Here is a 57,671-nt window from a genome sequence, read left to right as displayed (position 1 = left end):
CATATCATTAAAAGATACTTTAGTGTCTGGAATTGCATTTATAATCTTTCTAGAAGCCATTGCATTGTCCATATCAACTTCAATATTTAAACTGAAATCTGGAGCAGAAAATTTAGAATTACCTAAAGATTTTGCAATTGCTTTACGCATTTGAGAATTTTTAATCTCTTCTGACTTTTCTTCACCAGCAGCAATAAAATTAGCAGCAGGGGCAGAAGAATTCTCTTTCGTAGGTTCGGCTGTTTTAGCAGCAGGCGTATAGTTTTCTACATCTTTTTTAATGATTCTTCCGTTTTCACCAGAACCATTTACATCCGCTAAATTAATTCCTTTATCAGAAGCAATTTTCTTAGCTAATGGAGAAGCAAAAATTCTTCCACCATTAGTATTTGTAGTTGTAGTTGAAATTTTCTTTTCTTCCTCTTTAGCAGCAGGCTTTTCAGCTTTCTTTTCAGAAGTTTTGTCATCTGATTTCTCTAAAGAGCTTGCAGTACCACCATTAGCAACTAATGCAGAAACATCAGTTCCGGCAGGACCAATAATAGTTAATAAACTATCTACAGGAGCAGTTTCTCCTTCTTGAACACCAATATATAAGATGGTTCCTTCGTAGAAACATTCAAATTCCATTGTCGCTTTATCAGTTTCAATCTCAGCAAGCATGTCACCTTCTTCAACAACATCTCCAACTTTCTTTAACCATGTAGACACAGTTCCATCAGTCATTGTGTCACTTAAACGAGGCATCATAATTACTTGAACCCCTTCTGGAATTTTAACATCATTTTCCGAAGAACTTTCTTCAGAAGCAGCATCATTAGAGGTTGCTTCTTCTTTGGTTTCCTCTGTAGTTGCTTCTTCAGATGGTTTTTTACTTCCGTTTAAAATTTCAGAAATATCTTCACCTTCTTCACCTATTACGGCTAATAAAACATCTACTGGAGAAGTTTCTCCTTCTTTGATCCCAACATATAATAAAGTACCTTCATAGAAAGACTCAAATTCCATTGTAGCTTTGTCAGTTTCAATTTCAGCAAGAATATCACCTTCTTCAATTTTATCACCAACATTTTTTAACCATTTTGCCACAACACCTTCTTCCATGGTGTCGCTTAATCGGGGCATATTTATAATTGTAGCCATATTTTAACTTATAAAAGGATAATCTTCTTGTTCATATACCATATCATACATTTGTTGAATTTCTGGGTAAGGAGATTCTTCTGCGAATTTCTCACATTCATTTACCCGTTGTTTTACATCTTTAACAATTGCAGCTATTTCTTCTTCTGTAGCGTAGTCATTTTCTTTAATGACATTTAAAACTTGCGTAATAGGGTCAATTTTTTTGTACTCTTCTACTTCATCTTTCGTTCTGTAGTGTTGTGCATCAGACATTGAGTGACCTCTATATCTATATGTTTTCATCTCTAAGAAAGTTGGTCCGTCTCCACGTCTTGCTCTTTGTATTGCTTCATCTATTGCTTCAGCAACTTTTATAGGATTCATGGCATCAACAGGTCCACAAGGCATTTCGTACCCTAATCCAAGTTTCCATATATCGGTATGGTTCGCAGATCTTTCTACAGAAGTACCCATTGCATACCCATTGTTTTCAACAATAAAAATTACGGGTAACTTCCATAACATTGCCATATTAAAAGCTTCATGCAAAGAACCTTGTCTTGCAGCACCATCACCAAAACAGGTAAGCGTTACCGCGTCACTTCCTTTATATTTATCTCCGAAAGCAATTCCTGCTCCCAAAGGTATTTGTCCACCAACAATTCCATGACCACCATAAAAGCCAAATTCTTTAGAGAAAATATGCATAGAACCCCCCATACCTTTAGAGGTTCCTGTTACTTTTCCAAATAATTCTGCCATCACCTTTTTAGGATCTTCACCCATACCAATAGGTTGCACATGATTTCTATAAGCAGTAATCATTTTGTCCTTAGACAAGTCCATTGCATGTAGCGCACCTGCTAAAATTGCTTCTTGACCATTATATAAATGCAAGAAACCTCTTACTTTTTGTTGAATGTAAACAGAAGCTAACTTGTCTTCGAATTTACGCCAAAAAAGCATGTCTTTGTACCAGTCTAAATAGGTTTGTTTGGTGATTTTTTTCATTATTTATGATTATTGTTTGATGTAAAATATATGTGATATTTTTATATAATGTAGGTACAAAAATAACTGTTTTATATAGAATAAAAAAACTTGATTTTAGAGATTTAACTCAATCGTTTTCGTACCCTGTTTATTTGTCTTTAGCAATGACTAAAGTTGCCTTTGCATCTGTGGCTAAATTCCATTCGTTTGAGGATAATAATGTGCCTGCATCATTGTATACTTTAAAAGCGGCTGTATTTGGTCCTGAAGTACCTTGATTTAAGGCAACAAAAGAAATTTTATTGATACCAACTTCTAACGGAATTACAAAACTTTGATAACTTTGTTTGAGCACTATATTTGTAACAACAGCAACATTATTTACCATAATTGTAATTCTGTCTCCGTCTGGGTATTGAAAATCTCTACAAATAATGTTTACACTTTTAGAGTTTGTTCTAATACTACCGAGATCTTGGTCTATTACAGGGTACACATATTGCCCATTTATTTTTTTGAATGCTTTTAAAAAACGTGCCTCACTTATTTGTTTTTGAGTAATAATGCCTTTATTATTTAAGAGCTCTTCTTTTTGTGTCTCTTTTAACTTTTCTTGTGCTTTATCAAATGCTTTTTTAAAACCATCACTTCCATTTAATTCAATAGAATTTGGTTTTTCTACAGCTTTAGAATTCTTAAAAACAACAGCTTTTATCTTTCCTTTCTCTTTAGTACCATTGCTTTTATCTAACTGAGCAACAAAAGTTGTCGTAGATAAAAGGCAAATTATGAAGGTGAAAAATTTGATTTTATATTTCATTTATAATAAATTTCTAACCATTTAAAGCAAATATAATGCCGATTTAAATTGAAGATGTATAGAATTTGTTAAAACTTACTAATTGACAAGAAAGTTGAAATAAGTATTTCGAAAGGGCTCATTTCTTAAAGTAAAATGCCACCATTCATTTTCATAAGGTTTAAAGTTATGCGCTCGCATTATTTTACGAAGCAACATTCTATTTTCTTGTTGTTTTTGTGATATTTTTTTATACGAATAATGCGATTGAACTCCGAAGAAGTCATAAGAACTACCCATGTCTAATTCTTTTTCTGTTGCCGTATTTATAATGGTTAAATCTACCGTGCTTCCTCTCGAATGACCAGATTTTGAAGCAATATAACCTTGTTTAAAAAGTTGCGATTTTGCTACATTTGGGTAATACTGGTTTTTCATTAAAGTATCTTCTAAAACTTTTGCCCACTTTACAAAATGGTCTACCGCTTGTTGTGGCCTATACGCATCAAAAATCTTCAGACTCATTCCTTTTTTTAATAATTCTTGTTGAATTTTCTCCAATAATTCGCCCGTTTCTGTAGTTACAATAATACAATTGCTCTTATAACCATTTATTGGTTTTCCTATAAAATTAGTATCAGAAAGATAGCGTAATTCAATTTTTATAGTAGGCGCTATGTTTTCTAAATAAACAAAGCCTTTCGGAATTTTTTGTGAAAAACTAACAAAATTAATCCCTAAAAAAACAAATAAAACTAATTTTTTCATACATCAAAAATACGTAAAAAATAAGAATTTTTAATACGCGCTATATCTTGCATAAAAATATTGAAAAATACCATAAAGAAGAAAGCCCAAAGCCATAATTGCCATGAGAACATTTCCAAAACTAAGGTTGTGCAAATAAGCAAACATTTCTTGAGTACCTTTTATTTCCGTTGCATTATTTTCTGATGCAGCCTTAAAAATAAACCAAGCGAAAATTAAAAAAGAAACCCCTCTAGATAAAATTCCGTATTTCCCCGTCGTTTTTAAAAAAGTAAAAGATTCGATGTTTTTATCTTTTTCTATGTATTTTAAAAATTTTTCTTTATAAATGATGTAAAATTGATTGAGTGCAGAGATAAAAATAATACCAGCAATTACATAGAGAATATAGTTACCAACCTCTAACTGTAAAACTTTAGCCGTTAAAGTTTCTTTAGAAATACCTTTTTTAGGTTGATTGATAAAATCAGATAAAATAGAAATAGCAAAAGAACCATATATGATTCCTCGAATAAAAAAGTCTATCATTAAAAAATATTTAGAAAAACCATCTTCTTTTTTTAAAACAACATAAGATTTATAAAAGCGCCAAACAGCATAAGACAGCATGCCCAAACCAACAATTAATAAAAGAATTTTTCCGAAAACCTGATTTTCTAAAAAAGTGATTACGCTATTTTTATCAGAAACCTTTCCTCCTAAATTTAGGGCAGCCAAAAAAGTAAGAATTCCTACAATGCCGTAAACAACTCCTTTGGTAATAAAACCGAATTTTCTAATTTTCTGAATCACATATTGTATTTATAGGGCGAAATTAATTTAAAATACGCACATTTTATTACTATTAATTATCTTTTAAATTTGGATTCATAGAATGCCTTGGCATTAAAAAAAAATATTTTGATGAAGTTGGCATAAAATTATTATTTAGACTGACATATTTGCTGATTATATGTTCGTATTAGAATAAAATAATAAATTATTTTAAAAGTGACTGTTCATCCTCGTTTAAGGGGGTTTAACAGTTATTCTGATGTTTTAATAGCGTTGTTTTATTGGTTTACTTGTTCTTATTGTGGGTTTTCTGTTTTTTGGCTTGATTTTGGCGGCTAGTATTAAAGTAAGTTTAAATTAAAATAGTTGCCGCGTAATAATTATGCGAAGAATATTTTTAAAAATTAAAGAATTTTAGTATGAGTCAAGTTAAAGAGAATAACACAGTAAAAGTAAATTATACAGGTAAATTATCTGACGGACAAGTTTTTGATACTTCTGAAGGAAAAGAGCCAATTGAGTTTACTTTAGGTCAAGGAAGATTAATACCTGGTTTTGAGAAAGGGTTAATCGATATGGAGTTAAACGAAAAAAAGACTATTACAATCGTTAAAGAAGAAGCGTACGGAGAAGTGAATAATGATTTAATTCAAGAAGTGAAGAAAACTGAACTTCCTCAAGACATGACTCCTGAAGTTGGAATGGGGTTAGTTTCTAAATCTCCAGACGGTCAAGAAATGAACTTAATGGTAGTTGAAGTTAGAGATGAAAGCATTGTTATAGATGGAAATCATCCTTTAGCAGGTAAAGATCTTATTTTTGATCTTGAAGTTGTTGAAATTAAAGAAACAGAAGTTACAGAATAAAAAAAGTAATTTTTTTATAGAATATCTAACAGCCTTTACTTTTTAAGTAAAGGCTGTTTTTTTGATTTAGAAATATAAAGCAAAAAAAAACCACCTCAAAAAAGAGATGGTTTTAAAATATTTATTTGTAAAAACTTGGAGCTACATATAATCTTCAATTGGGTTACAAGAACAAATTAAGTTTCTGTCTCCAAAAGCATCATCAACTCTTCTTACCGTTGGCCAAAATTTGTTGTCAGCAATATATTCTAAAGGAAAAGCGGCTTGTTTTCTAGTGTAAGGTAATTGCCAATCGTCAGAAGTTAGCATTTCTTGGGTGTGAGGTGCATTTTTTAAAGGATTGTTTGCATCCTCTTTTGTTGCATTTTTAATTTCTTCACGAATAGAAATCATAGCGTCACAAAAACGATCTAATTCTGCAATACTTTCAGACTCTGTAGGTTCAATCATCATGGTTCCACCAACCGGAAAAGATACCGTTGGAGAGTGAAAACCATAATCCATTAAACGTTTTGCAATATCTACAACTTCAATTCCGTTTTGTTTAAAATCTCTGCAGTCAATAATCATTTCATGCGCTGCACGACCTTTTTCTCCTGTATATAAAGTAGGATAATGTGCTCCTAAACGCTCTTTAATATAGTTTGCGTTTAAAATAGCCATTTTTGTAGAATCTGTTAATCCTTCAGCACCTAACATTGTAATGTATCCGTAAGAAATTAAACAAACCAAAGCAGAGCCCCAAGGAGCAGCAGAAATTGCAGAAATTGGACTTTTTCCTCCTGTCTTAATAATAGGGTTTGAAGGTAAAAAAGGAACTAATTGTGGCGCAACACAAATAGGACCAACTCCAGGACCACCACCACCATGCGGAATAGCGAATGTTTTGTGTAAGTTTAAGTGACAAACATCTGCACCTATTGTTGCAGGATTAGTTAAACCAACTTGTGCATTCATATTTGCACCGTCCATGTAAACTTGTCCGCCATTGTCATGAATAAGCTGTGTAATTTCTTGAATAGCACTTTCAAAAACGCCATGAGTTGAAGGGTACGTTACCATTAAAGCGGCTAAATTATCTTTGTGTAAAATTGCTTTTTCACGCAAATCTTCTACATCAATATTGCCTCTTTCATCTGTTTTGGTAACCACAACTTTCATCCCTGCCATAACTGCGGAAGCTGGATTTGTACCGTGTGCAGAAGCCGGAATTAAACAAATATTTCTATGAGCATCATTATTTGAGAGATGGTATGCTCTAATAGTCATTAAGCCAGCAAACTCACCTTGTGCACCAGAATTTGGTTGCAAGGAAGTACCCGCAAAACCGGTAATAATATTTAATTGATGTTCTAAATTCTTTAAAACTTCTTGGTAACCTTCTGCTTGATTTAATGGCACAAATGGGTGAATATTTCCCCATTGTGGGTTGCTTAAAGGCAACATTTCGGAAGCTGCATTTAACTTCATAGTACAAGAACCTAAAGAAATCATAGAATGATTTAATGCTAAATCTTTACGTTCTAATTTTTTAATGTAACGCATCATATCTGTTTCAGATTGATACGTGTTAAAAACTTCATTCTCTAAAAAAGAGGTGTTTCTTTGTATATTTTGTGGAAGTACTGCAGCTGTTTCCGGTAAACTTTCGCTTTTTAAATTAAAAGCTTCTTCAAAACAAGAGATAATTGCTTCTAAAGATTTAAAATCAATTGTTTCGTTTATAGAAATAGAAACATGGTTTGCATCTACATAATTAAAATTAATGCTTTTTGATTCTGCAACAGTTCTTAATTTTTCTGCATCTACTTCAACTAAAATCGTATCAAAATATGCAGCGTTTAGTTGTTTAAAACCTAATTTTTCTAAAGCAGTTGCAAGTAATTTTGTATGGTCATGTACATTATTTGCAATAAACTCTAAACCATCTTTACCGTGGTATACTGCATACATCCCTGCCATAACAGCCAATAAAACTTGTGCAGTACAAATGTTAGAGGTTGCTTTTTCTCGTTTAATGTGTTGCTCTCTGGTTTGCAATGCCATTCTTAGAGCACGTTTACCGTTTAAATCTTTGGTAACACCGATAATTCTTCCCGGAATACTTCTTTTATATGCTTCTTTAGTTGCAAAAAAAGCTGCATGAGGACCACCGTAACCTAAAGGAATTCCGAAACGTTGCGTTGTACCTACAACAACCGATGCCCCAAATTCTCCTGGTGCTTTTAATTGTACCAAGGATAAAATATCGGCTGCAACTGCTACTTTTATATCATTATCATTTGCTTTTGCTACAAAAGCTTCATAGTCAAAAATTTGTCCGAATTTCCCTGGATATTGTAAAATTGCACCGAAAAATTCATCACCAAAATCAAAATCTTCATGATTACCAATAACTAATTCGATACCAATTGGCGTAGATCTTGTCTGTAAAAGAGATAATGTTTGTGGCAAAATTTCATCAGAAACAAAAAACTTATTAGCACCGGCTTTTTTCTTTGCACGTTCTCTAACATCAAACAACAAAGCCATTGCTTCTGCTGCGGCTGTAGCTTCATCTAACAAAGATGCGTTTGCCAATTCCATTCCTGTTAAATCACAAATCATTGTTTGGTAATTTAACAAAGCTTCTAATCTACCTTGTGCAATTTCTGCTTGGTAAGGCGTATATGCTGTGTACCAACCTGGGTTTTCTAAAACATTACGCTGAATTACACTTGGTATAATTGCTTCGTTATATCCTAAACCAATATAACTTTTAAAAACTTTATTTTTTTCTGAAAGAGTTTTTATATGCGCCAAATATTGATATTCACTCATAGCAGGCTCTAAATCTAAAGGCTTTTTTAGGAGGATATTATTTGGAACAGTTTCATCAATTAATTGTTTTAAACTATTAGCTTTAATGGTTGCTAACATTTTTTCTTGCTCCTTTATACTAGGACCAATATGTCTACGTTGAAACGAATTTGTATTCATTTATTTAGTTTTGTGACCGATTGATTTCAATCGATTAAGTGTTGTTTATTGTGTATCAAAAAACAATAATTTTTGACAGACCAAAAATAAGAATTAAATAAATTAATTGCCGTCTCAAAATGAATAAAAAGAAGTTAATTGTTAACTAAAAAGGAATGTTATGAACAGAAATGTTATTTTTGTTTTATGAAGGGATTAAAATTATTTTTCAATTTTTACATAAACGCTAGTATTCACGTAGGTTTAGCAGTTTATGCTTTTGTAAGAATTACAGAACAATATTTACAAATTTCTTATAATGAGAACTTCGATTTCTTTGTTTTTTTCGGAACAATTACAGGGTATAATTTTGTAAAATATGCAGGGGTTGCAAAACTACATCACAGAAGCTTAGCGAAGCACTTAAAAATAATTCAGGTATTTTCTTTTGTATGCTTTTTAGCCATGTGTTCTTTTGGCATGCAAATGCCAATAACAACGCTACTTTATATTGCACCGTTTACATTGCTTACGGTTTTATATGCAGTTCCTTTTTTAAGCGGATTTCATAAAACCTTACGTCAGGTTAGTTTCTTAAAAATAATAGTGGTTGCAGTTGTTTGGGCAGGTTTTACCGTTTTAATTCCTAGTGTAGCTGCAGGCAAAGAGATTTCATTAGAGGTGGCTTTATTAATGTTACAACGTCTTTTAATAGTGGTTGTTTTAATTTTACCTTTTGATATTAGAGACGTAAAATATGATGCTATTTCACTGCAAACGATTCCGAAGAAAATTGGCATAGAAAAAACAAAAAGAGTGGGTTTAGGGTTGATGATTTTTGCATTGTTAATAGAATACGGAATCAACGCAAATGATATTTCTAAAAATGTATTTATGATCTTCTTTTTTGTAGTCTTAGTTTTCTTAATGCGATCTAAAACCAATCAATCTAAATACTATAGCTCTTTTTGGGTAGAATCATTACCCATCATTTGGTGGTTGCTTCTTTTAGGATTTGATAATTTGAGATAGTTTTAAAGACAAATTTTATCAACTTGAGGGGTATTATATGGTATTTTAAGAGATATCATAAAACTTTAAATTTGCTTTTTAATAACCTACTATATTTGTAGATTTACCGTAAATAAATCAACAAAGGTTTTATAAATGATAACCACAAAAAGAAATTATATTTTCGATTTTGACAGTACATTAACAAGAGTAGAGGCTTTAGATGTTTTGGCGGAAATAACATTGAAAGACAATCCCCGAAAAGACGCTATAATTCAAGAGATTATAGCCATTACGAACTTAGGAATTGATGGTGAAATCTCATTTACAGAATCTCTAGAAAGAAGAATTGAATTATTAAAAGCTAATAAAGCAGATTTAACGAACTTAGTGGTTGCTTTAAAAAAGCAAGTCTCTAAATCCATAGAAAGAAATAAAGAGTTTTTCGCAGATTTTGCAGCGGATATTTATGTGATTTCCTGCGGATTTAAAGAATTTATAGATCCTATTGTAAAAGAATACAATATCCCTTCTGAAAGAGTGTTTGCAAATACATTTGAGTTTGCAGAAGACGGTGAAATTATTGGTTTTGATGCGAATAATCCGTTATCAAAACACAATGGAAAAATTCAATGTTTAAAAGACATGAATTTAGAAGGAGAAATACAAGTAATTGGAGATGGTTATAGTGATTATGTAACTCGAGAAGCAGGTGTAGCGGATAAATTTTTTGCATATACAGAAAATGTTTCTAGAGTAAAAACTACAGAAAAAGCAGACCATATTGCTCCGAATTTAGATGAATTTTTATACGTAAACGATTTGCCAAGAAATATCTCATACCCAAAGAACAGAATTAAAATTTTATTATTAGAAAACGTACATCCAGATGCTTTTAAAAAGTTATCTAAAGATGGCTTTTCTGTAGAAACCGTTTCTAAAAGTTTGTCTGAAGACGAACTAATAGAGAAAATAAAAGAGGTGCACGTTTTAGGAATTCGTTCTAAAACAAACGTAACCAAAAGGGTTGTAGAGGCTGCCGAAAAATTAATGGTTGTAAGTGCATTTTGTATTGGTACAAAACAAATAGACTTAGAAGCGTGTAAAGAAAACGGGGTTGTTGTTTTTAACGCACCTTATAGTAATACACGTTCTGTTGTAGAATTAGCAATCGGAGAAATTATTATGCTAATGCGTAGTGTTTTTCAAAGAAGTACAGAGATTCATAATGGGCAGTGGAACAAAACCGCAGAAGGTTCTAGAGAAGTTCGTGGTAAAAAACTAGGAATTGTTGGTTACGGTAATATTGGTAAGCAATTATCAATTTTAGCAGAAGCTTTAGGAATGGATGTTTGTTATTATGATGTTGAAGACAAGTTGTCATTAGGAAATGCAACAAAGATGGATACTTTAAAAGAACTATTAGAAGTTTCTGATGTGGTTACGTTGCATATTGATGACAATGCTGCAAATAAAAATTTCTTCGGAGAAAAAGAAATCTCACAAATGAAAGATGGCGCGCATTTAGTGAATCTTTCACGCGGATTTGTAGTGAATATTGAAGATTTAGCAGCTGCTTTAAAAAGCGGAAAATTAGCAGGTGCTGCAGTAGATGTGTATCCTGAAGAGCCAAGAAAGAACGGCGAATTTCTTACTGAATTAAAAGGATTATCAAACGTAATTTTAACGCCACATGTTGGTGGAAGCACAGAGGAAGCACAAAGAGATATTGCAGATTTTGTGCCGAGTAAAATTATGGCATATATAAATTCTGGAAACACAGTAGATGCTGTAAATTTTCCGAACATTCGTCTGCCAAGACAAACAAAAGCACACCGTTTTTTACATATTCACAAAAATGTACCGGGTGTTATGGCTAAAATAAACCAGGTTTTAGCAGAATATAATTTGAATATTACAGGTCAGTACTTATCTACAGATCCTAAAGTTGGTTATGTAATTACAGATTTAGACAAAGAATACAACATAGAAGTTATAGACGAATTAAGAAAAATAGAAGGCACTATTAAGTTTAGAGTGTTATATTAATTGCGTTTTTAATTTTTTATATATTGCCAGACCTCACAGGTTTTTAAAACCTGTGAGGTCTTTTAATATGCTGTTCTTAATAAGAAATGAAATTATTAAGGTGAGATTATTTCGTGGCTTGCAATACCCCCTGTAAAAATAAATACTTTAAGTATAAAAATGTTCCCTCTGTGAAACTCTACAAAAACTCTTTGCGAATCTCTGCGCACTAACGCTAATTACAATTTTATTTTCTCCTTTAAATCGATAATGTTTTTGTCTTTAATACCTAGGTAACGCTTGCTTCCTAAATAACGATTCTTATTAAATTCGTCATAATTTGCTTGAGTAGAATCCATAGAACTAAAATGCACATTTCCTGCAGAATGAATAAATTCCATTTTATTATTTCCTAACCAAATACCAACATGGGTAACTCGTTGTTTTTTTGTTGTTGTTGCTTTTGTTCCGAAGAACAATAAATCTCCTTTTTCTAAACCTTCAAAAGTTAAACTCGCATCTACGGTTTTACCTGCATTTATTTGCTGAGAAGCATCTCTAGGAATTACAAAACCATTCATTAAGTACACCATTTTTGTAAAACCACTACAATCTATTCCTTTAGAAGAAGTTCCGCCCCATAAATAAGGGAAACCTTCTAGTTTTCTTGCAACAGTTTCTATGTTTTGTTTAGAAGGTTGTAGTTTTTGCAACCAATTTTCATACACAATTCCTTCGCTTTTTTTGATAAAACCAGTTCTGTTATCAGGATATTTTACTTCATAAAAAGAAGCGTCTTCAGATACATATTTTAAAAGTCCGCCTAAAGTAATATCAGAAACAATTGTTGAGTTGCTGTTTTTGGTAGCATACACATACCCAAAGTTCTTTGTGAAAATCACTTTTTTAGAAGCATTCCAAGTATCAAATTCACCTTTGTTCATTCTATAAATTCCGCCCCTATCTACCCAAGAAATATAGCTGTCAGGAGTTTGTATTCTATAGAAATCGCCTTCTTTGTCTAATACTTTCAAAGACATTCCTAACAAACCCTGTGTACCTAATTCTGCAGAATGTTTTGGTGCAGAACGAATATTAATTACAGAGTTTCTAGCTACAGCAAACATTTTATTACCAACAATTGTGTCTGGTAAAACACGAATATTATTTATAAACTGCACATCTAAAGATTTTAAACTATCTAATAATTTTTGATACCCTTCTTTAGAATCTGTCATACCAGATGCAATAATTTTATCCCCCAAACTATCAAATTTTATATCAAAAATAGCCACTCTTTTATCTGGGGCATATTGCGCTTTTATACTTTTATTTACACCTTCTAGACCTGTTACTCGAAGAGAATTGTTGCTACAAGAAACATATAAAAAAATAGTTAGTAGTAGTATTAGATTTTGAAATTTCATTGTTTTGTTTTTCAATATTGATAAAAAATAAAGGTAGTAATTTATTCAATAAAATTTAATTCTAAATTTAGATTGTTTTATATTTGAAGACACTCATTTTTTTAGTTGATGAAATATCAGAATAATTTAGCATTTGCGAAGCAGCAAGATAAAGAGGATACACTTTCTTATGTACGAAATCGTTTTCACATTCCGAAAGATGAAAACGGAAATGATTGGTTGTATTTTACAGGGAATTCTTTAGGATTACAACCAAAATCGACCAAAGAATACATCAATCAAGAATTAGACGATTGGGCAAATTTAGGTGTAGAAGGTCATTTTGAAGCAAAGAATCCGTGGTTGAATTACCACGAATTATTAACCGATAAAATGGCGAAAATTGTTGGAGCAAAACCCGTTGAGGTAGTTGTAATGAACACGCTTACAGCAAATTTACATTTGTTAATGGTCTCGTTTTACAGGCCCACAAAATCAAAATATAAAATTGTTATAGAATCAGATGCTTTTCCATCAGATCGATATGCTGTGCAATCACAATTGAAATTTCATGGTTTTTCAGAAGAAGATGTGATTGAATGGAAACCAAGAGAAGGAGAATATTTATTAAATATAGAAGATTTAGAAACAATTGTTTCTAAGCAGGGAGATGAAATTGCACTTTTATTAATTGGCGGCGTAAACTACTATACGGGTCAGTTTTTAGATTTGAAAAAAATTGCAGCAATCGGACATTCAAAAAACTGCATAGTCGGAATAGATTTAGCACACGGTGCAGGAAATGTACAACCTAATTTACATGATTCTGGCGTAGATTTTGCAGCTTGGTGTACCTATAAATATTTAAATTCTGGTCCAGGAAGTTTAGGAGGGGTATTCGTGCATGAAAAACATGCTAAAAAGAAAGAATTACCGCGTTTTGCAGGGTGGTGGAACCATAACAAAGAAACCCGTTTTAATATGCGAATGCCTTTTGATGTGATGGAAGGAGCAGAAGGTTGGCAGTTATCGAATCCACCAATATTATCTATGGCAGCAATTAAAGCTTCATTAGATTTATTTGATGAAGTTGGAATGGATGCTTTAATAGAAAAATCAGAAAAACTAACGGGTTATTTCGAATATTTAATAAATGAAATTGATTCTGATGATATTAAAATAATTACACCTAGCAATCCAAATGAAAGAGGTTGTCAATTATCAATTCAAGTAAAAAATGCGGATAAAAGTTTGCACAAAAAACTGACAGAAAAGCACGTTATTACAGACTGGCGAGAACCAAATGTGATTCGTTGTGCGCCAACCCCAATGTACACTTCCTTTGAAGATGTGTATCAAATGGTTTCAATTTTAAAAGGATTGTTATAAGTTTAAGAAACTTCACAGGTATTTAAAACCTGTGAGATTTAAATTCTAGAAAATTAAATGAAAAATAAAGATAAGATATTAATAATTGGAGCAGGACTTTGTGGTTCATTGTTGGCTTTAAGACTTGCGCAAAGAGGTTACAAAGTAGAAGTTTATGAAAGTAGACCAGATTTAAGAACAGTAGATATTTCTGCGGGAAGAAGCATCAATTTAGCTTTGTCAGACAGAGGTCTAAAAGCGTTGCGTTTGTGCGGAATGGAAGAAAAAGCGAGAAAAATCTGCATTCCGATGTATGGTCGATTAATGCATGACACCGATGGGAATACCTTTTCTTCCAATTACTCAGGTAGAGAAAATGAATATATCAATTCTATTTCTAGAGGAGATTTGAATGCAATTTTATTAGATGAAGCAGAAAAACATGAGAATGTAAATATTCATTTTAATAAAAAATGTGAAAATGTAGATATCGAAAATGCAATTGCTCATTTTAAAGATTACAAAACCAAAGAAGAATTTTCTGTGGATGCAACCGTCATTTTTGGAGCAGATGGCGCAGGTTCTTCTTTGAGAAAAAGCTATATTTCTGAACGTAAATTCTTGTTTAGTTACGGTCAAAATTATTTAAATCACGGATATAAAGAACTAGAAATTCCTGCAGATACAACAGGGAAACATCAAATAAGTAACGCCCATTTGCATATTTGGCCTCGTGGCGATTTTATGCTAATTGCCTTGCCAAACATGGATGGAAGTTTCACCGTAACCTTGTTTCTAAGTTATGATGAAGGTGAATTTAATTTTGAAAACTTAACTTCCGAAGAAAAAATTACAGTCTTTTTCGAAAAAGAATTTCCAGATGCCTTGGCATTAATTCCGAATATAACAGCCGAGTTTATCAACAACCCAACAGGACCTTTAGGAACTGTAAAATGTTCGCCTTGGAGCTACCAAGATAAAACGTTGTTAATTGGCGATTCTTCACATGCAATTGTACCGTTTTACGGACAAGGAATGAACGCTTCTTTTGAAGATGTTTTTGTGTTGGATGAAATATTGAATCAAGGTTTAGGAGATTGGGAAACCGTGTTTAAAACGTATCAAAAGGCTAGAAAACATGATACAGACGCCATTGCAGATTTAGCAATTGATAATTTTCATGAGATGAAAAACCATGTTGCAAATCCACTTTTTAAAGAAAAAAGAAAGATAGAAATGGATTTGGAAAAAGCATTTCCTAGCGAATATTCTTCTAAATATTCTTTAGTTACTTTTAATGAGCACATAGGGTATAATGAAGCGATGAATAGAGGTAGAGCGCAAGATAAAGCTTTGTTAAATTTAATTTCGGGAGATGAAGTCCACACGCACTTAGATATGACAAAAGCTGAATTAAAAGTTATTTTAGAGAAAGTAATTGTAGAAACAAACACTATTTTAGAGGAAGATAAAATAGCAGGAATGTAATGAAAATATCTCCTCGAGCGCAGTCGAGAGGTTTTTAGAAGGAGTAAATTTTAATTAGGTCTCGACTGCGCTCGACCAGACATAGAAAAATGGAAGGACAAAAAGTAACACCAAGAGGCGCATATCCACATGTAAAAGTTGTGGGCGATTTTATATTCGTATCCGGAACAAGTTCTAGAAGAGCAGATAATACCATTGCTGGAGTAGATATTATTGATGAAATGGGCACAAAATACTTGAATGCAGAAACGCAAACAAGAGAGGTTTTAAAAAATATCGATAAAAATTTACAAACAGTTGGGGCAAGCATTAAAGATGTAGTTGATGTTGCTACGTTTCTAGTAAACATGAATGACTTTGCAGGGTATAATAAAGCCTACGCAGAGTTTTTTGAGAAAGAAACGGGACCTACAAGAACCACGGTTGCTGTGCATCAATTACCACACCCAGACTTGGTGGTAGAGATTAAGGTTACTGCGTATAAGAAGAAATAATTGAGACCTCACAGGTTTTAAAAATCGATGAGGTCTGTTAAGATATGAAATGAAAATAAAAAACTACATCAACGGAGAACTGGTTGCACCAGAGGCAGGAAAGTATTTAGATAATTACAATCCTGCGAATGGAGAAGTGTACAGTCAAATACCAAGTTCAACAAAAGAAGATGTAGAAAAAGCAGTTGAAGCAGCAGAAAAAGCGTTTCTAAAATGGTCAAATACAACCTTAGAAGAACGCAGTAAAATCTTGTCTAAAATAGCTGATTTAATTTTAGAGAAGTTAGATTTCTTAGCTAAAGCAGAATCAAAAGACAACGGAAAGCCAATCAGTTTAGCAACAGAAGTAGACATTCCTAGAGCAGCAGCAAATTTTCAGTTTTTTGCAAATGCAATTACGCAGTTTTCATCAGAAGCTCATGAAAGTGTTGGGTTTAATGCGATGAATTTTACCTTACGCCAACCAATAGGCGTTGTCGGCTGTATTTCTCCTTGGAATTTGCCTTTGTATTTATTTACGTGGAAAATTGCACCAGCAATTGCTGCAGGAAATTGTGTTGTTGCTAAACCAAGTGAAATTACTCCAATGACCGCTTTTTTATTAGGAGAAATTTGTAATGAAGCTGGTCTCCCAAAAGGAGTTTTAAATATTATTCATGGTTTAGGACCTTCAACAGGACAAGCAATTGTAGCACATAAAAACATTAAGGCAATATCATTTACTGGTGGTACAACAACGGGCGCTCACATTGCAAGAGTTGCGGCCCCAATGTTTAAGAAAATTTCTTTGGAATTAGGCGGTAAGAATCCGAATATTATTTTTGCCGATTGCAATTATGAGAAAATGATAACAACAACTGTCCGTTCTTCGTTTGCGAATCAAGGTCAGATTTGTTTGTGCGGAAGCAGAATTTTTGTGGAAGAAAAAATCTATGAGAAATTTAAGAAATATTTTGTAGAAAAAGTATCTCAATTAAAAGTTGGAAATCCAACTAAAAAGGATACAAATATTGGCGCATTGGTTTCAAAACAACATTTAGAAAAAGTAAAAAGTTATATAGATATTGCCGAAGAAGAAGGAGGAAAGGTTCTTTTTGGAGGTAATAAAGTTGAGGTAGCAGGAAGTGAAAACGGCTATTATTTACAACCTACTATTATTGAAGTTTTTGATAATAAATGCAGATTAAATCAGGAAGAAATTTTTGGACCTGTTGTAACTATTATGTCTTTTAAAACAGACGAAGAAGCTTTAACTTTAGCAAATGATGTAAAATACGGATTGGCAGCAACATTATGGACGAATAATTTAAACAGAACGATGCAATTTTCGAAACAATTACACACAGGAATTGTTTGGGTAAATACATGGATGTTACGTGATTTAAGAACACCTTTTGGCGGACAAAAAGATTCTGGGGTTGGTAGAGAAGGAGGTTTTGAAGCCTTGCGTTTTTTTACAGAACCCAAAAACATTTGTATACAATATGAATAAAGAGATCAAAGACAAAATTATAGCAGTTTGTGATGAGAAAATAGCAAAAAAAGGAACGAACGTAGGTTTGTCTTTTTATGCGTTTTTCAAGAATAAAAATGAAACTCCGATTTTACTAATGGAAGTTGCAAAATGGTGGATTGAAACACACAAATTAGATCATTTTGAAAAAGCAGTGAAGATTAAACAACTAATTTTAGATAATAAATAAGACCAAGAGAAAAGAGTCAAGAATATAGAGGTACAGTTCTTAATTCTTGCACATTATTTCTTACATCATATAAAAATATGGAATTAAACTTAAAAAATAAAAACGCACTCGTTTGCGGAAGTACACAAGGAATAGGAAAAGCGACTGCCATTTTATTAGCAGAAGAAGGAGCAAACGTAACTTTAATTGCTAGAAATGAAGAGAAGTTAAAAGCTGTTTTGGCAGAATTACCAAATAATAATCAATTTCATGATTATTTAGTGGCAGATTTTTCGAAACCAAATGAATTAAAAGACGTTTTAGAAAAATCAGATTTACAGTTTCATATTTTGATAAATAATACGGGAGGTCCAGCAGGTGGCCCAATATTTAACGCCAAAATTGAAGAATTTGAAAGTGCTTTTACACAACATTTAAAATGCAATCATATTTTAGTACAAACGTTGGTTCCGTTTATGAAAGACCAAGGTTTTGGTAGAATTGTAAATGTAATTTCAACCTCTGTAAAACAACCTTTAGATGGTTTAGGTGTTTCAAATACCATTCGTGGTGCTGTTGCAAGTTGGTCTAAAACCTTAGCAAATGAGTTGGGTGGATTCGGAATTACAGTAAACAATGTACTGCCCGGAGCAACAGGGACTGAAAGATTGAAAGAAATTATCAAAAATAAATCGGCTAAAACGGGTTTGTCTATAGAAGAGGTTTCAAAGAATATGAAAAATGCTTCACCAGCAAAACGATTTGCAAAACCAGAAGAAATTGCAGCGGCAATTGTGTTTTTAACAAGTGAAAAAGCAAGTTTTATAAACGGAATTAACGTTCCGGTTGATGGTGGAAGAACCAAAAGTTTGTAAGTTTAACGAATTTTGCGTTAGGGATTGAAGCGGCATCCTTTTTAGAGGTTTGCGTACTTTTTCTTTTTTGAAAAATGTATCGAGAACAACTAAAAAGATATAGCGAAAAGCCCGACCTTTAGGGAACGCACAAAATATAATAATATGAGTAATTTAGTACAACCTTTAAATTTTAAAAAGTGGATTGATGAACATCGTCATTTATTAAAACCGCCAGTTGGTAATAAACAAGTTTGGGATAACGGCGAATTTATTGTGATGGTTGTTGGTGGGCCAAATAATAGAAAAGATTATCACTATAATGAAACCCCGGAATTTTTTTATCAACTTGAGGGTGATATGATTTTGAAAATTATTGATGGAAAAGGAGAAATGATTGATGTAGCAATTAACGAAGGAGATATTTATTTGCTGCCAGGGAAAGTACCGCATTCGCCACAAAGAAAAGAAAATACGGTTGGTTTGGTTATTGAATACCCGCGTGCAGAAGGAATGTTAGATGCGCTAGAATGGTATTGCGAAAACTGCGGAAATAAATTGTACAGCGAAGAATTTTTAGTCAAAAATATTGAAACAGACATGCAGAAAATATTTGACACCTTTTATTCAGATAAAGAAAAATGTACCTGTGACGCTTGTGGAACTGTGATGGAGAAACCGGATAAAGTTCGCCGTTAATTATTAGCATTAAGCTAAAAACAAACTTTCGTAAAGGAAAGTATAAAAAATAAAAAGTTCATCATTTAGAATGAGGAACAACCCAAAAATTCGGAAGAAGTACTCTTTTTACTAACTAGAGGTTGCTTCGTAAACTCGCAATGACAATATAATGACAAAACGAAAACTACGCATAAACGGACATTCACATTTATTACCTTATCCAGAAGAAATTCCTCAATTTATGAAGGATAAAGAAATTTTCTGGGTAGATGATGAACGAAAGCACATGTTGCAAAAAGGATGGAAACGCCCTGTAACTGATTCTAGTTTTTTCTTGGATGAAAAATTATTGTGGATGGAGAAAAACAAAATAGACCATGCGGTGGTTTTAAACCTTTCTCAATTGTATGGTAATGGTTTGCGTTTGGAAGAAATGAAAAAAGCATTGCGTTTTCAGAATGATTTTAATGCAAAAGTAGAGCACAATCATCCAGATAAATTTACCTGTGGTTTTGTGGTGCATCCTGGTTTTATTTACGGTGCTTTAGATGAGATGAAACGTTGCGTAGAAGAATTAGGCTTAAAAGTATTGTGTTTACCAACGCATTTTATGGATTCTATTGGGCAGTGGCGTTGTGTTTTTGATGAAGAAAATGATCGAATTTTCGAATTGGCAGACAAGTACAAACTAGCGATAGAAATTCACCCGTATGACGGTGATAAAATGATTAAATTAGAAAATACCAATTGGCGTTTTCATTTAATTTGGATGCTGGCACAATGTGGAGATGCGTATCATTTTTATACGTTAAACGGAATGCAAGAACGTTTTCCGAATATTAGAACTTGTTTTGCGCACGGAGGTCAACTCGCGCAAATGAATTTAGGAAGAAGAATTCAAGGTTTTGATGGCAGACCCGATTTATTTGAAGGGAAAACGCACCCAAGAAAAGCAGTTGGTCATCCAAATATCTTTTTTGATACCTTGGTACATGATACAGATTCGCTTAAATTAATGTTCAGAAAACAAGGCACAAGTCAGGTTTTAATGGGGTTAGATGATCCGTATCCTTTAGGGGAAATGGAAAGTGACAAACAATCATCATATCCTGGTAAAATACTAGATTTAGCGGTTAAAGAAAATATAATTTCAGAAACTGAAAAAGGAGAAATCTGGGAAGATAATGTGCTCCAATGGATTTTTGGAGATGATGAAAAAGCAAAACAAGATTTGGTGAATAAAATTTTAAAAAATGACTAAATGGTTGCTAAGAAAAGCTTCTGGCTCTCGATCTAAAAATAAAGAAACTGGTGATTTTTCTACCAGAAGAAAAGTTGATTTTAATGAAGATTTTAACGATTTACCAATGCGAGAATCTATTCAAGGGAAAAACACGAAAAGAACCTATTTAGATACTAGTTTGGTGTATAGATGGCTGCAGACAAAGGTTCATCAAGACTTCGATGTGGTATATTCTGAGTTTTTAACAAGGATTCAGCCAAAATACTTAGACGCATATAGAAACTGTGTTTTCGAATATTTAGAACCAAGTAAGACGGTTGTTTTTGAAAAAGAAATTGTTTACGGAACGCTACATGATGCAAGAGTGATTTTGCCTTATGGAAAGAAAAAGCTATATGTAGATCCTGCTTCTAATTTAATAAAAAAAGTATAAGAGAGTTTACAGTAGCAGTTAGCAGAGAGAAGTAATAGCTACTACTGTAAATTGAAAACTATTTTTCACATTCTTTTAAAACTTGTTCAGCTCTTTCTATGAAGAATTTTGGATAAAATTCTTCTTTAACGGTTTCTTCTTTCGCTAACTTAATTGCTCTTTTAACTTCGTCACAATAAGGTTTTGTAGACTTGCCAAAGAATTTTGCAGCTCCTATATTCCATTCTGCATTTCCTAAAATTACTCTTGGATTCTTTGGTGCAATTTGCAATGCTTGTGCATAGAGTTGGTTGTTTTTTTCGGATAAAGTCATTCCATATTTTTGTCCGTCAAAAGCAATATACCCCAAATTTAAAAGCGCTTGTGTAATTATAATTTCTGGATTATTTTCTGAATTTGATTTTGCAGTATCTAAAAAACCTTGTGCTTTTGTTAATTTTGCTTTTAGAACAGCTTCCTCTTTTAAATTAAAACTACCTAAAATTTCTACGGTTGCAGCATAATAAGCAGGCAACCATTTGGTAGGTTCCGTTTTAGAAATCCTTTCAAATAATTGTGATGCTTCTACCATGTTTCCTTTTTCCCATAACCCGAATGCTTTTTGCATTCCTTTTTGGTGTTTTATTTGCGCAGAAATCCCTGTCGCAATGAAAATTGTAATTTTTTTATGATGTAAAAAAGTTTAAGTTGGTTTATATTTTGATGACAATAGTTTTGTTTCCAGTTAATTGAAACTTAGCATCATTGTATTTAGGAGGCCCCATAAAACCTCTTGCATTGTTAGAGCAACCGTAATCCTCTTTTGGAATTCCAAATAGATTTGTGTCCATTTTTTTGTTATCATTTTCATCATGAACAAATGAAACGGCATATTCGCCTTTGGGTAGATCTTTAAAAACAGCAATAGATTTTTGATTATTAATAGCTACAACATTACCTTTAAATTGTTTCTTTAAAAAGCTTTCTTCCTTATTGTAAATAGCAACCATTAATGTTCCTTTATCAGAATTTAAACCAGCAATGTTTACAGTTAAGTTAAACGCTCCTTCTTGAGCGCTTGTGTTGTGAATTCCACAGAAAGTAAAAAGGGCTATTAAAAGTATCTTTTTCATGATTGTTCTTTTAGGTTTTATTGATGATTCAAATATCTGATGTTTCTACGAGGAATACACAATAAACATACCGAATTGTTATTTTTTATTTCTGAGTTGTGGTTTTTACTGTATGTTGATGTCATTTCGAAGAAGAAAAGGATGAACCATGAGAAATTCTGTTTTTATTATGAGATTGCTCAATCACCTAAAAAGGCTCATTTCGGAATGAAAAAACACTACAAATGATTTAACTGATTTGTTTTTTTATTAGTACTAATTGTCCAGAAGAAACCTACAAAAAAGAAGCGATCTGCACTTGGTATAATTGCTTGTTTATTGAAATCACCATTTTTTTCTGGTGTGTTTTTATAATTGTACCCAAATACATTCTGAGTTCCTAAAACGTTGTTTACAGAGAAATATAAGATTTTTTGTTGATCTATTAAATACGCCCAATTTAAGCTTAATGAATTATAGCTTTTTGTTTGATTGTTTAAGAATCCGGCTTCGTTAGGATTTGTGTAATTTCTGCCAGAAGCAACATTGTAACTAAAACCAATTTGACTTTTCCAATCTGCTACCCAATGTTTGGCCACTACAGATAGGTTGTGTTTTGATGCAAAACTTGGTCTCGCAGCTGTTGGGTAATTTTTATAGTCTCTTTGGGTGTTTAAATAGGAGTATGAGATCCAATAATCGGTGTTTTTTATTTTGCCGTTTTGTCTCCAAAAAAGATCAAATCCACTTCCATTATTGTTGAAGTTACTTGTAAAAATTGGTCGATTTTTATCATATTTCACCAAGTCTTTGTAGTCTTTTAAATAGGCTTCAATTCTAAAAATTTGACCTTGTTTTGTATGCTGATAATTGGCAATTAAATGCGAAGTGTTTTCTGCTTTAAAATCTTGACTAAATTTTAAGTATTCGTTTTTAGGATTCTGATAAAATTGACCAGAAGCCAAAGAAAATTGCGCTTTTTTGTTCACTTTGTGAAGCTAAAGATATTCTAGGAGAAATTGTAGTTTCATTTAATAATTCTGAATGTTCTGCACGAATTCCGATTTTTGTTGCCAAGTTTTTAGAAAATAAAATGTCCGTTTCAATAAACGATGCGAAGATGTTATTGTTGAAGCCGTAGGTTAGTTTATTACTATTATTTGGAATACAATCTTCATCGAAATCTGGCATAAAATATTCTGAGCCAAAACTAATTTTAAATCGATTAGAAAATTGTTTTTTTAGCATTACTTTAAAGTGCATCGAGTTTTCATTGTCTGTTGCTAAATCGTCAATAATTTTAAGGTTAGAATGGTCGTTTGTAAAACTAAATCCCGTTTTGATTCTCCAATTATCAACAAATTTATTTTTGTAAGATGTATTAAAATAAATATTTCTATTTTTTAGTCCGAAATGAAATCCATCCACAAAATTAAGATCATTCTGTATAACATCGAAATCTGTAGAACTAAATGCACCGTATAGTTTTATAAAGATTCATTCTTAAACTTGAGTTTATACACCATTTCTCCGCTTAAAGATTGTACCGGTTTTTTCCAGGTATTTCTATCCGGAAAAGCTTCTTGATAAGGTGCTAAATTAATGTAAGAAGTATTTACGCTAAATGAATTATTCTCCCAAATTTGTGTATTTCCTACGCCTAAACCTAACGTCATAAAAGACAAATCAGTTTTTTCTTCCATGGGTTCATCAATGGTATTTAATTGTAGAATGCTAGATAGTGTTTGTCCGTATGCTGCAGAATAACCACCCGTAGAAAAAGAAATTCCTTTAAAAAGGAAAGGAGAAAAACGTCCGCGAGTAGGAATGTTATTTACACTTGGGGTATACGGCGTAAAAACACGAATTCCGTCTATAAAGATTAGAGTTTCTTCAGCTTCACCACCACGCACAAAAAGGCATCCATCTTCAGCTACTTTAGCAGTTCCGGATAAGGTTTTCAAAGCACCCATAACATCACCTAAGGCACTTGCTGTGGTAAGAATATCTAAAGGTTTTAATATAGTGATTTTTGCTTTTTCTCCCGCTTCAAAAGTTCCGGCATTTATAACCACCGCATCTCTTCTTTTTATTTTTAAATTTTTGAAGGATGAAACATCCGCAGTTTTTAGATAGGGTTCAAAAGAAATAAAAGAAATGACCAAGGTTTGTGTTCCTTTTTCTGATGTAGGAAAAGAAAATTCTCCTATTTCGTTGCTAGAAGTTCCGTTGTACGTTCCCTCTAAATAAACATTTGCTCCAAAAACAGGAGTATTTTTCGAGTCGGTAACTTTACCAGAAATGGTGGTTTGTGCAACTAAGGGAAATTGAAAAAAAGTTAAAAGTAAAAGCCGTATTTGTTTCATCTGGGTTATTTTGATGATACAAATTTGTAGGGATTTTTAATCTTAAAATAAAAAGGAATACCGAGTTGTTCATTTCAGAAGATGAACTGTACGTCCTTATTTTTTTAGTATTTGAAGTTTATAAAAGAGAAAACCACTTGCAAAGTATAAAATAATATCTATATAGTCTTTGGTGTATCTTTCTAAATAGCTAGGAAAAATAAATTCAAACAAAATGCTATACACCAAACAGACATATAAAATAAGAGGTAAACTTATGGCGTAATTTTCATCGTTTTTAGTTCGTTTTAAAATCTGTAAACAAATAAAAAGCACAATAGGAACAATTAAAAAATCATTCACATAAAAACGAACAAATCGAGGTAATTGAAAATTGAAATAATCACAGAAATAGATAAAAGTACCTAGTAAAAGTGAGCAAATAAAATACTTAAAGAGTAGGTTCTTCATGTTAACCAGCAGCTATCATTGCTATAAACCAAGCTAAACCAACACCAATTGCGCTAACTACTGTAATTGCAGAATACAAAAGCCAACCAACTATTTTGTAGAAGATGTTAGAATGATTTTTTAATCTTTCAGCCAAATTAGGGTTTTCTTTCTCTAGAATAGCTTCGTTAATCCTTTGCTGTTTTCCTGCGGCTTCCTTAATTTCTCTTTTTTTCTGATGAGAAATTAAAGTATTACAGTTGGTACAATAGTCTTTGTTTGTATTGAAAACGCCACAATTAGGGCATTTTATTATTCTTTTGTTTGCCATAATTAGTCTTTAAAAGAATGCCTGTTTTTCTTTTTATAAGGTCGAATAATCAATCTTGTTTCTCTATCAAAACGAATATAATTATACACCCAATTTAAAAAAACAATTGCTTTATTTCTGAATCCGATTAAAGAAAATAGGTGGACAAACATCCAAATAAACCAAGCAAAAACTCCTTGAAATTTCCAGTTTTCTAAATCTACAACTGCTTTATTTCTACCAATGGTTGCCATGGCACCCTTATCATTATAGACAAATGCTTTCAATTTTTTATTGAATAATTTTGCTAAAATGTTTTTAGCGACTAACCTTCCTTGTTGTATTGCGGGTTGCGCCATCATTGGGTGACCATAAGGCATCTTTTCTGATGACATGCAAGCAACATCCCCAACGGCATAGATATTCGGGTGGTTTAAAACCCGATTAAATTCATCCACTTTTATTCTTGCTGCTCTTTCAATAATACATTCAGTATTTAATCCGTCAATCATTTCACCTTTTACACCTGCAGCCCAAATAACGGTTTCTGCTTTAAAATGATCTGTACCATCTGTGGTCACTGTTTTTCCATCATAATCTAAAACACGTAGATTTTTCCATACGTTTACGCCCAAGTCAATTAAAAAATCTTCTGCTTTTTCAGAGGCTTTAGCACTCATTCCTTTCAAAATACAATCAGAACTTTGTATTAAGTTAATTTGCATTTGCCTAATATCTAAATCAGGATAATCTTTGGGTAAAATTCCTTTTTTCATTTCTGCCAAAGCACCCGCTAATTCTACACCTGTTGGTCCACCACCCACAATTACAAAATTCATTAAAGCATTTCTTTCTTCTATGTTTGATGTTAACAAGGCTTCTTCAAAATTCTCTAAAATTAAACTTCTAATGTTTAAAGACTGAGGAATGGACTTCATTTCCATCGTAAATTTTTGGATGTTTGTGTTTCCAAAAAAATTAGTTGTAGAACCTGTTGCAATAATTAATTCATCGTAGACTAAGTTACCAATAGAAGTTTCAATGGTCTTTTTTTCTGGGTTTATTTTGTCTACCTCAGTTAATCGAAAGTAAAAATTATCCACATCATTAAAACGTTTTCTAAGCGGAAAAGCAATAGAATCTGGTTCTAAACCACCGGTAGCAACTTGATATAACAAAGGTTGAAAGGTATGGTAATTGTGTTTGTCTATTAAAACAACTTGCAATTCTTGTTTTTCTAATCCTTTTGCTGCGGCTAAACCTGCAAAACCACCACCAATAATAACAACTCTTGGAAAACTAGTTTGTGGAATGTTCATATGGTATATTTTATGTCAAAAATACAATATGTTTGCGTAAAAAAAGAGAACAGTTTAAGACTAATTCTTAAACTGTTCTCTTTCTACTAAACCGTGGCTGATAAGCTTTCTCTCATTAATTTTGCAGAAGCGACTAAGTTTTCTAAAGCAGCAATTGTTTCTGGCCAATCTCTCGTTTTTAACCCACAATCTGGGTTTACCCAAATATTTTCTTGAGGTAATAAGTTTGTTGCTTTCATCAGTAAATTTTCAATTTCATTTACATTAGGTACTCTTGGTGAATGAATGTCGTAAACTCCTGGCCCAATTTCATTAGGGTATTTAAAATCGACAAAAACATCTAGTAATTCCATTTCCGAACGAGAAGTTTCTATGGTAATTACATCGGCATCCATAGCTGCAATATTTGCAATGATGTCGTTAAATTCAGAATAACACATATGAGTGTGAATTTGCGTTTCGTCTTTAACAACACTCGCCGATATTTTAAAGGCATTTACTGCCCATTTTAAATAGGCTGCCCAATTACTTTTTCTTAATGGCAAACCTTCTCTTATAGCAGGTTCATCAATCTGAATAATTTTTATGCCTGCTTTTTCTAAATCTGCAACTTCATCTCTTATGGCTAAAGCAATCTGATTACACGTTTCTGCTCTTGGTTGATCATCTCTAACAAAAGACCACTGTAAAATAGTTACAGGCCCAGTAAGCATTCCTTTTACATGTTTTTTAGATAAACTTTGTGCATATTCAGTCCATTTTACGGTCATTGAATTTTCTCTAGAAACATCCCCAAAAAGAATAGGCGGTTTTACACATCTTGTACCATAACTCTGCACCCAGCCAAAACTAGAAAAAGTAAAACCAGCTAATCTTTCTCCGAAATATTCTACCATGTCATTGCGTTCAAACTCGCCATGAACCAATACATCTAAACCAATATTTTCTTGAAATTGAATAGCACTTGTAATTTCTTTCTCTAAAAAGGAGTTGTATTTTTCTTCGGATAATTGATGCTTCCTGTATTTTAACCTTAAAGATCTAACTTCTTTTGTTTGCGGAAAAGAACCAATAGTTGTCGTAGGGAAAAGTGGTAATTGTAATGCTGCTTTCTGTTTTATTTGTCTTTCAACAAAAATACTTTTCCTTAAACTATCTGCTTGAGTTAATACATTTATACGATGTTTAACCTTTTTATTATGTATAAGTGTAGAGTTATTTTTGTTGATAAAAGCGAGTTTGTTAGCCTCTATTTCTTTAATATCCGATGCTTGTAAATTGTTTTGAGCGGTTTTTTTAAGCAATACAATTTCTTGTAATTTTTGTTTTGTAAAAGCCAACCATTGCGTTACTTCTTCTGGTATAGAACCTTCTCTTTCGTTCTCTAAATCATAAGGACTGTGAAGTAAAGAACATGAAGAAGAAATCCAAATATTATCGCCTTTAACCGCTATTACTTTATTTATGATTTCTATGGATGCATTAAAATTGTTTTTCCAAATATTTCTTCCATCAACAATGCCTAAAGACAGTATTTGTTCTTTCTTTTGATGTATTAAAATGGAATCTAATTCATCTAAACCTCTAACTAAATCTACATGTAAAACATCAATAGGTAAAGAGAGCGTTAGGTTTAAATTATCGTTTAAATCTCCGAAATAGTTGGCTAGAACAAATGTAAGTTTAGGGAACTTAGCTCTTAAAATGGTGTAGGTTTCTAAATAGCATGCACGTTCTTTATCTGTTAAATTTAACGATAAATAAGGCTCATCAAACTGAATATTAGTTACGCCTTCGTTTTGTAACTCCTCAATTAATTTGATATAAACAGGCAACAATCGATCGATTAAATCTATTCTATGAAATCCGTTTTCCTTTTCCTTACCTATTAAAAGATACGTTAAAGGACCTATTAATACTGGTTTTGTTTTGATGCCTTCTTTTAAAGCTTCGCGATATTCGCTCACAATTTTACAAGAATTTAATTCAAATTTTTGCGCTTTTTCAAATTCAGGAACTAAATAATGATAATTGGTGTCAAACCATTTTGTCATTTCTAAAGCTACAATATCAAAATTATCTTTTTGAAAACCACGAGCCATTGCAAAATATAAATCTATAAAAGAAACCTTATTTTTTAATTCTCTAAATCTTTTAGGAATACAATTTAGGGTTAACGACATGTCTAATACTTGGTCATATAATGAAAAATCATTGGAAGGAATAATATCAATTCCTATTTCTTTTTGATGTAGCCAATTTTTCTTTTTAATGTCGCTGGCAATTTTTAATAGTGTTGTTTCCTCTATGTTTTCTTTCCAGTAACTTTCAATTGCTTTTTTTAGCTCTCTTTTTTCTCCAATTCTTGGATGGCCTAAAATAGTAGTTTTCATAGTTATAAGTTTTAATTACTGTGCAAACCTATAAAATATTAATAAAAATAATGTATTTTGATTCATATTCAGAATATAAAACTATTTTTGAATAATTTACAGTGTAAAACACTTTTATGTGCTGTAATTGAACCCGAAAAAGAAAAATATTCTATGTATCAAATTGATGAAATTGATTTACAACTACTTCGTTTATTACAAAAAGACGCAGATATTACCACAAAAGAACTTGCTCAGAGAGTAAATCTTACAAATACGCCTGTTTTTGATCGCATAAAACGATTAAAAAAAGAAGGATATATAAAAAAAACGACTGCTGTTTTATGTAGTGAAAAGTTAGATGTTTCTTTAATTGTATTCTGTAATATTACGTTAAAGGAACACACCAAAGAAATAGGGAATCAGTTTGTAAAAGATATTATGTTTCTTAAAGAAGTAACGGAGTGTTATAATACTTCTGGCGATTTTGATTTTTTATTAAAAGTGATGGTGAAAGATATGAAACATTACCAATCGTTTGTATTGCAAAGTTTGGGGTCTGTTAAAAATATTGGTAGTGCACACAGTACTTTTGTGATGGGAGAAATTAAAAACAACCACGGAATTCCTTTATAATTGAAAAGATTTCTTAGAGACATTTTCTCGAGACCTCCTTTGAAATTGTCATTCTCGAGAAATCTAGATTTCTCTTTTAATTTCTTGCAACGTTTTAGTTGTATTGATGAATGCTGTAATCACTTTAAAACGAATAGTGTCTATATCATCTTCAAAATAATTAGCCCACTTTGTTTCTTTAAATAAAATGGTGATCTGTTTTATTTTTTGCTGCGCTTCATTTAAAGTAAAAAGTAAGTTTTTGGCTCCTATTTTTCTAGGCTGAATGTTCGCTGTTTTTTTTTCAAAATCTACTTTAATAAAAAATATTTTCTCTGTTGAATTGATAGGGTAGAAGTCTGCCCATTTTGCAAAACCAATGACTATTTGTTGGTTTTTATACTCTTGGTTTGCAATCAACTTCCACCTGCAATTGGCAACGCGTCCCCAATGATTCGATTTTCTGTACACACCTTCATCGGTATAGAAGTACATGCTTTCAGATTTACTTTTGTAATTGGCTTCTACTGGAAATTTAAAGTTGTCTACTTGTTTGAATTCACAAAAAGTATGTTTAAAGAAATTGGTTTTGTTGTAGGTTTTCAAAATGAATATTACTTTTTGTAAAGATAATTAAAACGTCATTGCGAAGAACGAAGCAATCTTTCTTTTTCTATAACAGATTGTTTCATTATTTCCACTTCTTTGAGAATGACGCATAAAAAAACGCAATCAAATAAATGATTGCGTTTTAGTTATTTTAAGAAAATATGTTTTCTATTTCTGTAAATAAACCTCAAATAAAGTTTAGAAAACTTGTATGAGAACCCGCTGAAAAGCGAGATAAGCGATGCGTAAAGATTTGTTTTACAAATCTAACGTCCTGCTTACTTTACTTCTTCGAAATCTACATCTTCAACATTGTCTCCTTTAGCATCATCTGCTTCTGGTTCACCTTGTTGTGCATCAGCTCCCTTAGCTCCATTCTCAGCAGCATACATCTCTTCAGATGCAACTTTCCAAGCTTCATTAATAGTTGCCAAAGCAGTATCAATTAGTGCAAGATCTTTAGATTCATGAGCCGCTTTTAATTCAACTAAAGCTTTTTCAATTGGTTCTTTTTTATCCGCAGATAATTTATCACCAAATTCAGTTAATTGCTTTTCTGTTTGAAAAATCATAGAATCTGCTTCGTTAATTTTTTCTGCAGTTTCTTTTGCTTTTTTATCAGCATCCGCATTTTCTTCTGCGTCTTTCTTCATTTTTTCGATTTCTTCTTCAGATAAACCAGAAGAAGCTTCGATTCTAATCTCGTGAGATTTATTTGTTCCTTTGTCTAAAGCAGATACTTTAATAATACCATTTGCATCAATGTCAAAAGTAACTTCTACTTGAGGGACACCTCTTTGCGCAGGAGGTAAACCATCTAAATGGAAACGACCAATAGTATTATTATCTGCAGCCATAGCTCTTTCACCTTGTAAAACGTGAATTTCTACTGATGGTTGATTGTCTACTGCTGTAGAGAATACTTGAGATTTTTTCGTAGGAATTGTTGTGTTTGCATCAATTAATTTTGTGAAAACATTCCCCATAGTTTCAATACCTAAAGATAAAGGAGTAACGTCTAATAACAAGACATCTTTCACATCTCCAGATAAAACACCACCTTGTATTGCAGCTCCTAAAGCAACAACTTCATCAGGGTTTACACCTTTACTTGGCGCTTTTTTAAAGAATTTTTCAACAGCTTCTTGTACAGCAGGTATTCTTGTAGAACCACCAACTAAGATAACTTCATCTATTTCATCAATAGATAAATCTGCATTTTTTAAGGCCGTTTGACAAGGTGCTATTGTTCTTTTTACTAAATCGTCTATTAATTGCTCAAATTTCGCTCTAGATAAAGTTCTTACCAAGTGTTTTGGTCCACTAGCAGTAGCAGTAACATAAGGCAAGTTGATCTCTGTAGAAGCAGAAGAAGATAATTCAATCTTCGCTTTTTCAGCAGCTTCTTTTAAACGTTGTAAAGACATTGGGTCTTTACGTAAGTCTAAATCTTCATCAGCTTTAAACTCTTCTGCTAACCAGTTAATTATTTTTTCATCAACATCATCACCACCTAAATGTGTATCTCCAGCTGTAGCTAATACTTCAAAAACACCATCTCCTAATTCTAAGATAGAAACATCATGCGTTCCACCACCAAAATCAAAAACAGCAATTTTTTTATCGTCGTTAGATTTGTCTAAACCATAAGCTAATGCAGCAGCTGTTGGCTCATTTATCATTCTTTTTACTTTTAAACCTGCAATTTCACCAGCTTCTTTTGTCGCTTGTCTTTGTGCATCGTTAAAATATGCTGGTACTGTAATAACTGCTTCAGTAACCTCAGTTCCTAAATAATCTTCAGCAGTTTTTTTCATTTTCTGTAATACCATTGCAGAAATTTCTTGTGGCGTATATAAACGACCATCAATATCTACTCTTGGCGTATCATTATCTCCTTTTACTACTTTGTAAGGAACTCTTCCTGCTTCTTTAGAAGACTCAGAAAATTTGTTTCCCATAAAACGTTTAATAGAATAAACCGTTTTAGTAGGGTTTGTTACCGCTTGTCTTTTTGCTGGGTCACCAACTTTACGTTCTCCTCCTTCAACAAAGGCAACAATAGATGGTGTTGTTCTTTTTCCTTCAGCATTAGGAATTACAACTGGTTCATTTCCTTCCATTACAGAAACACATGAATTTGTTGTTCCTAAATCGATTCCAATTATTTTACTCATAATATTTATTTTAATTTTTTATAAATTCAACTTTACAGTTTGTATTAGTCAAACTACGTGCCAACTGCTTTTTTTATAGAAAATGTCAGTTTTATTATTTTATTGAAATAGATATGTGACATTTTGACACAACTGGGGTCTAAATCAGAGCATAGAAGAATATTTGAAATCCTAAATTATTTTACTATATTTGGATAGTTCTTTTAGAATCAAAATTTTATATAAACAAATAAATAGAAAACAATGAGTAAATTTGACGAAAAAGTAGCTTTATACAAGAAATTCATGGATGACAGAGATCTGCGTTCTAACTCGGATCTGTTAGCTGCGGTTACCAAAGGGTTAGGTCCATCTATCTACAAAGCAGATGCAGAAACTGTTTCTGGTTCTGATGCAAAAGAATTAGCTACTGTAAAAAACAATTTCTTAATTAAAAAATTAGGAATGACAGATAGCAAAGAGTTAGATGCTGGTATTGAAGAAGTAATGGAAAGAATTGGGAAATCTGAAAGAAAGAAATACAGAGCAGTAGTGTATTATATGCTCGTTAAAAAGTTTGACAAAGAGTCTGTTTACGGAATGTAAGAATATCTTCCTTTTAATTATACAAAAAAATCTAACTCTTTGAGTTGGATTTTTTACATTTACAGCATATAATTTAATTATTTTTACGAATGTCACAATTTATTAGTGTTTTTGATATGTTGAAGATTGGTGTCGGACCATCAAGTTCACATACACTAGGTCCTTGGAGGGCTGCAGAACAATGGATTAAGCAATTAAAAGAGAATGAGAAATTTGTTTTAATTGATGCCATTCAGGTAGATTTATACGGTTCTCTTTCTTTGACAGGAAAAGGCCATGCCACAGATTTAGCTATTCAATTAGGTTTAAGTGGAGCAGACCCAGAATATGTACCAATCGAAAATATTGGTGCTACAATTAATGACATTAAAGAAAAAGAAGTGCTTTTTCTAAATGCTGAAAAAAAGGTTCCCTTTTACAAAGATTCAATCCAATTTAATAAAGAGTTTTTACCTTTTCATGCAAACGGAATTAAATTTAGAGGCTTCTTAAACGGTGAAGAGATTTCTACACAAACCTACTATTCTATTGGAGGTGGTTTTATTGTGCAAGAAAATGATCATTTAGAAGAGGAAATAGAAATCACAAAAAAGAACTTTCCATATCCTATTAATAGAGCACTGCAACTAGAAGAGTATTGTGAAAGAGATCATTTATTAATTTCTGATATTGTTTTAAAAAATGAATTGGAATTGCGTTCTTCAGAGGAAATTGATTTCGAGCTGAATAGAATTTGGGAAACAATGTTAGAATGTATGTACATTGGTTGTCATACAGAAGGAAGACTTCCCGGAGGTTTAAATGTTAAAAGACGTGCATTTGATACACACACAAAATTAATAAAAGATACCACGTATACAAATCCGAAAGAATGGATTACTGCAATAAGAAGTACAGAAGTAAAATTTAGAGAAATATTAAAATGGGTAAGTTGTTTTGCGCTTTCTGTAAACGAAGTAAATGCCGCTTTAGGTAGAGTTGTTACCGCACCTACAAACGGAAGTGCAGGAGTAATTCCGGCTGTTTTAATGTATTATTTGGTGATAGAAAATCACGAAGCCGATTTTAATCAAATTAAAAAATTCTTATTAACTGCTGGTGAAATTGGTAGTATTTTTAAGAAAAACGCGACAATTTCTGCAGCAATGGGGGGCTGTCAAGCAGAAATAGGAGTTTCTTCTGCAATGGCAGCAGGAGCGTTAACAGAATTGTTAGGGGGTACAGCAGCGCAATGTTTGTCTGCCGCGGAAATTGCAATGGAACATCACTTGGGTTTAACCTGTGATCCTATTGGTGGTTTAGTACAAGTGCCCTGTATAGAGCGTAATTCTATGGGCGCAATAAAAGCGATTCATGCCGCAGAAATAGCTTTAGAAACAGACCCGAAAGACTCTTTGGTGCATTTAGATAAGGTGATTGATACCATGTGGGAAACGGCAAAAGATATGCATAAAAATTACAAAGAAACTTCTGAAGGAGGTTTAGCTGTTCATGTAGGTTTGGCAGATTGCTAAAAAAAAAGTCCAAAAGCTTTTTAAGGCTTTTGGACTTTTAATAAATAACACCACTTACTATGTTATTTATTTTCAGAACTTTGAACAGCTAAGTTATAAACTACCAGTCCAAATCCTATTTTATTTATGGCATCCCCAATGTTATAAATAACATCCATACTTAAACCACCAAAAACTCCTGAATACCATCCTGGTGTTCCTGCCATGTAGCCTAAAGGATAAATTGCCCAACCAACTAATACAAACCAGCACAAAGCTTTGTGCGCTTTTAAAACTTCTCCACCAGCTTTCACAGCTAATTTTTTTGCTACTCCAAACCAGATATCGTAAACAATTACAAAATATGCTGCACCAGATACTAGCCCCCATAACCATGCATTCGAAGGGTCAATTGCTTCACCAATGTAGCCTGTTACTAGCATTACAACTGATAAGAAAATCAATCGCCACATTAAAGATTTTTTGGCACCTGCCACCTTTAAAATTAAGTAAAACTCAACACACATCAATGGCACTGTTAAGATCCAGTCAATGTATCTAAAGAAAGTTGGAGACTCTCCAAAAGCAGCCCAATAATCTCTCATGTAGAAGTAATGCACTGCTGCAATAAAGGTAATTAAACCAGAAACTAGTAAAGAGGTCCTCCATTTTTTATCAAAGCTACTCATTGATAAGAAAAAGAATACTGCAGCAGCCATCATAGCCATGCAGCCAACAAAAAATGTAAATCCAATGTAATCGTCAGTTGCCATCTTTGCAACAGATAAAAAATTTAATGATAAATTCATTGTAAAATATTTAAGTTAATAAAAACCGTTTAATGTTTTAGCTAAAACATTAGACTAAAGTACGGAAAAAATCATAAGTTTGTGATATGAATGCACTTAAAAATTATAATTATCAAAATAGTGTTGTTTTTTTTACATTTTTATTGCTTTGGATAAGCATCCAGTTCGGAGAGGTCGTAGAAGATGTCATCGCCTATATAATGGTAATATCTGTTGGAATCTTGCATGGAGCGAATGATTTATTAATATTAGCAACAAAGGAGAAAAAAGATAAAACAGTAATAAAAAACTTTTTTATTTACGTAAGTATTATTATATTGTGTGTAATAATTTATATGCTTAGTCCATTTGTTGCAATTATACTATTTGTCTTATTAAGCTCTTATCATTTCGGGGAAGAACACCTTAGTCATAAGATAACTGTTAATTTTGTATTTAATTCAGTTTACTTTTTAGCCTACGGTTTGTTTATTTTTTCCTTACTTTTTTATCAATCGATACCAGATGTTAATTTAATTATGAAGGAGCTTACAGGCTTAATTTTTACCGAAAGTCAAGTAGAAATCACCTTAGGCGTCAGTACCTTTTTTTTATTAATCGGAAGTTGCTATTTAATTTTAACAAAAAGAAATGAACTAAAAATATTTTTAAAAGAATTGCTATACTTGGTATTACTTTTTCTTGTTTTTAAGACGTCTTCTTTAATATTGGGTTTTGCCATTTATTTTATTTTTTGGCATTCTATTCCTTCAATCATACATCAAATAGAATTTATTTCAGGAAGTTTAAGTAAAGAAACTGTTTTTTCTTATGTAAAGAAAGCGATAATTTATTGGGCAATTAGTATTGTAGCTTTATTAATCTTGCATCAAATATTACCAGAAATAGAGCTGTTTGCTACCGTAGTTTTTGTAATTTTATTTGCAGTAACAGCACCACATGCTTGGGTGATGCATAAAATGAAAAATTAATGATGGCTACAATAATAAGCTACCATGAGTAATTGAATATTATAAACGAAACATTACCTTGTAAAAACCAACTCATTGCCAGAAGACATTTCTTCAGAAAAACGATATTTATCAACATTAAAACCTTTTAAATCTTCAATTGTATTTACTTTATTATCAATAATATAGCGCACCATTAATCCGCGGGCCATTTTAGCGTAGGTCATCACAATTTTATATTCGCCATTTTTTAAATCCTTAAAAACAGGTGTAATCATTGGCACTTTTAAAACTTTTTTTGGCAATGCTTTAAAATACTCTGTACTTGCTAAGTTTACAAGCAACTCCCCCTCTTTTAATTCTTCGTTTAAAGAATTTGCAAGTGCCTCTCCCCAAAACTTGTAGAGGTTTTCTGTGCGATCAACTTTTAATTTTGTGCCCATTTCTAAGCGATACGGCTGAATTAAATCTAACGGTTTAAGCAAACCATACAAGCCAGATAAAATTCTTAAACGGTCTTGTAATACAGGTATGTTATCTGCTGATAAAGAGTTTACATCAATTCCTTTAAAAACAGCACCCGTAAAAGCGTAAATGGCTTGTTTAGCGTTTTTCTTGGTAAATGGCGTTTCCCAAGTCTGGTTTCTATCATAATTTAATGCAGCTAAATCATCAGAAATCTTCATCAATTCAGATAAACTTTTCTTAGAAATTGTTTTTAATTTCTTGTTTAATTTTTTAGATTGCTCTAAGAAACGAGGGTGTGTATATAGGTCTGTAGGTACTTTACTTTCAAAATCTAAGGATTTTGCTGGAGATATGATGATTTTCATTTGTTGATTTTGAAAAATAAAAGGGTTAATTTTGTCTGATAAAAGTACAAAGTATTACAGTAGTTTTACACGAATATGAGAAGTAAATACTGATATTTCTATCAATAAAATTTATTTATCTTCACGCATAAAATTAATGGTTTTTAATGATTAAGAAAAGTATAAAATACAAAGAATCTTATTTTTATAAACAGGTGAAAAAACATCAGAAATATGCACCCGTTTTATTTTTTATTGGTGGTTTTACTTGGGACTCTTTAACGTTAGGCAGAATAGACAGGTTTTACGATATTGCGATACTTTGTACCTATATGACCCTACTAACAGCGAGTATTTATATTTTTAATTTAGTAGACGGAGACAAATGGAAGAACACCTTATTTAGAAAGTACGAAGCGTATCTTCCGTTAGCAATCCAATTTTTTTTAGGAGGCTTAACAAGTGCCTACGTAATTTATTTTTCTAGAAGTGTCTCTTTGTCTAAAACGGCTTCCTTCTTCTTAATTCTTCTTTTTTTATTGTTTGCAAATGAATTTTTTAAGAAAAGGGTTTCTAACAAATACCTTCAGTTTGGTGCGTATTATTTTGTAAATTTTACTTTTTTAAGTTTTTTTGTTCCGGTAATTTTAAAAGAAATGAGCACAGAGATTTTTCTAATTTCAGGTTTGTTAAGTTTGGTTTCTACATTTTTATTGATCATCCTAGTATATAGAAATAGTTATTCAACAAGAACAGCAATGGTAAAATGGAAAATGTTTGGTTTAATATTTGGCATCTTTTTATCAATAAATATTTTTTATTATTTTAGATTGATTCCTCCTGTTCCTTTGGCATTGGATAAAGGTATCGTTGCACATAATGTTGTAAAAGACAATGGAAATTACATGGTTTCTTATGAAGTAGATGCTTGGTATATTTTTTGGCGAGACCATAAAATTAATTTCTATAGAAACACCAACAAACCGGTATACGTTTTCACATCGATATTTGCACCAACAAATTTAAAAAAGAAAATTTACCATCAATGGAAATGGTACAATACGAGAACTGAAGAATGGCAAGATTTAGATAAGATTGGATTTGAAATTACAGGAGGTAGAGACAACGGTTACAAAGGCTATAGTTTTAAAAATAATATAATTGATGGAGAATGGAAGGTAGAAGTAATTACAGAAGAGGGGTTGGTTTTAGGTGTTGTTCATTTTAATATTATTACCACAAACGTGGTTAATAACTCCCAAAGTATACAAAGAGAGTTTTAAAAATTAAGAATCGAATTACGTACTCGAGGAAGTTTTTTCTATTTGATTAAGTTTGTATCTTTAAACAAAATATTATAGAATGAAAAAAATAGTCTTATTACTCTTATTTATTACTGTGTCAATATCAGCACAAACAGATGCTAAAATATATGATATTATAAACGCTGTTTCTGCGGAAAGAATTAAAGCAGATGTAAAAACATTAACAGAATTCGGAACAAGAAATACATTTTCAGACACCATCTCGAACACCAGAGGAATTGGTGCGGCAAGACGTTGGATAAAATCGGAATTCGAAACCATTTCTAAAGCCTGTAATAATTGTATCGATGTTTCTTATCAAAAGGACTTTGTTACAAAAAAAGCAAATAGGAGAGTGCCTCATGATGCTTGGGTTGTAAATGTTGTGGCCATTCAAAAAGGAACAAGATATCCGAATAAATATGTAATTATGAGTGGCGATATCGATTCTAGAGCAAGCGATACCATGGACTTTACTACGGATGCACCAGGGGCAAATGACAACGCGTCTGGAATGGCAGGAACCATTGAAGCGGCAAGAGTGTTAAGCAACTATAAATTTGAAAGCAGTATTATTTATGTTGGTCTTTCAGGCGAAGAACAAGGATTGTTTGGTGGTGCGGGTTTAGCCAAATATGCTAAAGACAAAGGTTGGGACATCATCGGGGTTTTAAATAATGACATGATTGGCAATATCAAAGGAGTTGACGGAGTGATTGATAATCGTTCTTTTAGAATTTTCTCTGAACCTGTTCCTGCAAATGAAACTGAAAGTGAACGCAATAGGAGACGTTTTTATGGCGGAGAAGTAGACGGAATTTCGAGACAGTTGGCAAGATACATTCATAAGAATGTACAAACATACATGCCAGAAATGAACCCGATGATGATTTACAGATTAGACAGATTTGGTAGAGGAGGACACCACAGACCTTTTAATGATTTAGGTTTTGCGGGAATCCGAATTATGGAAGCGCACGAAAATTATACACAACAACACCAAGATATTAGAACTGAAAATGGGATTGCTTATGGCGATACTTTTGAAAAGGTGAATTTTCCGTATGCCAAAAAACTAACGGCGGTAAATGCCATTAATTTGGCCAGTTTAGCTTGGGCACCAGCAGCACCAAAAGAAGTTTTTATTGGTGGTATTGTAGAAGCAAATGTAAAATTAAAGTGGAGTAAAGTAGCAGGCGCAAAGGGCTATAAAATTTATTGGAGAGATACCACGTCTCCTACTTGGGATCATGCTAGATATATAGAGGCTACAGAGTTTACTTTAGACGGAATTGTAATTGATAATTTCTTTTTTGGGGTTGCTGCTGTTGGCGAAAATGGTCATGAAAGCGTAGTTGTCTTTCCGAATAAAATTTTGAGATAAGAGAGGTTTGAATAAAATCTAGAGATGTTGGTGGTTACAAAAAGAGACCTCACAGGTTTTAAAATCTGTGAGGTCTCAATTTTGTTATTAGTTCTCTCTACTTAAACGGAGATGTGTTTGTTCAATTTGTATTCTAGGGCTTACAATCCACTAATAAAACTCCCATAAGGATCTTTAAATTGTGTTCCTTCAGCAAAACGATACTTGCTTAACTTTTTAAATTCTACCAAGGCCCACAAGACAAATTCTTTCATAAAATAAGTGTCAGCTTCATTCATATTTGGCTGATATTCTTTTATAAAGTCATCTAAAGGTTTTATTTTATCTAATTCTGTTTTGTATTCTTCTTCAGAATGTTCATCTAATAACTCAAAATCTTCTTCCGCATTAAAAAACCAAGAAATAATAGCATCGTAAGGAGTCTCTTCATCTTGTTTTTCTAATTTCTTAATCTCAGGAAAATAAGTAGGAAATAAAGTGATTACGGCTTTTTTAATCAAACTTTCTGCAACCACATGTGCGCCTTCTTGTTCGCCTTCATAGACCAATTCTACTTTACCTGTTATAGCAGGAATAATTCCGTCGAAATCATTCAAACGAATCATTGTTTTCTCATCACCAGAAAGTAATGCTCTTCTTTCTGCGGTGCTTAACAAGTTCTCAAAAGCAGAAATGCTTAAACGTGCACTTACACCACTTTTGGCATCTATGTATTCACTTTCTCTCGCCTCAAAAACAATTTGCTCTAACAAATCTTTCGCTAATTCTGGCACTTCTATAAACTCTTTTTGAGCACTTGCTTTGTTTGCTTCTTGCTGTGTAATGGTTTTTGCAGTATCTAAATCTTCTGGATAATGCGTTAAAATCTGCGAGCCAATTCTATCTTTTAAAGGCGTAACAATACTTCCTCTGTTGGTATAATCTTCTGGGTTTGCTGTAAAAATAAATTGCATGTCTAAATTTAGACGCATTTTAAATCCTCTAATTTGAATGTCGCCTTCTTGTAAAATATTAAACAATGCCACCTGAATTCTAGCTTGTAAATCTGGCAACTCATTAATAACAAAAATACAACGGTTTGCTCTTGGAATCATTCCGTAATGAATCACACGATCATCTGCATAACTCAATTTTAAATTGGCAGCTTTTATAGGATCTACATCACCAATAATATCTGCAACAGTAACATCTGGCGTTGCTAATTTCTCTGCAAAACGCTCATCTCTGTGCATCCAATAAATAGGAGTGTCGTCTCCTTTTTCTTTGAGCAACTCTATAGCAAACCTCGAAATAGGATGCAATGGATCATCATTAATTTCCGAACCTTCTACCACAGGAATGTATTCGTCTAATAAATTGACCATCAACCTTGCCAAACGTGTTTTTGCTTGTCCGCGTAATCCTAATAAATTGATGTTGTGTTTGCTTAAAATAGCTCTTTCTAATTCTGGAATCACGGTGTTTTCATACCCATGAACACCTTCAAAAACAGTTTCTTTACGCTTTATTTTTTCAATAATATTTTCTCTTAATTCGTCTTTAATACCTCTAGATGTATATCCAGATTTTACTAACTCGCCTACTGTTTTTATATTTTCTAAATTCATGTACTTCGGTTTTTTTGCTATTGGTTTTTGCCTTTAGCACTTACGCTTATTTTTTCTACGAGCTAAAAGCTGTTTTATTATCCTTTAATCCTCTTTTTTCTGTTCGTTTCGTAATCTTCAAAAATCATTTCTCCCAAACCTTTTAAACCCGTGTAAAATGCTTTTCCTTGATTGGCTTGTGTAAAAGCTCTTACAAATTGCATTAAATACGGATCTTGTGCAATCATAAAAGTGGTAATAGGAATGTGCAATTTTCTGGCTTGTTGTGCCATTGCATAACATTTATTAACAATGTATTTGTCTAAACCATTACTGTTCTTGTAATATTGGCCATCTGGTAAACGCAAGCAACTTGGTTTGCCATCGGTAATCATAAAAATTTGTTTGTTGGTGTTTCTTTTTCTTCGCAGTAAATCCATCGCTAAATTTAAACCTGCAACGGTATTTGTATGATATGGCCCCACTTGTAAATAGGGTAAATCTTTAATTTTAATAGCCCAAGCATCGTTTCCAAACACAATAATATCTAAGGTATCTTTAGGATACCGCGTGGTAATTAACTCTGCCAAGGCCATCGCCACTTTTTTGGCAGGTGTAATTCTATCTTCTCCATAGAGAATCATAGAATGACTAATGTCTATCATTAACACGGTACTCATTTGACTTTTATGCATGGTTTCTTCTACCACCAAATCATTTTCAGTTAAACTAAAATTGTCAATTCCGTTATTAATTTGGGCATTTCGAATGCTTTCTGTAACCGAAACTTTGTCTAGAGCGTCACCAAATTGATAGGCTCTTAAATCGCCCGTATGTTCGTCTCCAATTCCTGGAGATTTACTTTTATGATTTCCTGCGCTGCTTCTTTTAATTTTTCCAAAAATATGATTCAACGCTTGTTGTCTAATCGCACGTTCTGTTTTCGAGGTTATTTTTGTACCTCCAGTTCCGTCTCCTTTTACTTCTTCTTTTATGTAGCCTTTCTTTTTTAAATCTTCAATAAAATCGTCAATGGTATAATTTTCATCGGTCAACTTATATTCAACATCTAAAGAACGCAACCAGTCGATGGCTTCATCAAAATCGCCAGAAGTATGTGTAATCAATTCCTTAAAAATCTCAAATAATTTCTCGAAGGGAGATTGATTTTCTGCTTCATAGGTCTTAAAGACAAAACCTTTTCTTTTTTTGTTATTTTTCATCACTATAAAAATACGGATTTAAGATATCTTTTAGAACAAATTTAGATTAGTTTATCAAATGTCTACATAGATTTGTTTTATTAAAAGAGAAAAAAATTAAACAAAAAAAATAATTATCTTTACCATATGGCAAATATATTAATTACAGGAGGTACAGGTTTGGTAGGCACTCGATTAACAGCATTGTTAACCGAAAGAAAGCATGACGTAAGAATTTTAAGTAGAAGTCCGCAAGCGGAAAACGAATTCAAATGGGATATTTCTAAGCACTTTATAGACCCTAAAGCCGTTGAAAATATCGACTATATTATTCATTTAGCAGGCGCAGGAATTGCAGATGAACGTTGGACAGACCAAAGGAAAAAAGTAATTATTAGCAGTAGAGTAGAAACAGCTAATTTATTATTCAATAAAATAAAAGAACAAAATATTCCTTTAAAAGGATTTATTTCTGCTTCTGGTAGTAATTATTACGGTGCAAAAACTACGGATAAAATTCACAAAGAAACAGATGCCGTTGGCAAAGATTTTTTAGGAGAAGTTTGTGAGCAATGGGAAGCAGCAGCCAATCAATTTAAAGAAGTAGATATTCCGGTAACAATTCTTAGAACAGGCGTTGTTTTATCAAAAGAAGGGGGCGCTTTAGAAAAAATGAAAACACCCGTAATTACACCTTTAGGTTCTGGGCAACAATACATGTCTTGGATTCATATAGATGATTTGTGTAGCTTGTACATAAAAGCTGTTGAAGACGATTTTATAGGGATATACAATGCCACGTCTCCCGAATACCATACCAGTAAAACATTTTCTAAAACATTAGCAACAGCGATTAAAAGACTCTATGTACCAGTTGCAGTCCCAGGTTTTTTATTAAAATTGATGTTTGGCGAATTGGCAATTATTTTATTAGAAGGAAGTAGACTGTCATCAGAAAAAATAGTACAAAAAGGCTTTGTTTTTAAATACAGAGAATTAAAAGCAGCTTTAGAGAATTTATAAATGCAAAAAAGGATACATTTTAAAGTGTATCCTTTTCTATATGTATAGATCGTGTTTAAGAGTGTCTTAAAATTCTGAAGTAATGTTCAAAGCAACATCACTCCAAGTTTTAGAAACACCGTCGGCACCTGTATGCAAAGCTTCGCAAACTTTATTTAAAGAAGCCAAAGCATCTAAAGCCTTCCAGTTGCTAACATCCATCGTTGCGCTCATCGCAAAGGTATTTTCTACTATGGTATATTTAAAAGGAACTTTTTCTGTAACTCCGTTCATTTGAATCATTGCAGCACCAATAGAGTCGTTTTCTATCATTAATTTACCCGAAAGTAATTTTGTGTTGCTCATTACACCAAAGAAAGATTTCTGAATTTTATAATCTCTACTAGAATCTTTTGTAAAGATGCTGCTTACAGGAATTGAAAATTCTGTATTGTGTATCGCTTCTTTAATGGTGTTTCCAGCACCCCCAGCAGTAATGTCTATTTGTCTAAATTGACCACCAACAGGTGTTTTTTCTGTGAATTTATAGGCTGTAAAATTAATTTCATTCGTTGCTTTTTTTAATGAAAAAGCTGCGTTTTTTTCAGCATCAGTAGTCTTGTCCGCTTTTTTATCAGATTTACAAGACGTAAAACTTACACTTAATGAAATTGTTAGTAATAGAATAAATACTTTTTTCATATTTTCTTTATTTATTGTTATTTAATACCGAGTTTGCTAATTTGATGTATTCTTCTTTTGCCTCGCTTGTAGACATGTCTTTTACTTGCATCCATGCATTCACTTTAAATGCATTTCTAACATCTGTTTCACCATGAAAAGGAAGATTACTACTAAAATTAGCTTGCTTATAATAGGCATAAAATTTGAGCATAATATCTGGTGCAATAGCTTCCTTTAGTTCGGATATTTGACTAAAGGCTTCTTTAAACGCCTTGTCTAAATCAGATTCCATATTTATTTTTTTGCAACTACTTGAGTTCCTCCTTTTACTTTATCGCCTAGTTTTACCGTTAATTCTGTGCCAAGAGGTAAATATAAATCAACTCTCGAACCAAATTTAATAAAACCTGCATCTGTACCTTGTACAACTTCGTCACCTACTTTTGCGTAGTTCACAATTCTTTTGGCCAATGCACCTGCAATTTGCCTGTATAGAACTTCTCCCATAGCACTGTTTTCTAGTACTACAGTGGTTCTTTCGTTTTCTGTGGATGCTTTCGGATGCCACGCAACCAAGTATTTACCGGGATGATATTTACTATATTTAACCACACCGCTCATGGCATATCTTGTAACATGCACATTAATTGGCGACATAAATATAGAAACCTGCAATCTCTTATCCTTAAAATATTCTGGTTCTTCAACCTCTTCAATAACCACAACTTTACCATCTACTGGTGCAATAATTGTACGCTCATCTAGATTTGTTGCTCTTTTTGGATTTCTAAAGAATTGCAATACAGTAAATAACAAAACCAAAATTACTATTTGAATGGCTTTTACCAGCCAAAGCACTTCAATAAACTTTTCTGCCAATAAAATACCTAGAATAGATACTATAAAAGCAATTACAATAATCTTGTAACCTTCCTTGTGAAAACGAATCATATTTAAATAATAAAGTTAATATACAAATATACAAACGGAGCAGCAAATAACAAGCTATCTAACCTGTCTAAAATCCCTCCATGCCCTGGCATTATAGTACCACTATCTTTTATTTTTGCTTGTCTTTTTAATTTCGATTCTACTAAATCTCCAATAGTACCAATAATAGATACAATTGCAGCAACAATTAACCAGTTAACTAAAGATAAATCGGTATTTAACGTGCTAATAATAGATGCGGCTATCAAAGCAAAAATAAAACCGCCAATAAAGCCTTCTATGGTTTTCTTTGGTGATACAGAAACAAATAATTTTGTTTTACCAAAGTTTTTACCCACTAGGAAGGCAAAACTATCATTTACCCATATCAAGACCAAAATAGAGATCATTAGATAAGGCGCGTAATTTAGATTGTAAAAAGGTAATAATATTAGGAAACAAAAAGAGAAAATTAGATATCTAATTGTGAGTCCCATTTTTCCTCTTTCAGTAGAAAACGTAATTTCTTTCTTTGCAAAAAGTTGATAGATAAGGTAAATAGAAGATAATAGGTTAATTCCTAAAATTAAAGAGATTGCATAACTATCGGGTCTTTTTAACATTAAAAATAAAGTCAAACCGAATAAAATGTAAGAAATAAAGCTTTTAAACGCTATCATTTTAGAAAGTTCCCAAATGGCAACGAGACCAAAGAGAGCGACTAATGCAATATAAGATTCTTCAGAAAAAAGAATCGCAGCTATAAAAATTAAAACATAAATGATTCCAGAAAAACTCCTTCTTAAAAGGTTGCGCATATTATAAATCTTCTAATAGCAGCAAATATAAGTTTTTTGTGCTACTGTTACCATAGTTTAAAAAATTATCATCTTTTTTATTCAGCTCGTAATCTTTAACGGATGAAATATTGGTAGGCAATGCGTCTTTAGAATTTGCCTTAATACCTGTTAAACCTTCGCCTGTATTTCTAACTATCTGACTGGTTGTAGCGTATATGATAAAGTTTTCAGAAAGTTCCGATAATTTGGTACTTTTTAATTGGTTGGATGAAAAAAGAACATCACCATTATCTGCAATTAAATGCTCGCAGGTTGTAAAAAAAGGAAGTGCTTTTTTTAACTCAGCGTCTATAGAGACCTGTTTTTGATCTAGAAATGGTACTAATGCTGTATTTGTGACTAAAATTTCATGCCAATTATTTTCAGAGAGAATACTTTTTATGTTCTCGACAACTTCTTCCTCTTTAAGACAGTATAAGAATTTTCCCCCTTTTTTAATGAAATTATGCACAAACAAGTCATCCAAAGACAAGTTTACTTCTTGTCTTTGGACTTCTTTATCTTCTTTTATGGGGATGTTAAATAGTTTTTTAAAAAAGCTCATTCTTAAATTGTCGAATATTAAATTACTCCTCTGTGCTTTTTGCTTCTGAGGGAACCGCTACTTCTTCTTCAATTTTTTCATCAATATTCTCATCAATTTTAACCGCTGCGTCTAAGTCTTCAAAAGGTCTTTTTCCAAAGATTTTTAATAAATCATCTTTAAATATAACTTCTTTTTCTAACAGTAACTCTGCCAATGTAGTTAGCTTCTCTTTGTTGTTTTCTAATAATTCGATGGCTCTTTGGTATTGAGCTTCAATCATTTTAGAAATTTCTTTATCAATGGTTCTTGCAGTTTCATCACTGTAAGGCTTCACAAAAGAATCGTTTCCAGAAGAATCATAATAGGTAATGTTACCCACTTCTTCGTTTAAACCATATACCGTAACCATTGCTCTGGCTTGTTTGGTAACTTTTTCTAAATCACTTAATGCACCGGTAGAAATTTTATTAAAAATAATTTTTTCTGCAGCTCTACCCCCTAAGGTAGCACACATTTCGTCTAGCATTTGTTCTGTTTGCACAATTAACCTTTCTGCCGGCAAGTACCAAGCTGCTCCTAAAGACTGTCCTCTAGGTACAATGGTTACTTTTACCAAAGGTGCTGCGTGTTCTAGCATCCAACTTATGGTTGCATGACCTGCTTCATGAAAAGCAATCACTTTCTTTTCTTTTGGTGTAATTACTTTGGTTTTCTTTTCTAGCCCTCCAACAATTCTGTCTACAGCATCTAAGAAATCTTGATGATGAATTGCTTTTTGCCCTTTTCTAGCAGCAATTAAAGCAGATTCATTACACATATTTGCAATATCTGCACCAGAGAAACCAGGCGTTTGTTGTGCTAAAAAGCCAACTTTAACGTCATCTGCAAGTTTTAAAGGTTTTATATGAACTTCAAAAATTTCTTTTCTTTCGTTAATATTTGGTAAATCTACATAGATCTGTCTGTCAAAACGACCAGCACGCAACAAGGCACTGTCTAAAACATCTGCTCGGTTGGTTGCGGCAATTACAATTACATTGGTATCTGTACCAAAACCATCCATTTCTGTTAATAACTGGTTCAAGGTGTTTTCACGTTCATCGTTACCACCCGTCATGCTATTCTTTCCACGCGCTCTACCCACAGCATCAATCTCATCAATAAAAATAATTGAAGGCGATTTTTGCGCTGCTTGTTTAAATAAGTCTCTTACTCTAGAAGCACCAACACCTACAAACATTTCTACAAAATCGGAACCCGATAAAGAGAAGAAAGGAACATCTGCTTCACCAGCAACGGCTTTCGCCAACAATGTTTTCCCAGTCCCAGGAGGTCCTACTAATAAAGCTCCTTTTGGTATTTTACCCCCCAAAGAGGTGTATTTTTCTGGGTTTTTTAAGAAATCTACTATTTCTTGAACCTCTTCTTTTGCGCCTTCTAAACCAGCAACATTCGCAAAAGTTGTTTTTACTTTGGTGTCTTTATCAAATAATTTCGCTTTCGATTTTCCGATACTAAATATTTGACCTCCGCCACCACCACCAGCACCACCGCCAGACATTCTTTTCATAAAGAATAACCAAACAGCAATTAAGATGATAAAAGGTAAGAAACCAATTAAGGTATCTACCATACTTGTTCTACTTTCATTTTTTAAATCGAAAGTAAGCTCATTTTCATTTCTAGCTTTTTCTAAATCATTTTCAAAATTTTGTAAATCTCCAAAATTGTATTCGTACAGAGAAGTACCTTCTCTGTAAAAAGCGGAATTTATTAATTTTTGATATTTAGATTTCTTTATAGCTTCTTTTTTTATAAAGATCTGAGCGACATTATTATTTACTACTATTATTTTCGATATGTCATTTTCTCTCAGTACTTCATTAAATTCATTCTTTGAGATGCTTTTAGTTGCTAAATCTCCGCTACTAAAAAACTGAAAACCAATTAATAATACTATTATTGCACCATAAATCCAATAAGCGTTAAACTTAACTTTAGGTGCATTTTTATTGTTATCTTTTTTATTTTCGTTCATTTCTTTATAAAATATAAAAATTTAAGCTGATTTTATTTCTGTAATTTTTGCATCTCCCCAAAGGCTTTCGATGTCATAGAAATCTCTAATTTGCTTTTGAAAAACGTGTACGACCACATTTACATAATCCATTAAAACCCATTCAGCATTATTCTCGCCTTCAATATGCCAAGGCTTGTCTTTAATTTGTTTGCTAACTATTTTTTGAATTGAACCAGAAATTGCTTTTACTTGTGTGTTCGAATTACCAGAGCAGATTATAAAATAATCGCAAACGGTATTCTCTATTCCTCGTAAGTCTAGTAATTGAATGTCTTCTCCTTTAACCTCTTCAATTCCCTGAATTATTACAGCGATTAATTCGTCTGTACTTACTTGTTTTTTAGTCATTGATTTTTTTCTAATTTAAACGCAAAGTTATTCTATTTTTGCGACTATTTTGTGTATTATTGAACTACTTTACACTTTATTTAACACTTGAAAATAATCAAACTTAGTGCCATCGATTCTACCAATTCTTTTTTGAAAGAAATGGCGGCAAATTCTGTGATAGAAAACTTTACAATTGTGGTTACAGATCGCCAAGTAAAAGGAAGAGGGCAACAAGGTAATAGTTGGGTCTCCGAGCCTTATAAGAACCTGATTTTTAGTGTTTTTGTTCGGTTTTCTAATGTAAGCGTTTTCGATAATAAATATCTCAACCTTGCTGTTTCTTTAGCTGTTTTTGATGCTTTATTAGAAGAAAACATTCCTGCAATTGCCATCAAATGGCCTAACGACATTCTGTCAGCAAACAAGAAAATATGTGGTGTTTTAATAGAAAATAGTTTAAAAGGAAGAGAAATCGCATCCTCTGTAATAGGAATTGGTTTAAATGTGAATCAAACCGTCTTCCCAGAATACTTAAAAAAAGCGAGTTCTTTAAAATTAATCAGTCAGCAAGACTACAATTTAGACCAACTTTTAAAAAGCATTGTTTTAAAACTGAAAGATAGAATAGACCTGTTAACCGCTAAAAACTTTCAAGCTTTAGAAGCAGATTACTTAAACGTTTTGTATAAGAAAAACATCCCAACTATGTTTAAAGATAGTAAAGATGTTTTATTTATGGGGATTATTCGTGGCATTTCTAAAGAAGGAAACCTTCAGATAGCCATAGAAGATGAAACCATTTTAGAATTCGGATTGAAAGAAGTTTCTTTTCTTTAAAGCTTTGCGATATTTTCGGTTAAGGTGTCTACAAATTTTGTCAAAGGTTTTTTAACCATCATGGCCATCATTGCGTTAAAATCACCATCAAAAGTTAAAGAAACTTCACTTTTATTTTCTTCAATTTTAGCAATGTCTGCAGCCAATGTAAAAGATAATTTACTACTTGCAGCACCCAAAGTAATATTAGAGAAAGGTGTTTTTTCCTTTAAAACCAATCTAATTTCTGGCATACCAGGCAAACTGAATAAGAAGGAATCTCCATCAACTTCAAATTTAGTAGTGTTTTCTGGCATAATTTGTTCAAAATTATTTAGATCACTAAAAAAGTTAAATAACTCTTCTTGAGATTTTTCTACGGTAACTGTATTTCCTTCAATATTCATTTTATATCTTTTTTATTGTTTCCAAGTACTTGGTTCTCTTCTCCATTCATGCAATGTAGTCAATTCTTTTTCAGAAATATAATTGCTATCTAATGCTTGTTCTAGTAAGTTTTCATAGTTGCTTAAAGTAACTAAGTTTATATTTTTCTTTTTAAAGTTTTCTGTAGCAACCTCAAAACCATAAGAAAAAATAGCCACCATTCCTTTTACAACAGCCCCCGCTTCTTTAAGAGCATCAACGGCATTTAAACTACTGTTACCAGTACTTATTAAGTCTTCAATTACCACAACGTTTTGTCCGCTGTCTAGGTGTCCTTCAATTTGGTTTTTTCTACCATGCGTTTTAGCCTCTGGTCTTACATACACAAAAGGAACCCCTAATTCTTGCGCTACCAAAATACCAATAGCAATGGCACCTGTAGCAACACCAGCAATTACATCTGGCTTACCGTATTCTTTCTCTACAATTTTTGCAATTTCTTCTTTTAAGAAAATACGAACTGGTGGATAAGAAAGCGTTACTCTATTATCGCAATAAATTGGCGATCTCCAACCTGAAGCCCACGTAAATGGATCACTAGGTTTTAGCTTTATCGCTTTTACCTGTAGTAAAAGTTCAGCTGTTTTTTTTGCCGTATCTTTGTTTAAAATCATACCGCAAATGTATAAAGTTTTTGTAAATGATACCCCAATTATTTTAACATCTTCTCAAAAAAATGACAATAACTTTCCTGTGTACCTATTAAGGAACACGATTACAGCAGAAATTGTTCAGCTACTTAAGAATAAGAAATTGAAAGGCGTAAACCTCTATGCGCCTGACTTAGAGAAAGGTTGGCAAGACTTTTTAAAGACTTTTCATATTGTTTCTGCTGCGGGTGGCTTGGTGTTAAATTCTAAAAAAGACATCTTATTTATTTACAGATCTAAAAAATGGGACTTGCCCAAAGGTAGAATTGAAGCAGGAGAATCTATTGAAGAAACCGCTGTTAGAGAAGTAGAAGAAGAGTGTGGTATTTATCAGTTAAAATTGATAAAACCCTTAACAACAACCTATCACGTTTATTTTGAAAACGGAATGAAGCTAAAAGAAACCTATTGGTTTTTAATGACTTCTGACTATGACAAAGAACTGGTGCCGCAATTAGAAGAAGGAATTACAAAAGTGCTGTTTAAGAATAAAGAGGAAGTAACAAAAGCACTTAAAAATTCCTACAAAAATATTGAGTTGGTGTATGATCGCTATCTTAAAATGTGATATTCCCCAAAAAACATTCTATCTTTGCCGACTTCTAAAAAGGCACAAAAAAACATGACTGAATTTATAAGAAAGATATTGCCCAATGCAAAAGATGACGTTCTTGCAGGAATAACCGTTTCGCTAGCAATGATACCCGAAGTGGTTGCTTTTGCTTTTGTGGCACAAATTAGTCCAATAGTAGCGTTATTTGGTGCTTTTGTAGTAGGAATTATTTCAGCAGTATTTGGTGGAAGACCAGGATTAATTTCTGGAGCAGCAGGAGCTGTAGCTGTTATTTTTGTAAACATGATACAAGAAGGACACGCAAAAGGGTTGTTATTTGATACTCCGGTAGAGAATATGGGGTACTTTTATCTCTTAGCCGCCGTTGTTCTAATGGGAATTATACAGATTTTTGCAGGGGTATTTAAACTCGGTAAATTTGTGCGTTTAATTCCGCATCCTGTAATGATGGGATTCGTAAACGGACTAGCCATCGTTATTTTTATGGCGCAATTAGGCATGTTCAAAGAGAATAAGAAAGATTTCTTCGGACAAAATATGCGTAAAACCGAATCGAAAGACTTGGTGTATAAGGTCTCAGATAATCAAGTAAAAGACATCGCTTCCAATACGGTGTTGTTTACTATTGAAGGCAAATCTGTTATAAATAGTAATACCAACGAAGCAGTGTTTGTGGTGTCAGAGGGGCAAGTCTTTGATGCAAAAACTAAAAAAGTAGTCTACAATGTTTCCGAAGAAGGATTCTACGCTGTAAAAGATACCGGTGTTGTAAAATCTTCTATGCAAGGAGAAACCTTATATGTAATGATTGGTTTGGTGTTGTTAACCATGTTAATTGTTTGGGGTTTGCCCAAATTAACTACAAAAATACCAGCGGCTTTAACCGCCATTTTAATTGTTACCTTAATCTCTATCTTTAGTGGCTTAAGTTCTATTAATGTAGGCGATTTTATTAGAGATGGGGGCGGAGCAGGTTTAAACGGAATTGCAGAACTTTCTAAGAACTTAAACGTTTTAGAATTATGGAGCAACCTTCCTTTTAATTTAGATACCTTACAATTTATTGCGCCGTATGCATTCTTAGCAGCATCGGTTGGGTTGATAGAAACGTTAATGACCATGAATTTGGTAGATGAATTAACAGAGTCTAGAGGAAACGGAAACAAAGAATGTGTTGCACAAGGTGCAGGTAATATTGTAAGTGGTATGTTTTGGGGTACTGGTGGTTGTGGTATGATTGGGCAAACAGTTATAAATATTAATGCTGGCGGACGTGGCCGTTTGTCTGGTGTCATGATGGCGTTAACGCTACTTACCTTTATCTTATTTGCAGATAAATACATAGAGCAAGTGCCTATTGCAGCACTTGTTGGTGTCATGTTTATGATGGTTATTGAAACATTTGCGTGGTCTAGTTTTAGAATTTTAAAGAAAATACCATTGTCAGATGCATTGGTATTAATCATTGTGTCTGCAGTAACCGTTTTCTTTGATTTGGCAATTGCAGTATTTGTAGGGGTTATTATTTCTGCCTTATCTTTTGCTTGGGCAAGTGCAAAGAAAATTAGAGCTAGAAAGCGTTTTAAAGCAGACGGAACAAAGGTTTACGAAATCTGGGGGCCGTTGTTCTTTGGAAGTATTACCGATTTTAATGAAAAGTTTGAGATTAAAACAGACCCAGAAAATATTGAGATCGATTTTGTAGAAGCGCGTGTTTCAGATCATTCTGCTATTGAAGCCATTTATGCTTTGGTAGAAAAATACCAAGCTGCTGGTAAAAAGGTAACGCTAAAACATTTAAGTGAAGATTGTAAAGTGTTATTGTACAAAGCGTCTCCTATTTTTACAGGCATTATAGAAGAAGGAATCGATGATCCTCGCTACCACCTAGCAGCAAACCCAGAGAAATTTCCGAAACCTTTAGGGGAATATAAGTTTTAGGGGAAGATTTATTTTATCAAAAATGAATGTTTTTGATTGCTTTTATTCCTGAATAGAATGAAATGAATTCTTTATCATTTAAAGATTCTTCATATAGTGCTGCAATGAGATAATTTCTTATTGCAGCATTACTATTTTTACCTCTTTCATTTCCTAAATGAACACCCTTTTTATATATTGCGAATAAGGTTTGTGACTCGTTTGTTATTTTAAACACATTTTTTTGTTATTTTGAATTATCCAATAGAAAGTTTGGCAGCATCTTTCCATAAATAATGTGGCATTGGCTCATTCAATTCCCAGTTGATACTCATTGGTTTAGAGCCATAATGATCTTTTAGATTACCTTCTCCTATAAATACATATCCTAATGTTTTACCAAATTCATTGTTAGCCTTTTCTCTAACAAATAATAAAATTCGTTTTTCGTTTTCTTTATGTTTAATATATGATAATCCTTTTCCCTTGTCTGGTCTTGACTGATTTTGAGTCTGCCAATGAAATAACGAAGCACTAACTGCGTAGTCGTCGTACATGGTCGTTGGAGAAAAATTTTCTTCAGTTTTGATAAGATTGATAAACAATACTTCAGTATTTAATTTTTTGTTTTCAACAGTACCTTCCATACTTAGATATTTATTTTCAAAACTACTAAATCTAAATGCTGATAAAATTTGGTCTCGGGTATAGCGACTGTGTAGCTTTAGAGGCTGTTCATAAGAAAGTTTAATAGGTATTTCTTTAAAATCAATTTTCTCTATTAATATTTCTAATACTTCTTTTATTTCTTCAACTAAAATAGTGTTTGCTCCTATTTGTTCAATGCTTTTTTCTATTGAATCAAAACCACCTTCTTTTTTCCAAACATCATAATGCAACATTAAAAGCATTATTCTTTCATTTTCATTTAATTCAGAGATATTTATTTTAAAATTTAGATTCGCAATCTTTAATATGAAAGAGAAATAGCTTAATGAATTTGTTGAAAACCATTTATTAGAAATTGCCGAAACTATTTGTTTTTCATTTTCAGAATTAAAATCTTCTATTTTTCCTGCTAATTGACATAGACGCTTCCAACTTCCTCTTTTATAAATAGATTGCAATGGAATATTATAAAACTTACTAAAGTTACTAATTGTTAAAGGTAAATTAGTGTCGTGCTGAAAACCTTTGATTTTATTAATCAACTTGCTTTTATTCAAAGATGTTGCTGATGCAATGTTTTTAAGAATAGTTTCTTTTGTCTTTTTTTCTAAGATTATAGAACATCCTAAAGGGAGGTGAGGAAAATCGTCTTCAATTTCTTTTAAAACAGTGGTGTTTGTTTTACCAATTAAGGCTCTAAATTTACTTTCAAAATTGTATTCAGGTTTAGAATTTCCCACAAAATCTAAAACGGTTAAACAATCTTTAGATTCATGTAGTCTTAAGCCTCTTCCTAATTGTTGTAGAAAGACCGTTAGACTTTCTGTAGGTCTTAAAAAAAGAACTGTGTCAATTTCAGGAATATCTATACCTTCATTAAACATATCAACAACAAAAAGGTAATTGATTTCTTTTTTTTCTAGTTTTTGACGAATTGAGACTCTATCTGTGCTATTTTTACTTGTAAGATAATCTGCTTTTAATCCAAATAAGGTGAATTTTTCTGCCATGAACTTGGCATGTTCCATTGATACGCAATAACCTAAAGTACTTATATCATTTATGTCTTTAGTGTATTTTTCTAAAGCGTCAATTATTTCTCGAACCCTTCTATCATTTCCTGTATACAAGTTGGTTAACTCACTAGCAACATATTTACCTCTTACCCAATTAACATTAGTTAAATCTACGCTATCGGTAATTCCAAAATATTGAAAAGGACAAAGTAATTTTCTATTCATCGCTTCAGGTAATCTTATTTCTGCAGCAATTTTGTTGTCAAAATCTTCTAAAATATCGCCACCATCCATTCGTTCTGGCGTTGCGGTAAGCCCAAGAAGTATTTTCGGCTTAAAATAATTGATTACTTCTCTATAACTGTTTGCTGTTTGGTGATGGCATTCGTCAATTATAATATAATCATAAAAATCAGATGCTAGATTGAAGTTCTTAAATTGATTATTTACAGTTTGGACTGAAGCGAAAACAACATCAAAATTATCAGGAACTTTTCCTCCAACCCATAGTTCTCCAATATTATTGTTTTTTAAGACACCTTGAAAAGTATAAAGCGATTTTTTAATTATTTCTTCTCTATGAGCAAGAAATAGTAGTTTTGAAGACTTATTATTTTGTTTAAACTGTTTATAATCAAATGCAGAAATCACAGTTTTTCCAGTTCCTGTTGCTGCAACAATAAGGTTCCTAAATCTATTGTGTACTGTCCTTTCTACTTCTAACTTTTCTAATACTTCATTTTGATACGGAAATGGTTTGATATCGAAAATAACAGTGTTGTTGTCATAAGGTTTACTGAACTTACTTTGTTTTAAAGCATTTTGAAGTTTTTCTTTATGGATAGAATCATCAAATAACTCGAAATCATCACTTTGCCAATAAGCATCAAATGTTTTCTGAAATTTATCAATTATGTGGCTAACTTCTTTTGTTGTTACTTTTAAATTCCATTCTAAACCATCTGTTAATGCAGACCTAGAGAAATTAGAAGAACCTATATAAGCAGTGTGAAACCCTGTGTTTCTATAAAATAAATATGCTTTTGCGTGTAATCGTTCGTTTGAAGTGTTGTAAGATATTTTAACTTCAGTATTTGGAAGCTTTGAAAGCAATTGTATTGCTTTATAATCTGTTGCACCAATATATGTTGTCGTTATTACTTTTAATTTACCACCACGTTCAGTGAATTCTCTTAATTCTTTTTCTAGAATAATTATTCCTTTAAATTTTATAAAAGAGACTAATAGATTAATTTGATTAGAAGAAAGAATCTCTTTTTTAAGTTCACTTTCTAATGATAAACCTCCATTTCCACCAGTAAATAATTCACTTTGTGTTAACCTTGTGTAGGGTGTTATTTCTTTTAAGTGAAGGTCTAAGTTTGTGAAATGAGCGTCTGTTTTAGAAAAGACAGCTTTTAGAATCTCACCTTCAATACTTACTAAATCATCATCAAACTCTTGTTTGTCTAGTTCTTTTTTTAGCAATTTAATTATTCTATTAGCAATTTTAATTTGTTCATCTACTTTATTTTTTCCTATAATATCAAAAGCTTGCTTTATAGTCCTTGCTAGATGTTTTGAGAGAACATTCGAAGCTTCTTCCTTATCAATTAAGTTTTTCTTTAAATAAAATTTATCATTGTCAAGAGTTTCTAACTTTTCAGATACAAGTTGGGTAATTAACTCTTCGTAAATTCCTTGATTCATAATGTTAAAAATTCTTTTAAAATTGGTAAATCGGCTTCTGCCCAATCTAATTTAAGTAATTCTTCTGTATTGGCTAGAAGGTAATTGGCATGTTCTCTTAGTTTTAATTCGCCGGAAAGATACTTAGCAGTAAAGGGAATTAATTTAATCTTGAAGTCTGGGTATTGGTGAGTTACGGGAGTTAGTCTTTCTTTTATTTCAATAAAAATATTTAATTCTTCAAATATTTCTCTTTTAATACAATCAATTTCAGATTCATCAGGTTCAATCTTTCCTCCTGCAAATTCCCACTTTAAAGGAAGTTTCATTGTTTGGCTTCTTTGAACAGCTAAGATTTTATCATCAAAATGAATGATTGCACAAGTAACAGTAATTATTTTATTTTTCAATTTTATTTTCTTATAGCTCTACTAAAGTAAAAAATTATTTCTAAACAAGTGTCTTATTTTTCAACTTTTAATCCACCCATAAATCAATCAAAGACAAACCTTCCACAAGTTCTTCCGTTTCACTAAAGATTGCAGAAATTTTCCCACAAATAATTTGGCAGCTATAACACTTTATCTACAAAAGCAAGATTTATAGCTCCGTTTTTTAATGGAGTTCTAATAATTAAAAAATACAGACACAATAACTTAGTAGCACACTTCTTTAGCAAACCTCAGTAACTTTTTTAGCAAAGTACCTGTAGTTTTAGAACAGACTTCAGTAACTATTTTATAAAAATACTAGTATACTACAATAAATATACTAGTATATATTTACAAGAGTACTAGTATAAATAATAGTAAAATGTAGTATTTTTACAGAGAAGGGTTTTAAGAGCTTAAAGACGAGATAATTTCTAAGTTTTATAAATATACAAAAAAAAGTACATAGTTATGGCATTACGTTATAGGATAACCAAAAGAACTAATAGTATAAAAAATAAAGAGGAACAGTACATTTTACAAGCGGTAAATACGGGTACTATAGATTTAGATACTTTAAGTGAAAGCATAAGTAATGAATGTACGTTGCATGAAGTAGATGTAAAAGCAGTATTAATGGCTTTGGGTAAAAAGTTAGACCAT

55 protein-coding genes (2 of these 55 running past the window's edge) are annotated in these 57,671 nt (G+C 32.3%); 23 read left to right on the top strand and 32 right to left on the bottom strand.

All coding sequences use genetic code 11. The annotated features are described in order from the left end of the window. From ES045_RS06305 to ES045_RS06285, 5 genes are all read right to left on the bottom strand, one after another. On the bottom strand, positions 1–1,143 hold the 5' portion of the coding sequence (locus ES045_RS06305) for a pyruvate dehydrogenase complex dihydrolipoamide acetyltransferase (protein WP_147114109.1). The gene continues 501 nt to the left of window position 1, outside the view; the window shows 1,143 of its 1,644 coding nt (coding positions 1–1,143); its start codon is at positions 1,141–1,143; its stop codon lies off the left edge, out of view. Positions 1,144–1,146: 3 nt separating this feature from the next. Then, positions 1,147–2,136, bottom strand: coding sequence for a pyruvate dehydrogenase (acetyl-transferring) E1 component subunit alpha (pdhA, locus tag ES045_RS06300; protein WP_147114106.1), 990 nt, complete (start codon positions 2,134–2,136; stop codon positions 1,147–1,149). 130 nt (positions 2,137–2,266) lie between these two features. Then, complete coding sequence (locus ES045_RS06295) at positions 2,267–2,938, bottom strand: hypothetical protein (RefSeq protein WP_147114103.1); 672 nt, start codon at positions 2,936–2,938, stop codon at positions 2,267–2,269. Positions 2,939–3,016: 78 nt separating this feature from the next. Then, positions 3,017–3,685 (bottom strand): M15 family metallopeptidase, encoded by a 669-nt coding sequence (locus ES045_RS06290; protein WP_147114100.1) that lies wholly within the window; start codon positions 3,683–3,685, stop codon positions 3,017–3,019. Between the two features lie 30 nt (positions 3,686–3,715). Then, positions 3,716–4,477 carry a DUF1206 domain-containing protein gene (locus ES045_RS06285; RefSeq protein WP_147114097.1) on the bottom strand — a complete coding sequence of 254 codons (762 nt, stop codon included), beginning with the start codon at positions 4,475–4,477 and terminating at the stop codon, positions 3,716–3,718. Between the two features lie 401 nt (positions 4,478–4,878). Here ES045_RS06285 and ES045_RS06280 point away from each other — a divergent pair, with 401 nt between their 5' ends. After that, positions 4,879–5,325: a peptidylprolyl isomerase gene (locus tag ES045_RS06280; protein WP_147114095.1), complete on the top strand. Its 447-nt coding sequence runs from the start codon at positions 4,879–4,881 to the stop codon at positions 5,323–5,325. A gap of 141 nt (positions 5,326–5,466) precedes the next feature. On the opposite strand, the gene gcvP is transcribed toward ES045_RS06280, so the two are convergent. After that, a complete protein-coding gene (gene gcvP / locus ES045_RS06275; RefSeq protein WP_147114092.1) occupies positions 5,467–8,304 on the bottom strand; it encodes an aminomethyl-transferring glycine dehydrogenase in 2,838 nt (945 codons plus the stop codon). A 186-nt stretch (positions 8,305–8,490) separates the two neighbouring features. Between gcvP and ES045_RS06270 the strand changes: the two genes are divergently transcribed. Together ES045_RS06270 and serA are read left to right on the top strand one after the other, a co-directional pair. Next, positions 8,491–9,315: a hypothetical protein gene (locus tag ES045_RS06270; RefSeq protein WP_147114089.1), complete on the top strand. Its 825-nt coding sequence runs from the start codon at positions 8,491–8,493 to the stop codon at positions 9,313–9,315. A gap of 135 nt (positions 9,316–9,450) precedes the next feature. Beyond that, on the top strand, positions 9,451–11,343 hold the full coding sequence (serA, locus tag ES045_RS06265; RefSeq protein WP_147114086.1) for a phosphoglycerate dehydrogenase: 1,893 nt from the start codon (positions 9,451–9,453) through the stop codon (positions 11,341–11,343). A 218-nt stretch (positions 11,344–11,561) separates the two neighbouring features. Here the strand turns inward: serA and ES045_RS06260 are convergent, their stop codons facing one another. After that, positions 11,562–12,749: a C40 family peptidase gene (locus ES045_RS06260; RefSeq protein WP_147114084.1), complete on the bottom strand. Its 1,188-nt coding sequence runs from the start codon at positions 12,747–12,749 to the stop codon at positions 11,562–11,564. Positions 12,750–12,857: 108 nt separating this feature from the next. Between ES045_RS06260 and kynU the strand changes: the two genes are divergently transcribed. From kynU to ES045_RS06215, 9 genes are all read left to right on the top strand, one after another. After that, positions 12,858–14,117: a kynureninase gene (kynU, locus tag ES045_RS06255; protein ID WP_147114080.1), complete on the top strand. Its 1,260-nt coding sequence runs from the start codon at positions 12,858–12,860 to the stop codon at positions 14,115–14,117. Positions 14,118–14,174: 57 nt separating this feature from the next. Further along, complete coding sequence (locus tag ES045_RS06250; RefSeq protein ID WP_147114077.1) at positions 14,175–15,584, top strand: FAD-dependent oxidoreductase; 1,410 nt, start codon at positions 14,175–14,177, stop codon at positions 15,582–15,584. Between the two features lie 89 nt (positions 15,585–15,673). Then, positions 15,674–16,078: a RidA family protein gene (locus tag ES045_RS06245; protein ID WP_147114074.1), complete on the top strand. Its 405-nt coding sequence runs from the start codon at positions 15,674–15,676 to the stop codon at positions 16,076–16,078. A gap of 49 nt (positions 16,079–16,127) precedes the next feature. Beyond that, a complete protein-coding gene (locus tag ES045_RS06240) occupies positions 16,128–17,570 on the top strand; it encodes an aldehyde dehydrogenase (RefSeq protein WP_147114071.1) in 1,443 nt (480 codons plus the stop codon). Further along, positions 17,563–17,781 carry a DUF6500 family protein gene (locus ES045_RS06235; RefSeq protein WP_147114068.1) on the top strand — a complete coding sequence of 73 codons (219 nt, stop codon included), beginning with the start codon at positions 17,563–17,565 and terminating at the stop codon, positions 17,779–17,781. The genes ES045_RS06240 and ES045_RS06235 overlap by 8 nt, the downstream gene beginning before the upstream one ends. 77 nt (positions 17,782–17,858) lie before the next feature. Continuing rightward, the gene (locus ES045_RS06230) at positions 17,859–18,635 is read left to right on the top strand and encodes an SDR family oxidoreductase (RefSeq protein WP_147114065.1); all 777 of its coding nucleotides are present in this window, start codon (positions 17,859–17,861) and stop codon (positions 18,633–18,635) included. A 144-nt stretch (positions 18,636–18,779) separates the two neighbouring features. Continuing rightward, positions 18,780–19,313: a 3-hydroxyanthranilate 3,4-dioxygenase gene (locus ES045_RS06225; RefSeq protein ID WP_147114062.1), complete on the top strand. Its 534-nt coding sequence runs from the start codon at positions 18,780–18,782 to the stop codon at positions 19,311–19,313. A gap of 151 nt (positions 19,314–19,464) precedes the next feature. Continuing rightward, a complete protein-coding gene (locus tag ES045_RS06220) occupies positions 19,465–20,556 on the top strand; it encodes an amidohydrolase family protein (protein WP_147114059.1) in 1,092 nt (363 codons plus the stop codon). Beyond that, complete coding sequence (locus tag ES045_RS06215) at positions 20,549–20,971, top strand: hypothetical protein (protein ID WP_147114056.1); 423 nt, start codon at positions 20,549–20,551, stop codon at positions 20,969–20,971. The genes ES045_RS06220 and ES045_RS06215 overlap by 8 nt, the downstream gene beginning before the upstream one ends. 58 nt (positions 20,972–21,029) lie before the next feature. On the opposite strand, the gene ES045_RS06210 is transcribed toward ES045_RS06215, so the two are convergent. From ES045_RS06210 to metE, 8 genes are all read right to left on the bottom strand, one after another. Beyond that, positions 21,030–21,578, bottom strand: coding sequence for a hypothetical protein (locus ES045_RS06210; RefSeq protein ID WP_223267194.1), 549 nt, complete (start codon positions 21,576–21,578; stop codon positions 21,030–21,032). 85 nt (positions 21,579–21,663) lie between these two features. Then, complete coding sequence (locus ES045_RS06205; protein WP_147114050.1) at positions 21,664–22,083, bottom strand: DUF2141 domain-containing protein; 420 nt, start codon at positions 22,081–22,083, stop codon at positions 21,664–21,666. A gap of 218 nt (positions 22,084–22,301) precedes the next feature. Further along, positions 22,302–23,051 carry a hypothetical protein gene (locus tag ES045_RS16795; protein WP_317131302.1) on the bottom strand — a complete coding sequence of 250 codons (750 nt, stop codon included), beginning with the start codon at positions 23,049–23,051 and terminating at the stop codon, positions 22,302–22,304. Further along, the gene (locus ES045_RS16790; protein ID WP_317131301.1) at positions 22,996–23,490 is read right to left on the bottom strand and encodes a hypothetical protein; all 495 of its coding nucleotides are present in this window, start codon (positions 23,488–23,490) and stop codon (positions 22,996–22,998) included. Before ES045_RS16790 ends, ES045_RS16795 begins: the two co-directional genes overlap by 56 nt. A gap of 59 nt (positions 23,491–23,549) precedes the next feature. Beyond that, positions 23,550–24,428, bottom strand: coding sequence for a TonB-dependent receptor (locus ES045_RS16785; RefSeq protein WP_317131300.1), 879 nt, complete (start codon positions 24,426–24,428; stop codon positions 23,550–23,552). Positions 24,429–24,879: 451 nt separating this feature from the next. Beyond that, a complete protein-coding gene (locus ES045_RS06195) occupies positions 24,880–25,188 on the bottom strand; it encodes a hypothetical protein (RefSeq protein ID WP_147114047.1) in 309 nt (102 codons plus the stop codon). A 2-nt stretch (positions 25,189–25,190) separates the two neighbouring features. Then, complete coding sequence (locus tag ES045_RS06190; protein ID WP_147114044.1) at positions 25,191–26,486, bottom strand: NAD(P)/FAD-dependent oxidoreductase; 1,296 nt, start codon at positions 26,484–26,486, stop codon at positions 25,191–25,193. An 86-nt stretch (positions 26,487–26,572) separates the two neighbouring features. Next, on the bottom strand, positions 26,573–28,879 hold the full coding sequence (gene metE / locus ES045_RS06185; RefSeq protein ID WP_147114042.1) for a 5-methyltetrahydropteroyltriglutamate--homocysteine S-methyltransferase: 2,307 nt from the start codon (positions 28,877–28,879) through the stop codon (positions 26,573–26,575). Positions 28,880–29,032: 153 nt separating this feature from the next. On the opposite strand from metE, the gene ES045_RS06180 reads away from it, so the two are divergent. Next, the gene (locus ES045_RS06180; protein WP_147114512.1) at positions 29,033–29,494 is read left to right on the top strand and encodes an Lrp/AsnC family transcriptional regulator; all 462 of its coding nucleotides are present in this window, start codon (positions 29,033–29,035) and stop codon (positions 29,492–29,494) included. Between the two features lie 63 nt (positions 29,495–29,557). Here the strand turns inward: ES045_RS06180 and ES045_RS06175 are convergent, their stop codons facing one another. Both ES045_RS06175 and dnaK read right to left on the bottom strand, forming a co-directional pair. Beyond that, on the bottom strand, positions 29,558–30,079 hold the full coding sequence (locus tag ES045_RS06175) for a hypothetical protein (protein ID WP_147114039.1): 522 nt from the start codon (positions 30,077–30,079) through the stop codon (positions 29,558–29,560). 281 nt (positions 30,080–30,360) lie between these two features. Beyond that, positions 30,361–32,259, bottom strand: a complete 1,899-nt coding sequence (gene dnaK, locus ES045_RS06170) for a molecular chaperone DnaK (protein ID WP_147114036.1) — start codon at positions 32,257–32,259, stop codon at positions 30,361–30,363. 243 nt (positions 32,260–32,502) lie between these two features. Between dnaK and ES045_RS06165 the strand changes: the two genes are divergently transcribed. Next, complete coding sequence (locus tag ES045_RS06165; RefSeq protein ID WP_147114034.1) at positions 32,503–32,844, top strand: DUF2853 family protein; 342 nt, start codon at positions 32,503–32,505, stop codon at positions 32,842–32,844. An 89-nt stretch (positions 32,845–32,933) separates the two neighbouring features. Continuing rightward, positions 32,934–34,358 carry an L-serine ammonia-lyase gene (locus ES045_RS06160; protein WP_147114031.1) on the top strand — a complete coding sequence of 475 codons (1,425 nt, stop codon included), beginning with the start codon at positions 32,934–32,936 and terminating at the stop codon, positions 34,356–34,358. Between the two features lie 62 nt (positions 34,359–34,420). Here ES045_RS06160 and ES045_RS06155 read toward each other — a convergent pair whose 3' ends face one another. Beyond that, on the bottom strand, positions 34,421–35,146 hold the full coding sequence (locus ES045_RS06155; RefSeq protein ID WP_147114028.1) for a bacteriorhodopsin-like: 726 nt from the start codon (positions 35,144–35,146) through the stop codon (positions 34,421–34,423). An 86-nt stretch (positions 35,147–35,232) separates the two neighbouring features. Here ES045_RS06155 and ES045_RS06150 point away from each other — a divergent pair, with 86 nt between their 5' ends. Continuing rightward, a complete protein-coding gene (locus ES045_RS06150) occupies positions 35,233–36,117 on the top strand; it encodes a Brp/Blh family beta-carotene 15,15'-dioxygenase (RefSeq protein ID WP_147114025.1) in 885 nt (294 codons plus the stop codon). A 53-nt stretch (positions 36,118–36,170) separates the two neighbouring features. Here ES045_RS06150 and yaaA read toward each other — a convergent pair whose 3' ends face one another. Then, positions 36,171–36,929, bottom strand: a complete 759-nt coding sequence (yaaA, locus tag ES045_RS06145) for a peroxide stress protein YaaA (protein ID WP_147114022.1) — start codon at positions 36,927–36,929, stop codon at positions 36,171–36,173. A 146-nt stretch (positions 36,930–37,075) separates the two neighbouring features. Between yaaA and ES045_RS06140 the strand changes: the two genes are divergently transcribed. Together ES045_RS06140 and ES045_RS06135 are read left to right on the top strand one after the other, a co-directional pair. Continuing rightward, entirely contained in the window at positions 37,076–38,191 is a 1,116-nt protein-coding gene (locus ES045_RS06140) for a DUF2914 domain-containing protein (protein WP_147114019.1), read from the top strand. 79 nt (positions 38,192–38,270) lie between these two features. Further along, entirely contained in the window at positions 38,271–39,596 is a 1,326-nt protein-coding gene (locus ES045_RS06135) for a M28 family peptidase (RefSeq protein ID WP_147114017.1), read from the top strand. A 140-nt stretch (positions 39,597–39,736) separates the two neighbouring features. Here ES045_RS06135 and ES045_RS06130 read toward each other — a convergent pair whose 3' ends face one another. Together ES045_RS06130 and ES045_RS06125 are read right to left on the bottom strand one after the other, a co-directional pair. Continuing rightward, positions 39,737–41,203, bottom strand: coding sequence for a sigma 54-interacting transcriptional regulator (locus ES045_RS06130; protein ID WP_147114013.1), 1,467 nt, complete (start codon positions 41,201–41,203; stop codon positions 39,737–39,739). 77 nt (positions 41,204–41,280) lie between these two features. Beyond that, the gene (locus tag ES045_RS06125) at positions 41,281–42,405 is read right to left on the bottom strand and encodes a vWA domain-containing protein (RefSeq protein WP_147114010.1); all 1,125 of its coding nucleotides are present in this window, start codon (positions 42,403–42,405) and stop codon (positions 41,281–41,283) included. Positions 42,406–42,531: 126 nt separating this feature from the next. On the opposite strand from ES045_RS06125, the gene ES045_RS06120 reads away from it, so the two are divergent. Beyond that, entirely contained in the window at positions 42,532–43,407 is an 876-nt protein-coding gene (locus ES045_RS06120; RefSeq protein WP_147114007.1) for a TIGR01777 family oxidoreductase, read from the top strand. Positions 43,408–43,473: 66 nt separating this feature from the next. Here ES045_RS06120 and ES045_RS06115 read toward each other — a convergent pair whose 3' ends face one another. From ES045_RS06115 to rsfS, 7 genes are read right to left on the bottom strand one after another with little or no spacing between them, the layout of a single operon-like run. After that, entirely contained in the window at positions 43,474–44,088 is a 615-nt protein-coding gene (locus ES045_RS06115; RefSeq protein ID WP_147114004.1) for a YceI family protein, read from the bottom strand. 7 nt (positions 44,089–44,095) lie between these two features. Continuing rightward, positions 44,096–44,362 carry an acyl-CoA-binding protein gene (locus ES045_RS06110; protein ID WP_147114001.1) on the bottom strand — a complete coding sequence of 89 codons (267 nt, stop codon included), beginning with the start codon at positions 44,360–44,362 and terminating at the stop codon, positions 44,096–44,098. Positions 44,363–44,364: 2 nt separating this feature from the next. Beyond that, on the bottom strand, positions 44,365–45,021 hold the full coding sequence (locus ES045_RS06105) for a phosphatidylserine decarboxylase family protein (protein ID WP_147113999.1): 657 nt from the start codon (positions 45,019–45,021) through the stop codon (positions 44,365–44,367). 2 nt (positions 45,022–45,023) lie between these two features. Beyond that, entirely contained in the window at positions 45,024–45,818 is a 795-nt protein-coding gene (locus ES045_RS06100; protein ID WP_147113996.1) for a phosphatidate cytidylyltransferase, read from the bottom strand. 1 nt (position 45,819) lies between these two features. Then, a complete protein-coding gene (locus tag ES045_RS06095; RefSeq protein ID WP_147113994.1) occupies positions 45,820–46,404 on the bottom strand; it encodes a hypothetical protein in 585 nt (194 codons plus the stop codon). 22 nt (positions 46,405–46,426) lie between these two features. Then, positions 46,427–48,424 carry an ATP-dependent zinc metalloprotease FtsH gene (ftsH, locus tag ES045_RS06090; RefSeq protein WP_147113991.1) on the bottom strand — a complete coding sequence of 666 codons (1,998 nt, stop codon included), beginning with the start codon at positions 48,422–48,424 and terminating at the stop codon, positions 46,427–46,429. A 21-nt stretch (positions 48,425–48,445) separates the two neighbouring features. Next, complete coding sequence (rsfS, locus tag ES045_RS06085) at positions 48,446–48,814, bottom strand: ribosome silencing factor (protein WP_147113988.1); 369 nt, start codon at positions 48,812–48,814, stop codon at positions 48,446–48,448. Between the two features lie 87 nt (positions 48,815–48,901). Between rsfS and ES045_RS06080 the strand changes: the two genes are divergently transcribed. Next, entirely contained in the window at positions 48,902–49,633 is a 732-nt protein-coding gene (locus ES045_RS06080) for a biotin--[acetyl-CoA-carboxylase] ligase (protein ID WP_147113984.1), read from the top strand. Here the strand turns inward: ES045_RS06080 and ES045_RS06075 are convergent. Together ES045_RS06075 and pyrE are read right to left on the bottom strand one after the other, a co-directional pair. Beyond that, positions 49,630–50,019, bottom strand: a complete 390-nt coding sequence (locus tag ES045_RS06075; protein WP_147113980.1) for an SRPBCC family protein — start codon at positions 50,017–50,019, stop codon at positions 49,630–49,632. The genes ES045_RS06080 and ES045_RS06075 overlap by 4 nt on opposite strands. Before the next feature lie 12 nt (positions 50,020–50,031). Continuing rightward, on the bottom strand, positions 50,032–50,673 hold the full coding sequence (gene pyrE / locus ES045_RS06070) for an orotate phosphoribosyltransferase (protein WP_147113977.1): 642 nt from the start codon (positions 50,671–50,673) through the stop codon (positions 50,032–50,034). A gap of 7 nt (positions 50,674–50,680) precedes the next feature. On the opposite strand from pyrE, the gene ES045_RS06065 reads away from it, so the two are divergent. Next, a complete protein-coding gene (locus ES045_RS06065; RefSeq protein ID WP_147113974.1) occupies positions 50,681–51,277 on the top strand; it encodes an NUDIX hydrolase in 597 nt (198 codons plus the stop codon). A 54-nt stretch (positions 51,278–51,331) separates the two neighbouring features. After that, positions 51,332–53,224, top strand: coding sequence for a SulP family inorganic anion transporter (locus ES045_RS06060; RefSeq protein WP_147113971.1), 1,893 nt, complete (start codon positions 51,332–51,334; stop codon positions 53,222–53,224). A gap of 236 nt (positions 53,225–53,460) precedes the next feature. Here the strand turns inward: ES045_RS06060 and ES045_RS06055 are convergent, their stop codons facing one another. Together ES045_RS06055 and ES045_RS06050 are read right to left on the bottom strand one after the other, a co-directional pair. After that, positions 53,461–56,598, bottom strand: coding sequence for a DEAD/DEAH box helicase (locus ES045_RS06055; protein ID WP_147113968.1), 3,138 nt, complete (start codon positions 56,596–56,598; stop codon positions 53,461–53,463). Then, a complete protein-coding gene (locus tag ES045_RS06050) occupies positions 56,595–56,987 on the bottom strand; it encodes a (deoxy)nucleoside triphosphate pyrophosphohydrolase (protein ID WP_223267193.1) in 393 nt (130 codons plus the stop codon). The genes ES045_RS06055 and ES045_RS06050 overlap by 4 nt, the downstream gene beginning before the upstream one ends. 492 nt (positions 56,988–57,479) lie before the next feature. On the opposite strand from ES045_RS06050, the gene ES045_RS06045 reads away from it, so the two are divergent. Next, on the top strand, positions 57,480–57,671 hold the 5' end (the start) of the coding sequence (locus ES045_RS06045; protein WP_147113965.1) for a DNA-binding protein. It continues 207 nt past the right edge of the window; 192 of the gene's 399 nt are visible here — the first part of the coding sequence; its start codon is at positions 57,480–57,482; its stop codon lies beyond the right edge, outside the window.

Source organism: Polaribacter sp. IC073 (assembly GCF_007997075.1).
GTDB lineage: Bacteria > Bacteroidota > Bacteroidia > Flavobacteriales > Flavobacteriaceae > Polaribacter.
The sequence above is the reverse complement of the archived record's forward strand: the minus strand, read 5'-3'. Positions and strand labels throughout refer to the sequence as shown.

What these genes read in the sequence shown, in the direction of transcription:
- kynU (WP_147114080.1), top strand. Translation starts at nt 12,858, where the DNA reads ATGAAATATCAGAATAATTTAGCATTTGCGAAGCAGCAAGATAAAGAG.
- ES045_RS06235 (WP_147114068.1), top strand. Translation starts at nt 17,563, where the DNA reads ATGAATAAAGAGATCAAAGACAAAATTATAGCAGTTTGTGATGAGAAA.
- ES045_RS06125 (WP_147114010.1), bottom strand. Translation starts at nt 42,405, where the DNA reads ATGAAAAATAACAAAAAAAGAAAAGGTTTTGTCTTTAAGACCTATGAA.
- ftsH (WP_147113991.1), bottom strand. Translation starts at nt 48,424, where the DNA reads ATGAACGAAAATAAAAAAGATAACAATAAAAATGCACCTAAAGTTAAG.
- ES045_RS06135 (WP_147114017.1), top strand. Translation starts at nt 38,271, where the DNA reads ATGAAAAAAATAGTCTTATTACTCTTATTTATTACTGTGTCAATATCA.
- ES045_RS06205 (WP_147114050.1), bottom strand. Translation starts at nt 22,083, where the DNA reads ATGAAAAAGATACTTTTAATAGCCCTTTTTACTTTCTGTGGAATTCAC.
- ES045_RS06095 (WP_147113994.1), bottom strand. Translation starts at nt 46,404, where the DNA reads ATGAGCTTTTTTAAAAAACTATTTAACATCCCCATAAAAGAAGATAAA.
- ES045_RS06260 (WP_147114084.1), bottom strand. Translation starts at nt 12,749, where the DNA reads ATGAAATTTCAAAATCTAATACTACTACTAACTATTTTTTTATATGTT.
- ES045_RS06140 (WP_147114019.1), top strand. Translation starts at nt 37,076, where the DNA reads ATGATTAAGAAAAGTATAAAATACAAAGAATCTTATTTTTATAAACAG.
- ES045_RS06060 (WP_147113971.1), top strand. Translation starts at nt 51,332, where the DNA reads ATGACTGAATTTATAAGAAAGATATTGCCCAATGCAAAAGATGACGTT.
- ES045_RS06210 (WP_223267194.1), bottom strand. Translation starts at nt 21,578, where the DNA reads ATGCAAAAAGCATTCGGGTTATGGGAAAAAGGAAACATGGTAGAAGCA.
- ES045_RS06150 (WP_147114025.1), top strand. Translation starts at nt 35,233, where the DNA reads ATGAATGCACTTAAAAATTATAATTATCAAAATAGTGTTGTTTTTTTT.
- dnaK (WP_147114036.1), bottom strand. Translation starts at nt 32,259, where the DNA reads ATGAGTAAAATAATTGGAATCGATTTAGGAACAACAAATTCATGTGTT.
- metE (WP_147114042.1), bottom strand. Translation starts at nt 28,879, where the DNA reads ATGAAAACTACTATTTTAGGCCATCCAAGAATTGGAGAAAAAAGAGAG.
- ES045_RS06280 (WP_147114095.1), top strand. Translation starts at nt 4,879, where the DNA reads ATGAGTCAAGTTAAAGAGAATAACACAGTAAAAGTAAATTATACAGGT.
- ES045_RS06190 (WP_147114044.1), bottom strand. Translation starts at nt 26,486, where the DNA reads ATGAACATTCCACAAACTAGTTTTCCAAGAGTTGTTATTATTGGTGGT.
- ES045_RS06290 (WP_147114100.1), bottom strand. Translation starts at nt 3,685, where the DNA reads ATGAAAAAATTAGTTTTATTTGTTTTTTTAGGGATTAATTTTGTTAGT.
- ES045_RS06130 (WP_147114013.1), bottom strand. Translation starts at nt 41,203, where the DNA reads ATGAATTTAGAAAATATAAAAACAGTAGGCGAGTTAGTAAAATCTGGA.
- ES045_RS06215 (WP_147114056.1), top strand. Translation starts at nt 20,549, where the DNA reads ATGACTAAATGGTTGCTAAGAAAAGCTTCTGGCTCTCGATCTAAAAAT.
- rsfS (WP_147113988.1), bottom strand. Translation starts at nt 48,814, where the DNA reads ATGACTAAAAAACAAGTAAGTACAGACGAATTAATCGCTGTAATAATT.
- pyrE (WP_147113977.1), bottom strand. Translation starts at nt 50,673, where the DNA reads ATGATTTTAAACAAAGATACGGCAAAAAAAACAGCTGAACTTTTACTA.
- ES045_RS06295 (WP_147114103.1), bottom strand. Translation starts at nt 2,938, where the DNA reads ATGAAATATAAAATCAAATTTTTCACCTTCATAATTTGCCTTTTATCT.
- ES045_RS06230 (WP_147114065.1), top strand. Translation starts at nt 17,859, where the DNA reads ATGGAATTAAACTTAAAAAATAAAAACGCACTCGTTTGCGGAAGTACA.
- yaaA (WP_147114022.1), bottom strand. Translation starts at nt 36,929, where the DNA reads ATGAAAATCATCATATCTCCAGCAAAATCCTTAGATTTTGAAAGTAAA.
- ES045_RS06180 (WP_147114512.1), top strand. Translation starts at nt 29,033, where the DNA reads ATGTATCAAATTGATGAAATTGATTTACAACTACTTCGTTTATTACAA.
- ES045_RS06115 (WP_147114004.1), bottom strand. Translation starts at nt 44,088, where the DNA reads ATGAAAAAAGTATTTATTCTATTACTAACAATTTCATTAAGTGTAAGT.
- ES045_RS06195 (WP_147114047.1), bottom strand. Translation starts at nt 25,188, where the DNA reads ATGGCAAACAAAAGAATAATAAAATGCCCTAATTGTGGCGTTTTCAAT.
- ES045_RS06110 (WP_147114001.1), bottom strand. Translation starts at nt 44,362, where the DNA reads ATGGAATCTGATTTAGACAAGGCGTTTAAAGAAGCCTTTAGTCAAATA.
- ES045_RS06100 (WP_147113996.1), bottom strand. Translation starts at nt 45,818, where the DNA reads ATGCGCAACCTTTTAAGAAGGAGTTTTTCTGGAATCATTTATGTTTTA.
- ES045_RS06120 (WP_147114007.1), top strand. Translation starts at nt 42,532, where the DNA reads ATGGCAAATATATTAATTACAGGAGGTACAGGTTTGGTAGGCACTCGA.
- ES045_RS06220 (WP_147114059.1), top strand. Translation starts at nt 19,465, where the DNA reads ATGACAAAACGAAAACTACGCATAAACGGACATTCACATTTATTACCT.
- ES045_RS06105 (WP_147113999.1), bottom strand. Translation starts at nt 45,021, where the DNA reads ATGATTCGTTTTCACAAGGAAGGTTACAAGATTATTGTAATTGCTTTT.
- ES045_RS06165 (WP_147114034.1), top strand. Translation starts at nt 32,503, where the DNA reads ATGAGTAAATTTGACGAAAAAGTAGCTTTATACAAGAAATTCATGGAT.
- ES045_RS06065 (WP_147113974.1), top strand. Translation starts at nt 50,681, where the DNA reads ATGTATAAAGTTTTTGTAAATGATACCCCAATTATTTTAACATCTTCT.
- ES045_RS06250 (WP_147114077.1), top strand. Translation starts at nt 14,175, where the DNA reads ATGAAAAATAAAGATAAGATATTAATAATTGGAGCAGGACTTTGTGGT.
- ES045_RS06245 (WP_147114074.1), top strand. Translation starts at nt 15,674, where the DNA reads ATGGAAGGACAAAAAGTAACACCAAGAGGCGCATATCCACATGTAAAA.
- ES045_RS06155 (WP_147114028.1), bottom strand. Translation starts at nt 35,146, where the DNA reads ATGAATTTATCATTAAATTTTTTATCTGTTGCAAAGATGGCAACTGAC.
- ES045_RS06075 (WP_147113980.1), bottom strand. Translation starts at nt 50,019, where the DNA reads ATGAATATTGAAGGAAATACAGTTACCGTAGAAAAATCTCAAGAAGAG.
- ES045_RS06225 (WP_147114062.1), top strand. Translation starts at nt 18,780, where the DNA reads ATGAGTAATTTAGTACAACCTTTAAATTTTAAAAAGTGGATTGATGAA.
- pdhA (WP_147114106.1), bottom strand. Translation starts at nt 2,136, where the DNA reads ATGAAAAAAATCACCAAACAAACCTATTTAGACTGGTACAAAGACATG.
- ES045_RS16785 (WP_317131300.1), bottom strand. Translation starts at nt 24,428, where the DNA reads ATGAAACAAATACGGCTTTTACTTTTAACTTTTTTTCAATTTCCCTTA.
- gcvP (WP_147114092.1), bottom strand. Translation starts at nt 8,304, where the DNA reads ATGAATACAAATTCGTTTCAACGTAGACATATTGGTCCTAGTATAAAG.
- ES045_RS06240 (WP_147114071.1), top strand. Translation starts at nt 16,128, where the DNA reads ATGAAAATAAAAAACTACATCAACGGAGAACTGGTTGCACCAGAGGCA.
- ES045_RS06160 (WP_147114031.1), top strand. Translation starts at nt 32,934, where the DNA reads ATGTCACAATTTATTAGTGTTTTTGATATGTTGAAGATTGGTGTCGGA.
- serA (WP_147114086.1), top strand. Translation starts at nt 9,451, where the DNA reads ATGATAACCACAAAAAGAAATTATATTTTCGATTTTGACAGTACATTA.
- ES045_RS06270 (WP_147114089.1), top strand. Translation starts at nt 8,491, where the DNA reads ATGAAGGGATTAAAATTATTTTTCAATTTTTACATAAACGCTAGTATT.
- ES045_RS06055 (WP_147113968.1), bottom strand. Translation starts at nt 56,598, where the DNA reads ATGAATCAAGGAATTTACGAAGAGTTAATTACCCAACTTGTATCTGAA.